This window comes from Enterococcus sp. DIV0358, assembly GCF_051713465.1.
In the GTDB taxonomy this organism is placed as follows: domain Bacteria; phylum Bacillota; class Bacilli; order Lactobacillales; family Enterococcaceae; genus Enterococcus; species Enterococcus faecalis.
In genome coordinates this window covers 115,343-171,910 of the sequence record NZ_JBIOPX010000001.1, presented here as the reverse complement: position 1 = coordinate 171,910, position 56,568 = coordinate 115,343, and the positions used below count along the sequence as shown (strand labels likewise).

66 protein-coding genes and 2 pseudogenes (2 of these 68 only partly in view) are annotated in these 56,568 nt (G+C 40.0%); 11 read left to right on the top strand and 57 right to left on the bottom strand.

Annotation, left to right across the window (positions count from 1 at the left end):
- From secY to rpsL, 28 genes are all read right to left on the bottom strand, one after another.
- Positions 1-980: the 5' portion of a preprotein translocase subunit SecY gene (gene secY / locus IGK70_RS00835; RefSeq protein WP_002359350.1), read on the bottom strand. It extends 319 nt beyond the left edge of the window; 980 of the gene's 1,299 nt are visible here — the first part of the coding sequence; its start codon is at positions 978-980; the stop codon falls past the left edge of the window.
- Entirely contained in the window at positions 981-1,421 is a 441-nt protein-coding gene (gene rplO, locus IGK70_RS00830) for a 50S ribosomal protein L15 (protein WP_002356221.1), read from the bottom strand. It abuts the gene before it with no gap.
- 47 nt (positions 1,422-1,468) lie between these two features.
- The gene (gene rpmD, locus IGK70_RS00825) at positions 1,469-1,648 is read right to left on the bottom strand and encodes a 50S ribosomal protein L30 (protein ID WP_002356220.1); all 180 of its coding nucleotides are present in this window, start codon (positions 1,646-1,648) and stop codon (positions 1,469-1,471) included.
- 14 nt (positions 1,649-1,662) lie between these two features.
- Positions 1,663-2,163: a 30S ribosomal protein S5 gene (gene rpsE, locus IGK70_RS00820; RefSeq protein ID WP_002356219.1), complete on the bottom strand. Its 501-nt coding sequence runs from the start codon at positions 2,161-2,163 to the stop codon at positions 1,663-1,665.
- Between the two features lie 20 nt (positions 2,164-2,183).
- Positions 2,184-2,540, bottom strand: a complete 357-nt coding sequence (gene rplR / locus IGK70_RS00815; protein ID WP_002356218.1) for a 50S ribosomal protein L18 — start codon at positions 2,538-2,540, stop codon at positions 2,184-2,186.
- A gap of 160 nt (positions 2,541-2,700) precedes the next feature.
- Complete coding sequence (gene rplF, locus IGK70_RS00810) at positions 2,701-3,237, bottom strand: 50S ribosomal protein L6 (RefSeq protein ID WP_002356217.1); 537 nt, start codon at positions 3,235-3,237, stop codon at positions 2,701-2,703.
- Between the two features lie 31 nt (positions 3,238-3,268).
- Positions 3,269-3,667 (bottom strand): 30S ribosomal protein S8, encoded by a 399-nt coding sequence (gene rpsH / locus IGK70_RS00805; protein ID WP_002356215.1) that lies wholly within the window; start codon positions 3,665-3,667, stop codon positions 3,269-3,271.
- A 35-nt stretch (positions 3,668-3,702) separates the two neighbouring features.
- Positions 3,703-3,888, bottom strand: coding sequence for a type Z 30S ribosomal protein S14 (locus tag IGK70_RS00800; RefSeq protein ID WP_002356214.1), 186 nt, complete (start codon positions 3,886-3,888; stop codon positions 3,703-3,705).
- 18 nt (positions 3,889-3,906) lie between these two features.
- Positions 3,907-4,446 (bottom strand): 50S ribosomal protein L5, encoded by a 540-nt coding sequence (gene rplE / locus IGK70_RS00795; protein WP_002356213.1) that lies wholly within the window; start codon positions 4,444-4,446, stop codon positions 3,907-3,909.
- 25 nt (positions 4,447-4,471) lie between these two features.
- Positions 4,472-4,783, bottom strand: a complete 312-nt coding sequence (rplX, locus tag IGK70_RS00790) for a 50S ribosomal protein L24 (protein WP_002356212.1) — start codon at positions 4,781-4,783, stop codon at positions 4,472-4,474.
- Positions 4,784-4,818: 35 nt separating this feature from the next.
- Positions 4,819-5,187, bottom strand: coding sequence for a 50S ribosomal protein L14 (gene rplN / locus IGK70_RS00785; protein ID WP_002356211.1), 369 nt, complete (start codon positions 5,185-5,187; stop codon positions 4,819-4,821).
- A gap of 57 nt (positions 5,188-5,244) precedes the next feature.
- Complete coding sequence (rpsQ, locus tag IGK70_RS00780; RefSeq protein WP_002359348.1) at positions 5,245-5,511, bottom strand: 30S ribosomal protein S17; 267 nt, start codon at positions 5,509-5,511, stop codon at positions 5,245-5,247.
- Positions 5,512-5,534: 23 nt separating this feature from the next.
- On the bottom strand, positions 5,535-5,723 hold the full coding sequence (gene rpmC, locus IGK70_RS00775; protein WP_002383858.1) for a 50S ribosomal protein L29: 189 nt from the start codon (positions 5,721-5,723) through the stop codon (positions 5,535-5,537).
- Positions 5,713-6,147 (bottom strand): 50S ribosomal protein L16, encoded by a 435-nt coding sequence (gene rplP, locus IGK70_RS00770; RefSeq protein WP_002356208.1) that lies wholly within the window; start codon positions 6,145-6,147, stop codon positions 5,713-5,715. The genes rpmC and rplP overlap by 11 nt, the downstream gene beginning before the upstream one ends.
- Before the next feature lie 2 nt (positions 6,148-6,149).
- The gene (rpsC, locus tag IGK70_RS00765) at positions 6,150-6,806 is read right to left on the bottom strand and encodes a 30S ribosomal protein S3 (protein ID WP_002356207.1); all 657 of its coding nucleotides are present in this window, start codon (positions 6,804-6,806) and stop codon (positions 6,150-6,152) included.
- 66 nt (positions 6,807-6,872) lie between these two features.
- Entirely contained in the window at positions 6,873-7,220 is a 348-nt protein-coding gene (rplV, locus tag IGK70_RS00760; RefSeq protein ID WP_002356206.1) for a 50S ribosomal protein L22, read from the bottom strand.
- 21 nt (positions 7,221-7,241) lie between these two features.
- Entirely contained in the window at positions 7,242-7,520 is a 279-nt protein-coding gene (gene rpsS / locus IGK70_RS00755; RefSeq protein WP_002356205.1) for a 30S ribosomal protein S19, read from the bottom strand.
- Positions 7,521-7,562: 42 nt separating this feature from the next.
- Entirely contained in the window at positions 7,563-8,393 is an 831-nt protein-coding gene (rplB, locus tag IGK70_RS00750) for a 50S ribosomal protein L2 (RefSeq protein WP_002356204.1), read from the bottom strand.
- Between the two features lie 39 nt (positions 8,394-8,432).
- Positions 8,433-8,723, bottom strand: a complete 291-nt coding sequence (locus tag IGK70_RS00745) for a 50S ribosomal protein L23 (protein ID WP_002356203.1) — start codon at positions 8,721-8,723, stop codon at positions 8,433-8,435.
- Complete coding sequence (gene rplD, locus IGK70_RS00740; RefSeq protein WP_002356200.1) at positions 8,723-9,346, bottom strand: 50S ribosomal protein L4; 624 nt, start codon at positions 9,344-9,346, stop codon at positions 8,723-8,725. The genes IGK70_RS00745 and rplD overlap by 1 nt, the downstream gene beginning before the upstream one ends.
- A gap of 25 nt (positions 9,347-9,371) precedes the next feature.
- Positions 9,372-10,001, bottom strand: coding sequence for a 50S ribosomal protein L3 (rplC, locus tag IGK70_RS00735; protein ID WP_002356199.1), 630 nt, complete (start codon positions 9,999-10,001; stop codon positions 9,372-9,374).
- Positions 10,002-10,022: 21 nt separating this feature from the next.
- Positions 10,023-10,331, bottom strand: a complete 309-nt coding sequence (rpsJ, locus tag IGK70_RS00730) for a 30S ribosomal protein S10 (protein WP_002389727.1) — start codon at positions 10,329-10,331, stop codon at positions 10,023-10,025.
- Between the two features lie 348 nt (positions 10,332-10,679).
- Entirely contained in the window at positions 10,680-11,846 is a 1,167-nt protein-coding gene (locus IGK70_RS00725) for an SAM-dependent methyltransferase (RefSeq protein ID WP_002389616.1), read from the bottom strand.
- A gap of 271 nt (positions 11,847-12,117) precedes the next feature.
- A complete protein-coding gene (thiD, locus tag IGK70_RS00720; protein ID WP_002364530.1) occupies positions 12,118-12,942 on the bottom strand; it encodes a bifunctional hydroxymethylpyrimidine kinase/phosphomethylpyrimidine kinase in 825 nt (274 codons plus the stop codon).
- A 181-nt stretch (positions 12,943-13,123) separates the two neighbouring features.
- Positions 13,124-14,311: an elongation factor Tu gene (tuf, locus tag IGK70_RS00715; protein WP_002356194.1), complete on the bottom strand. Its 1,188-nt coding sequence runs from the start codon at positions 14,309-14,311 to the stop codon at positions 13,124-13,126.
- 150 nt (positions 14,312-14,461) lie between these two features.
- Positions 14,462-16,543 (bottom strand): elongation factor G, encoded by a 2,082-nt coding sequence (gene fusA / locus IGK70_RS00710; RefSeq protein WP_002356192.1) that lies wholly within the window; start codon positions 16,541-16,543, stop codon positions 14,462-14,464.
- Between the two features lie 83 nt (positions 16,544-16,626).
- Positions 16,627-17,097: a 30S ribosomal protein S7 gene (gene rpsG / locus IGK70_RS00705; protein ID WP_002356191.1), complete on the bottom strand. Its 471-nt coding sequence runs from the start codon at positions 17,095-17,097 to the stop codon at positions 16,627-16,629.
- Positions 17,098-17,152: 55 nt separating this feature from the next.
- On the bottom strand, positions 17,153-17,566 hold the full coding sequence (gene rpsL / locus IGK70_RS00700; protein WP_002356190.1) for a 30S ribosomal protein S12: 414 nt from the start codon (positions 17,564-17,566) through the stop codon (positions 17,153-17,155).
- Positions 17,567-17,910: 344 nt separating this feature from the next.
- Between rpsL and rpiA the strand changes: the two genes are divergently transcribed.
- The 3 genes from rpiA (at position 17,911) to gpmA (ending at position 20,069) form a co-directional block, all read left to right on the top strand.
- Positions 17,911-18,591, top strand: a complete 681-nt coding sequence (rpiA, locus tag IGK70_RS00695) for a ribose-5-phosphate isomerase RpiA (RefSeq protein WP_002383851.1) — start codon at positions 17,911-17,913, stop codon at positions 18,589-18,591.
- A gap of 41 nt (positions 18,592-18,632) precedes the next feature.
- The gene (locus IGK70_RS00690; RefSeq protein ID WP_104855723.1) at positions 18,633-19,208 is read left to right on the top strand and encodes a recombinase family protein; all 576 of its coding nucleotides are present in this window, start codon (positions 18,633-18,635) and stop codon (positions 19,206-19,208) included.
- Between the two features lie 174 nt (positions 19,209-19,382).
- A complete protein-coding gene (gene gpmA, locus IGK70_RS00685; RefSeq protein ID WP_002359343.1) occupies positions 19,383-20,069 on the top strand; it encodes a 2,3-diphosphoglycerate-dependent phosphoglycerate mutase in 687 nt (228 codons plus the stop codon).
- 56 nt (positions 20,070-20,125) lie between these two features.
- On the opposite strand, the gene IGK70_RS00680 is transcribed toward gpmA, so the two are convergent.
- The 4 genes from IGK70_RS00680 to IGK70_RS00665 all read right to left on the bottom strand — a co-directional run bounded on the left by IGK70_RS00680 (position 20,126) and on the right by IGK70_RS00665 (position 24,256).
- Positions 20,126-21,328: an iron-containing alcohol dehydrogenase gene (locus IGK70_RS00680; RefSeq protein WP_181035533.1), complete on the bottom strand. Its 1,203-nt coding sequence runs from the start codon at positions 21,326-21,328 to the stop codon at positions 20,126-20,128.
- Between the two features lie 113 nt (positions 21,329-21,441).
- Positions 21,442-22,446 carry a FecCD family ABC transporter permease gene (locus IGK70_RS00675; RefSeq protein ID WP_010816253.1) on the bottom strand — a complete coding sequence of 335 codons (1,005 nt, stop codon included), beginning with the start codon at positions 22,444-22,446 and terminating at the stop codon, positions 21,442-21,444.
- Positions 22,443-23,453: a FecCD family ABC transporter permease gene (locus IGK70_RS00670; RefSeq protein WP_104855721.1), complete on the bottom strand. Its 1,011-nt coding sequence runs from the start codon at positions 23,451-23,453 to the stop codon at positions 22,443-22,445. Before IGK70_RS00670 ends, IGK70_RS00675 begins: the two co-directional genes overlap by 4 nt.
- Positions 23,450-24,256 carry an ABC transporter ATP-binding protein gene (locus tag IGK70_RS00665; RefSeq protein WP_162783089.1) on the bottom strand — a complete coding sequence of 269 codons (807 nt, stop codon included), beginning with the start codon at positions 24,254-24,256 and terminating at the stop codon, positions 23,450-23,452. Before IGK70_RS00665 ends, IGK70_RS00670 begins: the two co-directional genes overlap by 4 nt.
- A gap of 230 nt (positions 24,257-24,486) precedes the next feature.
- Between IGK70_RS00665 and IGK70_RS00660 the strand changes: the two genes are divergently transcribed.
- Positions 24,487-25,425, top strand: a complete 939-nt coding sequence (locus IGK70_RS00660; protein WP_438775147.1) for an iron-hydroxamate ABC transporter substrate-binding protein — start codon at positions 24,487-24,489, stop codon at positions 25,423-25,425.
- 38 nt (positions 25,426-25,463) lie between these two features.
- Here IGK70_RS00660 and deoD read toward each other — a convergent pair whose 3' ends face one another.
- The 18 genes and pseudogenes from deoD to IGK70_RS00570 form a co-directional block, all read right to left on the bottom strand.
- On the bottom strand, positions 25,464-26,171 hold the full coding sequence (deoD, locus tag IGK70_RS00655) for a purine-nucleoside phosphorylase (RefSeq protein ID WP_002359338.1): 708 nt from the start codon (positions 26,169-26,171) through the stop codon (positions 25,464-25,466).
- Between the two features lie 18 nt (positions 26,172-26,189).
- Positions 26,190-27,008, bottom strand: a complete 819-nt coding sequence (locus IGK70_RS00650; RefSeq protein WP_002356180.1) for a purine-nucleoside phosphorylase — start codon at positions 27,006-27,008, stop codon at positions 26,190-26,192.
- Positions 27,009-27,024: 16 nt separating this feature from the next.
- Positions 27,025-28,191, bottom strand: a complete 1,167-nt coding sequence (gene deoB, locus IGK70_RS00645; RefSeq protein ID WP_002356179.1) for a phosphopentomutase — start codon at positions 28,189-28,191, stop codon at positions 27,025-27,027.
- A 305-nt stretch (positions 28,192-28,496) separates the two neighbouring features.
- Positions 28,497-28,754 carry a hypothetical protein gene (locus IGK70_RS00640; RefSeq protein ID WP_224798854.1) on the bottom strand — a complete coding sequence of 86 codons (258 nt, stop codon included), beginning with the start codon at positions 28,752-28,754 and terminating at the stop codon, positions 28,497-28,499.
- Positions 28,755-28,767: 13 nt separating this feature from the next.
- Positions 28,768-29,082, bottom strand: a complete 315-nt coding sequence (locus tag IGK70_RS00635; RefSeq protein WP_104855890.1) for a hypothetical protein — start codon at positions 29,080-29,082, stop codon at positions 28,768-28,770.
- Between the two features lie 8 nt (positions 29,083-29,090).
- Positions 29,091-30,329: pseudogene (locus IGK70_RS00630) on the bottom strand (lipase).
- Positions 30,329-30,727 (bottom strand): hypothetical protein, encoded by a 399-nt coding sequence (locus IGK70_RS00625; protein ID WP_104855889.1) that lies wholly within the window; start codon positions 30,725-30,727, stop codon positions 30,329-30,331. The pseudogene IGK70_RS00630 and the gene IGK70_RS00625 overlap by 1 nt, the downstream one beginning before the upstream one ends.
- A gap of 72 nt (positions 30,728-30,799) precedes the next feature.
- Positions 30,800-30,982, bottom strand: a pseudogene (locus IGK70_RS00620) (lipase); the annotation flags it as partial.
- The gene (locus IGK70_RS00615; protein WP_104855887.1) at positions 30,979-31,377 is read right to left on the bottom strand and encodes a hypothetical protein; all 399 of its coding nucleotides are present in this window, start codon (positions 31,375-31,377) and stop codon (positions 30,979-30,981) included. The pseudogene IGK70_RS00620 and the gene IGK70_RS00615, both read right to left, overlap by 4 nt.
- 206 nt (positions 31,378-31,583) lie before the next feature.
- On the bottom strand, positions 31,584-32,537 hold the full coding sequence (locus IGK70_RS00610; RefSeq protein ID WP_002356172.1) for an ABC transporter permease: 954 nt from the start codon (positions 32,535-32,537) through the stop codon (positions 31,584-31,586).
- The gene (locus IGK70_RS00605) at positions 32,537-33,670 is read right to left on the bottom strand and encodes an ABC transporter permease (RefSeq protein ID WP_002356171.1); all 1,134 of its coding nucleotides are present in this window, start codon (positions 33,668-33,670) and stop codon (positions 32,537-32,539) included. The genes IGK70_RS00610 and IGK70_RS00605 overlap by 1 nt, the downstream gene beginning before the upstream one ends.
- Positions 33,663-35,231 carry an ABC transporter ATP-binding protein gene (locus IGK70_RS00600; RefSeq protein WP_002381361.1) on the bottom strand — a complete coding sequence of 523 codons (1,569 nt, stop codon included), beginning with the start codon at positions 35,229-35,231 and terminating at the stop codon, positions 33,663-33,665. The genes IGK70_RS00605 and IGK70_RS00600 overlap by 8 nt, the downstream gene beginning before the upstream one ends.
- 205 nt (positions 35,232-35,436) lie before the next feature.
- The gene (locus IGK70_RS00595) at positions 35,437-36,522 is read right to left on the bottom strand and encodes a BMP family lipoprotein (protein ID WP_002356169.1); all 1,086 of its coding nucleotides are present in this window, start codon (positions 36,520-36,522) and stop codon (positions 35,437-35,439) included.
- A gap of 53 nt (positions 36,523-36,575) precedes the next feature.
- Entirely contained in the window at positions 36,576-37,649 is a 1,074-nt protein-coding gene (locus IGK70_RS00590) for a BMP family lipoprotein (protein ID WP_002356168.1), read from the bottom strand.
- A gap of 95 nt (positions 37,650-37,744) precedes the next feature.
- Positions 37,745-38,209, bottom strand: a complete 465-nt coding sequence (locus IGK70_RS00585; protein ID WP_002387503.1) for a cytidine deaminase — start codon at positions 38,207-38,209, stop codon at positions 37,745-37,747.
- Positions 38,178-38,840, bottom strand: coding sequence for a deoxyribose-phosphate aldolase (gene deoC / locus IGK70_RS00580; RefSeq protein ID WP_104855886.1), 663 nt, complete (start codon positions 38,838-38,840; stop codon positions 38,178-38,180). The genes IGK70_RS00585 and deoC overlap by 32 nt, the downstream gene beginning before the upstream one ends.
- 27 nt (positions 38,841-38,867) lie before the next feature.
- Positions 38,868-40,169: a pyrimidine-nucleoside phosphorylase gene (locus IGK70_RS00575; protein ID WP_002356165.1), complete on the bottom strand. Its 1,302-nt coding sequence runs from the start codon at positions 40,167-40,169 to the stop codon at positions 38,868-38,870.
- Between the two features lie 140 nt (positions 40,170-40,309).
- Positions 40,310-41,317 carry a substrate-binding domain-containing protein gene (locus IGK70_RS00570; protein WP_104855884.1) on the bottom strand — a complete coding sequence of 336 codons (1,008 nt, stop codon included), beginning with the start codon at positions 41,315-41,317 and terminating at the stop codon, positions 40,310-40,312.
- A 141-nt stretch (positions 41,318-41,458) separates the two neighbouring features.
- Here IGK70_RS00570 and add point away from each other — a divergent pair, with 141 nt between their 5' ends.
- A complete protein-coding gene (gene add, locus IGK70_RS00565) occupies positions 41,459-42,490 on the top strand; it encodes an adenosine deaminase (RefSeq protein WP_002394590.1) in 1,032 nt (343 codons plus the stop codon).
- Between the two features lie 32 nt (positions 42,491-42,522).
- Here the strand turns inward: add and IGK70_RS00560 are convergent, their stop codons facing one another.
- Both IGK70_RS00560 and IGK70_RS00555 read right to left on the bottom strand, forming a co-directional pair.
- Positions 42,523-43,131 carry a class I SAM-dependent methyltransferase gene (locus tag IGK70_RS00560; protein ID WP_002356162.1) on the bottom strand — a complete coding sequence of 203 codons (609 nt, stop codon included), beginning with the start codon at positions 43,129-43,131 and terminating at the stop codon, positions 42,523-42,525.
- A gap of 14 nt (positions 43,132-43,145) precedes the next feature.
- The gene (locus IGK70_RS00555) at positions 43,146-43,733 is read right to left on the bottom strand and encodes an SGNH/GDSL hydrolase family protein (RefSeq protein WP_002383835.1); all 588 of its coding nucleotides are present in this window, start codon (positions 43,731-43,733) and stop codon (positions 43,146-43,148) included.
- A gap of 154 nt (positions 43,734-43,887) precedes the next feature.
- Here IGK70_RS00555 and coaA point away from each other — a divergent pair, with 154 nt between their 5' ends.
- The 4 genes from coaA (at position 43,888) to IGK70_RS00535 (ending at position 47,834) form a co-directional block, all read left to right on the top strand.
- Positions 43,888-44,811, top strand: a complete 924-nt coding sequence (coaA, locus tag IGK70_RS00550) for a type I pantothenate kinase (RefSeq protein ID WP_002356160.1) — start codon at positions 43,888-43,890, stop codon at positions 44,809-44,811.
- A 311-nt stretch (positions 44,812-45,122) separates the two neighbouring features.
- Positions 45,123-46,685: a glutamine-hydrolyzing GMP synthase gene (gene guaA, locus IGK70_RS00545; protein ID WP_002356158.1), complete on the top strand. Its 1,563-nt coding sequence runs from the start codon at positions 45,123-45,125 to the stop codon at positions 46,683-46,685.
- A gap of 111 nt (positions 46,686-46,796) precedes the next feature.
- The gene (locus IGK70_RS00540; protein WP_025191068.1) at positions 46,797-47,138 is read left to right on the top strand and encodes a hypothetical protein; all 342 of its coding nucleotides are present in this window, start codon (positions 46,797-46,799) and stop codon (positions 47,136-47,138) included.
- 150 nt (positions 47,139-47,288) lie between these two features.
- The gene (locus IGK70_RS00535; RefSeq protein WP_002383833.1) at positions 47,289-47,834 is read left to right on the top strand and encodes an ATP:cob(I)alamin adenosyltransferase; all 546 of its coding nucleotides are present in this window, start codon (positions 47,289-47,291) and stop codon (positions 47,832-47,834) included.
- Positions 47,835-47,882: 48 nt separating this feature from the next.
- Here IGK70_RS00535 and IGK70_RS00530 read toward each other — a convergent pair whose 3' ends face one another.
- Together IGK70_RS00530 and IGK70_RS00525 are read right to left on the bottom strand one after the other, a co-directional pair.
- Positions 47,883-48,671 carry a PhzF family phenazine biosynthesis protein gene (locus tag IGK70_RS00530; protein WP_010827086.1) on the bottom strand — a complete coding sequence of 263 codons (789 nt, stop codon included), beginning with the start codon at positions 48,669-48,671 and terminating at the stop codon, positions 47,883-47,885.
- 1 nt (position 48,672) lies between these two features.
- A complete protein-coding gene (locus tag IGK70_RS00525; RefSeq protein WP_010827085.1) occupies positions 48,673-49,638 on the bottom strand; it encodes an ornithine cyclodeaminase family protein in 966 nt (321 codons plus the stop codon).
- Positions 49,639-49,735: 97 nt separating this feature from the next.
- Here IGK70_RS00525 and IGK70_RS00520 point away from each other — a divergent pair, with 97 nt between their 5' ends.
- Both IGK70_RS00520 and IGK70_RS00515 read left to right on the top strand, forming a co-directional pair.
- On the top strand, positions 49,736-51,148 hold the full coding sequence (locus IGK70_RS00520; RefSeq protein WP_002373794.1) for a PLP-dependent aminotransferase family protein: 1,413 nt from the start codon (positions 49,736-49,738) through the stop codon (positions 51,146-51,148).
- The gene (locus IGK70_RS00515) at positions 51,145-51,588 is read left to right on the top strand and encodes a MepB family protein (protein ID WP_010827084.1); all 444 of its coding nucleotides are present in this window, start codon (positions 51,145-51,147) and stop codon (positions 51,586-51,588) included. The genes IGK70_RS00520 and IGK70_RS00515 overlap by 4 nt, the downstream gene beginning before the upstream one ends.
- Before the next feature lie 49 nt (positions 51,589-51,637).
- Here IGK70_RS00515 and IGK70_RS00510 read toward each other — a convergent pair whose 3' ends face one another.
- The 3 genes from IGK70_RS00510 to IGK70_RS00500 all read right to left on the bottom strand — a co-directional run.
- Positions 51,638-52,906, bottom strand: coding sequence for a RidA family protein (locus IGK70_RS00510; RefSeq protein ID WP_010827083.1), 1,269 nt, complete (start codon positions 52,904-52,906; stop codon positions 51,638-51,640).
- A 428-nt stretch (positions 52,907-53,334) separates the two neighbouring features.
- Positions 53,335-55,842: an EndoS/ChiA family endoglycosidase gene (locus IGK70_RS00505; protein WP_438775146.1), complete on the bottom strand. Its 2,508-nt coding sequence runs from the start codon at positions 55,840-55,842 to the stop codon at positions 53,335-53,337.
- A 209-nt stretch (positions 55,843-56,051) separates the two neighbouring features.
- On the bottom strand, positions 56,052-56,568 hold the 3' portion of the coding sequence (locus tag IGK70_RS00500; protein WP_010827081.1) for an NADP-dependent oxidoreductase. It continues 500 nt past the right edge of the window; only the last 517 of its 1,017 coding nucleotides appear in the window; its start codon lies beyond the right edge, outside the window; its stop codon occupies positions 56,052-56,054.

Below are 56,568 nucleotides of genomic sequence, written 5' to 3'. Positions count from 1 at the left end.
TAGAAGAACGTAAACGCAACGATTAGGACAGTATAGATGATTGCCCCTGGAACTGTGTTATAACTGAAGATTTTTGTCATAATGTCATACCAATTTTCACCAGCGAATTTTGATGAGAAAGCTTGTAAAATGGCATTTGGTGTTGCAATTAACGAGCTGGCAAAGATAACTGGAATAACCCCAGCAGCATTTACTTTTAACGGTAAATAACTACTTGTTGGTGCACCAGAAACACGTTTTGTATATTGGATTGGAATCTTACGTTCTGCTTGTTGGAAGAACGTTACGACTGTAACAATCACCAAAATAGCAATAACTAAGATTGCAATGAAAATAACAGATTGCCAAATACGAGAAGACTCGATATTGACGAAGTAATCTTCATAGATTTCTTTGACTGCTCCTGGCAAACGGGAAATAATCCCGGCAAAGATAATCATTGAAACACCATTTCCGATTCCTTTTTCTGTAATTTGTTCACCCATCCAAGTCACAAACATCGTCCCAGCAGTTAAAATAACTGCAATCATCACAAAGGTACCTAAGGTTGGATTGTTGACAATCCCAGTTTGACTTAAGCTATTAAAACCAGCAGTGATCCCCATTGACTGAGCCACACCCAAGACAATCGTTAGATATCTTGTAGCTTGATTTAATTTCTTACGCCCAACTTCCCCTTGTTTTGACCATTCTACAAATCTAGGTACAATATCCATTTGCAATAGTTGAATAATAATAGAGGCTGTAATGTATGGCGAAACCCCCATCGAGAAGATAGAGAAGTTTTGCATGGCACTACCACTCACCATATTCAACATATTCAAAAAGGGTAAGCTACTTAAATCAGACAATCCCTTTGCATTCACCCCGGGCACAGTAATGTGCGCACCTAGGCGAAATACAAACAAGATTAAAACTGTAAATAAGATTTTTGATCTAATGTCTTTGACTTTAAAGGCGTTCTTTAATAGCTTGAACAATTAGATCACCTCGATTGAACCACCAGCAGCTTCGATAGCTTCTTGTGCTGATTTCGAGAATTTAGCTGCTTTCACAGTTAATTTTTTCGTTAACTCACCATCTGCAAGAACTTTGATTCCCGCTTTTTCGTTTTTAACGATTCCTGCTTCTTTTAGGACAACAGGAGTTACTTCTGTTCCATCTTCAAAACGGTTTAAAGTATCTAAGTTTACAACAGCGTAATCTTTACGATTAATGTTTGTAAACCCACGTTTTGGTAAACGACGGAATAATGGAGTTTGACCCCCTTCAAATCCTAAACGAACACCACCGCCTGAACGGGCTTTTTGCCCTTTTTGTCCACGGCCAGCTGTTTTACCATTACCAGATGAAGTACCACGTCCAACACGGTTACGTACTTGGCGTGAGCCCTCAGCAGGTTTTAATTCATGAAGTTTCATAGGTTTGGCACCTCCTTAAGCAATCTTCTATTACAAATCTATAAATCTTAAACTTCTTCTACGTCCACTAAATGTGAAATAGTGTTAACCATACCTTTGATTGCTTCATTGGCAGGTTTTGTAACAGTACTATTCACTTTACCTAAACCTAACGCTTTAACTGTAGCACGTTGGTTTTGAGGACGTCCGATAACACTGCGTTTTAAAGTAATTTTTAATTCAGCCATTATTTTTGTCCTCCTTAACCGATAATTTCTTCTACAGATTTACCGCGAAGTGCTGCCACTTCTTCGGCACGTTTTAATTGTTTTAGACCTTCAACAGTTGCGCGAACAACGTTAATAGGTGTGTTTGAACCTAGTGATTTAGATGTAATATCTGCTACACCAGCTAATTCCAATACGGCACGAACTGGTCCACCAGCAGCTACCCCAGAACCTTCTACTGCAGGTTTCATAAGGATACGGCCGCCACCGAATACGCCAATTACTTCGTGCGGGATAGTAGAACCAACCATAGGCACTTCAACTAAGTTTTTCTTCGCGTCTTCGATTGCTTTACGGATAGCTTCAGGTACTTCTTGTGCTTTACCAGTACCGAAACCAACGTGTCCGTTTTTGTCACCGACAACAACTAAAGCTGCGAAACGTAAACGACGTCCACCTTTAACAACTTTTGTTACACGGTTGATCGCTACAACGCGGTCTTCTAATTCCAAATGTTTTGGATCAATATAAACCATGAATGGTGTTCCTCCTTCTCCTAAAATTCTAGTCCATTTTCACGAGCAGCTTCAGCTAAAGCTTGCACGCGGCCATGGTAAAGGTATCCACCACGGTCGAAGACTACTTTTTTGATGCCTTTTTCAGCGGCACGTTCAGCAACTAGTTTACCAACAGCTGCAGCTGTTTCTGTTTTTGTTCCACCTGAAATTTCTTTATCCAAGGCAGAGGCACTTGCTAGCGTCACACCCGCTACGTCATCAATGACTTGCGCGTAGATGTTTTTGTTAGAACGGAAAATGTTCAAGCGTGGGCACTCAGCAGTACCAGAGATTTTGTTACGTACACGACGATGTCTCTTTTGACGTGTTTTGTTTTTATCTGGTTTTGTAATCACAATTTTCACCTCTTTGATTTAATGTTTACTACTAATATTTCAAGCAGTCAGCAGATTACGGAAAAGAGAAGCTGGCAGACAAGACAAAAGCATTTTATTGGAAAAATCCCATAAAATGACAGTTGCTTGTTGTTGACTTCTGTTTTCTACACAGCTGTTATTATTTACCAGTTTTACCTTCTTTACGGCGTACAAATTCACCAACATAGCGAATCCCTTTGCCTTTATAAGGTTCTGGAGGACGAACGCCACGGATGTTAGCAGCTAATTCACCAACAACTTCTTTGTTGATGCCTTTAACGATAACTTGTGTGTTCGCAGGTACTTCAAATGTTACGCCTTCTGGTGCTGTCATTTCGACAGGATGAGAATAACCAACGTTTAAAGTTAATTTGTTGCCTTGTACTTGGGCACGGTATCCGACCCCGATAAGTTCAAGTGCTTTTTGGAAACCTTCAGAAACACCAACAACCATGTTGTTGAAGTTTGCACGAGTTGTTCCGTGGATTGTTTTCATTTCTTTTGAATCGTTTGGACGAGTGAATGTCACTTCGTTTCCTTCGATGTTCATTTTGATATCAGAAGAAAATTCGCGTGTTAATTCACCTTTAGGTCCTTTAACTGTAATGTTGTTTCCGTCTTGCTTGATTTCAACACCAGCAGGAAGAACAACAACTTTATTACCAATACGGCTCACTTAGAGACACCTCCTTGTGTATTTTTTAGAATTACCATACGTAGGCGATTACTTCGCCGCCGATATTTTTCGCTCTAGCTTCTTTGTCAGTAATTACACCCTCTGATGTAGAGATGATTGCAATTCCTAGACCGTTTAATACTTTTGGTACTTCGTCAGCTTTTACGTATGCACGTAAACCTGGTTTAGAAATACGTTTTAAGTTTGTGATAACACGTTCTTCGTTTTTACCATATTTTAGGAAAACACGGATTACGCCTTGTTTGTCATCTTCGATGTATTCTACGTCGCGGATAAATCCTTCACGTTTCAGGATTTCTGCGATATCACGTTTGATTTTTGAAGCAGGTACTTCTAAAGTTTCATGTTTAACCATGTTCGCATTACGAATGCGAGTTAGAAAATCTGCAATTGGATCTGTCATGACCATTGAACTATTTACCTCCTTTATGCGAGTTTACTTGTTTACCAGCTAGCTTTCTTCACGCCGGGAATTTGACCTTTATAGGCAAGTTCGCGGAAGCAAATACGGCAAAGATGAAATTTACGATAAACTGAATGTGGACGTCCACAACGTTCACAACGAGTATAAGCTTGTGTTGAATGTTTAGCAGGACGTTTGTTTTTAGCAATCATTGATTTTTTAGCCACGTAGTTCGCCTCCTTATATTATTTTTGGAATGGCATACCTAATTGTGCCAACAATTCGCGAGACTCTTCGTCAGTGTTCGCTGTTGTAACAATTACGATGTCCATACCGCGTACTTTATCTACTAAATCATAATCAACTTCTGGGAAGATTAATTGTTCTTTAATACCTAAAGTATAGTTACCACGACCATCGAAAGCTTTTTTGCTGACACCGTGGAAGTCACGTACACGAGGTAAAGAAACTGTTACTAATTTATCTAAAAATTCGTACATTCTTTCGCCGCGTAGCGTTACTTTCGCACCGATTGGCATTCCTTCACGTAAACGGAATCCAGCGATAGATTTTTTAGCTTTTGTGATAAGTGGTTTTTGACCAGTGATTAATGCTAATTCTTCAACAGCTTTGTCTAAGTTTTTAGCATTTGATACTGCATCACCCACACCCATGTTGATAACGATTTTATCAACTTTAGGTGTTTGCATAACTGAGCTGTAATTAAATTTTTCCACCAATGATGGTGTTACTTCTTTAATATATTTTTCTTTCAGGCGGTTCATTCAGTAAGCCCTCCTTCCGCAATTTTTATTTATCTAAAACTTCACCTGTTTTTTTAGAAACGCGGACTTTTTTGCCGTCGACTTCTTTAAACGCAACTTTAGTAGCTTCTCCGTTTGAAGGATCAATCACCATTACATTAGAAACATGAATTGGCGCTTCCACTTCAAGGATTCCACCTTGTGGGGCTGCTTGGTTTGGTTTTTGGTGTTTTTTAACGACGTTGACACCTTCAACGATAACTTTATCTTGTTTAGGAAACGCTGCTAAGACAACGCCTTCTTTGTTTTTATCTTTACCAGTGATAACTTTTACTTTATCGCCTTTTTTAACAAACATTACTGTTTCGCACCTCCTTTAACGTGGGCTCGAGATTATAATACTTCTGGTGCTAGAGAAACGATCTTCATGAAGTTGTTTTCACGTAATTCACGTGCAACTGGTCCGAAGATACGTGTTCCGCGTGGGCTTTTATCGTCACGGATAATTACCGCAGCATTTTCATCAAATTTGATGTAAGAACCGTCAGCACGACGAGCGCCAGATTTTGTACGAACGATAACGGCTTTAACTACTTCACCTTTTTTAACAACCCCACCTGGCGTTGCTTGTTTGACAGTAGCAACAATAACGTCACCGATGTTAGCAGTTTTACGACCAGATCCGCCTAGGACTTTGATCGTTAAAATTTCACGTGCGCCAGAATTGTCAGCGACTCTTAAACGACTTTCTTGTTGGATCACGATGTGTATCCCCCTTTCAGATTTTGTGCTTCAATCTATTAGGAAATTCTCGTTTTATTAGATAATAACTGCTTCTTCGACTACCTCTAGTAAACGGAAACGTTTTGTAGCTGATAATGGACGAGTTTCCATGATTTTTACGATGTCTCCAACTTTCGCTGTGTTGTTTTCATCATGCGCTTTATATTTTTTAGAATATTTCATACGTTTGCCATAGATAGGGTGGTTTTTCTTTGTTTCAACGACAACTGTGATTGTTTTATCCATTTTGTCTGATACCACACGACCTTGGTAAACTTTACGTTGATTTCTTTCTTCAGTCATACGCGTTTGGCCTCCTTCCACTATTAGTTAGCTTGTTCACGCAATACTGTTTTGATGCGTGCAATCGATTGACGTACTTCTTTAATACGTGCAGTGTTTTCTAATTGACCTGTTGCTAATTGGAATCTTAAGTTGAACAATTCTTCTTTTAATTGTTTTTCTTTATCTAGCATTTCGGCAGTGGTTAATTCTCTGATTTCTTTAACCTTCATTCGATTCACCACCCATTTCCTCACGTTTTACGATCTTAGTTTTTACCGGCAATTTGTGAGATGCAAGACGAAGAGCTTCACGAGCTACTTCTTCAGGAACGCCTGCGATTTCAAACATGATTTTACCACGTTTAACTGGTGATACCCAGCCTTCTGGTGCCCCTTTACCTTTACCCATACGTACGCCGATAGCTTTACTTGTGTAAGACTTGTGAGGGAAAATTTTAATCCATACTTTCCCGCCACGTTTCATGTAACGAGTCATTGCAATACGGGCTGCTTCGATTTGACGGTTAGTAATCCAGTGAGATTCAGTTGCTTGTAAACCCCATTCACCAAATGCTACTTCTTTTCCGCCTTTAGCTTCACCGCGCATTTTTCCGCGGAATTCACGACGGTGTTTTACACGTTTAGGTACTAACATGATTATTTCCCTCCTTTCTCAGTGTTTTTTTTCGTTGGAAGAATTTCTCCACGATAGATCCACACTTTAACTCCTAGTTTTCCGTAAGTAGTGTCCGCTTCTTCCCATGCGTAATCAATGTCCGCACGTAATGTGTGAAGTGGTACAGTTCCTTCAGAGTATCCTTCTGAACGAGCGATATCCGCACCGTTTAGACGACCTGATACTTGAGTTTTGATTCCTTTAGCACCAGCACGCATTGCGCGTTGGATAGCTTGTTTTTGAGCACGACGGAAAGCAACACGGTTTTCTAATTGACGTGCAATTCCTTCGCCTACTAATTTTGCATCTAAATCTGGTTTTTTGATTTCAACGATGTTGATGTGAACTCGTTTGCCAGTTAATTTGTTTAATTCTTTTCTTAGGTTTTCGACTTCAGATCCGCCTTTACCGATAACCATACCTGGTTTAGCTGTGTGAATTGAAATGTTAACACGGTTTGCAGCGCGTTCGATTTCAATTGTAGATACAGCAGCATCAGCAAGTTTTGTTGCGATAAATTTACGGATTCTTAAATCTTCGTGTAAGAATTCAGCATACTCTTTTTCAGCATACCATTTCGCATCCCAGTCGCGGATGATGCCTACACGCATTCCAATTGGATGTACTTTTTGACCCACTGATTGTCCCTCCTCTTAAATGTTTAAGCTCTGTTTTCATAAAGAAAACAGCCTATTTCATGAGACTTATTTCTCTGTTACAACTACTGTGATGTGACTAGTACGTTTGTTGATTGGTGAAGCTGAACCTTTTGCACGAGGACGGAAACGTTTCATTGTTGGTCCTTCGTTAACAAATGCTTCAGATACGACTAAGCTTTCAACGTCTAAGTCAAAGTTGTTTTCTGCGTTAGCAACTGCTGACATTAAAACTTTTTCAATGATTCCAGCAGACTTGTTCGGTGTGAATTTCAAGATTGAAATTGCATCCGCAACGCTTTTCCCTCTGATAAGATCGATTACTAAACGTGCTTTACGAGGTGAAGTGCGAACTGTTTTTGCAGTTGCTTTAGCTGATGTAATTTGTTCTGACATTTGCATATCCTCCCCTCAAAATTAGCGTTTAGTTTTTTTATCGTCAGCAACGTGGCCACGATAAGTTCTAGTTGGTGCAAATTCACCTAATTTATGTCCTACCATGTCTTCTTGAATGTAAACAGGGACATGTTTCCGTCCATCATATACAGCGATTGTGAAACCTACGAATGATGGAAAAATTGTAGAGCGGCGAGACCAAGTTTTAATTACTTTTTTCTTTTCGGCACCTTGTTGTGCTTCGACCTTTTTCATCAAATGATCATCGACGAAAGGTCCTTTTTTTAAACTACGACCCATGGTGAACCTCCTCTCAAAATGTACGACACATGGTCAAAAAAATTATTTAGTACGACGACGAACGATAAGTTTGTCTGATTTAGCTTTTTTATTACGTGTTTTGTATCCAATTGCTGGTTGACCCCATGGAGATACTGGCGCTTTACGTCCAATTGGTGTTTTACCTTCACCACCACCGTGTGGGTGATCGTTAGGATTCATTACGCTACCACGAACAGTTGGGCGTTTACGCATCCAACGAGAGCGGCCAGCTTTACCAATGTTGATTAATTCGTGTTGTTCGTTACCAACTGAACCGATTGTTGCACGGCAAGTTGCTAAGATCATACGAACTTCGCCAGAGTTTAAGCGGATTAATACGTATTTGCCTTCTTTACCAAGTACTTGCGCGCTTGTTCCAGCTGAACGGATTAATTGTCCACCTTTACCAGGTTTCATTTCAATGTTGTGGATAACTGTACCAACTGGAATGTTTTCCAATGGTAATGCGTTACCTACTTTAATATCTGCTTCTGGACCAGATACTAGGCGCATGCCTACTTCTAATCCTTTTGGTGCTAAGATGTATGCCTTAACCCCGTCTTCGTAATGAACTAACGCGATGTTAGCAGAACGGTTTGGATCGTACTCGATCGTTTTAACAACCGCTGCGACGTTATCTTTATTACGTTTGAAGTCAATCACACGGTATTGACGTTTGTGACCGCCACCTTGGTGACGAACCGTAATGCGACCGTTGTTGTTACGACCGGCATTGTTTTTTAATGGCTGTAACAATGATTTTTCTGGTGTTGAAGTTGTGATTTCAGCGAAATCAGAACTTGTCATGTTACGACGGCCATTTGTGGTAGGTTTGTACTTTTTAATCGCCACGTCTTATTTCCCTCCTACGTTGATATTGTTCAGGACTGCTTATTCAGCAGCTTCGAATAATTGAATTTCTTTTGAATCTTCAGTTAATGTAACGATCGCTTTGCGACGTTTTTTTGTATAACCTGCATATTTACCCATGCGTTTGAATTTTGGACGCACGTTTAAGATGTTTACGTTTGCTACTTTAACATCGAATGCTGATTCAACAGCTTGTTTTACTAAAGTTTTGTTTGCGCGAGTGTCCACTTCGAAAGTATATTTCTTTTCGTCCATAGCTAACATGGATTTTTCAGTGATCACTGGGCGTTTGATTACGTCTAGTAATTCCATTATGCAAGCACCTCCTCAATTTGAGTAAGAGCTGTTTGTGTTGCCAAGACTTTGTTAGCTGACACAACATCTAACACACTAACGTTATCAGAAGTTACTACAGAAACGTTTGGTAAGTTACGAGCTGATAAAGCTGCAAAGTCGTTACCATTTTCTAAAACAACTAATACTTTAGTATCGATAGACAAGTTAGCAAGAACTTGTTTGAATTCTTTTGTTTTTGGTGCATCGAAGCTTAAACCTTCTACTGCTACCAAGTTATTTTCAGCAACTTTGTCTGATAATACAGATTTCATTGCTAAGCGACGAACTTTTTTAGGAAGTTTGTAGCTGTATGAACGCGGTGTTGGTCCAAAGACTACGCCACCTCCACGCCATTGTGGTGAACGGATTGAACCTTGACGAGCACGACCAGTTCCTTTTTGACGCCATGGTTTGCGGCCACCGCCACGAACAGCGCTACGGTTTTTAACTGCGTGTGTTCCTTGTCTTAATGAAGCACGTTGCATGATGATTGCATCATAGACAACACTTTCATTAGGTTCGATTCCGAAGATTTCTTCATTTAAAGTGATTTCACCGTTTTGAGTTCCATCTTGTTTGAATAATGCTACATTCGGCATTCCTTAGTTCCTCCTTTCCCTACACTTATTTAGCTTTCACAGCTGATTTGATTGTGATTAAAGATTTTTTCGCTCCAGGAATGTTTCCTTTGATTAAGATAACATTTCTTTCTACGTCCACTTTAACAACTTCAAGGTTTTGAATTGTTACGCGGTCGCCACCCATACGGCCGGCTAGTCGTTTATTTTTAAATACACGGTTAGGCGCTACTGGACCCATTGACCCAGGACGACGGTGATAACGAGAACCATGAGACATAGGTCCGCGGCTTTGGCCGTGACGTTTGATTGCCCCTTGGAATCCTTTACCTTTCGTAGTACCTGTAACATCAACAACGTCTCCTGCTTGGAAAACATCTACTTTGATTTCTTTACCTACTTCATATTCTCCTAGCTCAACATTCTTGAATTCTTTAATGAAGCGCTTAGGAGCCGTGTTTGCTTTTGCAACATGACCTTTCGCAGGTTTGTTTGATAAAACTTCACGTTTGTCTTGGTAACCAACTTGGATAGCTTCGTATCCGTCAGTTTCAACAGTTTTTACTTGTAAAACTACGTTTGGCGTAGCTTCAACTACTGTTACTGGAATTAATTCACCAGACTCAGTAAAGATTTGTGTCATTCCCACTTTTTTCCCTAAGATTCCTTTGGTCATGAGTACACCTCCATCTTAATTTTATAGTTTGATTTCAATATTAACACCAGACGGTAAGTCAAGCTTCATTAGAGCGTCAACTGTTTTTGGTGTTGGGTTCACAATGTCAATTAGACGTTTGTGAGTACGCATTTCGAATTGTTCGCGAGAATCTTTGTATTTATGAGTCGCACGAATAACTGTGTAAAGTGAGCGTTCTGTTGGTAATGGAATCGGACCTGATACGTCAGCTCCAGTTCTTTTTGCTGTTTCCACAATTTTATCCGCTGATTGATCTAAAATACGGTGTTCATACGCTTTTAAACGGATACGAATTTTTTGTTTTGCCATCTTGTTCCCTCCTTCGCCTATTTTAAAAGTAGACATAGCTCCACGAAAATTTATCCGGCATGCTCGTTCATGGCAAAGCGTCCGAGCGTGTCGCAACCTCTCGCTTCACAGCCGGCAAATCAAATCGTTGATCTACCAATGCTTTTTACACTCCTGTAAACAGCACCTTTTTGATTATACTATGAAAGGATAGTGTTAGCAAGGATTTTCTGCGTTTTTTTGAAAGAATTTTTTCTTGTTTTGAAAAGCATTTGTTTTGTTTTTCAATTCTTTTCATTCTATTTTTATAAAAAAAGAATTTGGGATTCCTTTTTTACCAGAATCTCAAATTCTTTCTTTTTTATTCTATTAACCAATCCGGCGCATTGGAATATCATTGTTATCTGGATGAACCAATAAATATTGAATAACATCAATATTGCTTGCTTGGAATGAGGCTGCACATGCTTGCAAATATAAGTCCCACATTCGATAGAAGCGCTCGCCTTTTTCGTCAACAATTTCTGTTTCTATATTATGGAAGTTTTTTGTCCAATGTTCCAACGTCAATTGATAATCTCTGCGCAAACTTTCCAAGTCAATCACTTGCAAGTCATTTTCTGTCATATGGCCGACTAGCTCAGTGACACCAGGAATATAGCCACCAGGGAAAATATAACGATTAATCCAAGCATTTTTAGCCCCACCTTGTTGGCGACTGATCCCATGAATCAATGCCGTACCTTTAGGCGCTAAATTTCGTTGAACGACGTCAAAATATTCATGTAGATTTTCTGCACCGACATGCTCAAACATCCCGACACTCGTAATATGGTCAAAAGACTCTCCTTTTAAATCACGATAATCCATCAACTTGACAGTCATTCGATCTTGTAGCCCTTCTTTTTCTATAATATGGCGAATATGATGAAATTGCTCTTCACTTAATGTAATCCCAGTTGCTTTGGCTCCATATTCTTTCACCGCAGTTAAAATTAATGTGCCCCAGCCGCAGCCAATATCCAGTAAAGTGTCCCCCTCTTTGATAAACAATTTATCTAAAATATGATGAACTTTATTCACTTGCGCTTGTTCTAATGTATCTTCAGGCGTTTTAAAATAAGCACATGAATACGTCATTGTTTGGTCAAGCCATTTTTTGTAAAAATCATTTCCTAGATCGTAATGGCTGTGAATATCCTCTTGCGAACGTTTTTTTGAATGACTTTCTTTAGGAAGCCATTTAATAAATTTAGCATTGTGTAAAAAGCTATCCTTTTGGTTATACACATCATAAATCAGCGCTTGGATATCGCCTTCGATTTCAATTTTGCGATCCATGTAGGCTTCCCCTAAAGTTAACGAAGCGTTATTCAGTAAATCCTTCACAGGAATTTTTTCATTGAATACAATTTTAAAAACCGGATCCCCCGACCCTTGCCCATACTCTTTGACGGTACCATCCCAGTATGTGACTTGTGTCTTTTTTGAAAAAGACCATTTAAACAGTTGACTGTACGTTTCTTTTTCTAACATTGCATTCCCTCCATTAAATACCATTTGAAGCCAAAACAAAAAGGAGTAGCTTTCCGGTAGTTCGTCAAAACAAACACCACAGTCCGTTCTAAACTGAAGCACAGAAAAGTTAACACCCCTTCTATGTTCCGCTTCTTTTTTTGCAATTACAGTTCTATTCTACTCCTCTTTTAAAAATTTGAACATTCTTTTAACGTAATACCTACTATTGTTATTCTTTATCACAAAAAAACTAGAGCCAGTCCTTGACAGACTCCTCTAGTTCTAAACATTATGCTTTCTTACGCATCCGTTGTTCCGCATGAGTGTAAGCGCCATGCCACACGTGCCCCACATAAGGATTAACTTGAATACCGTGTTTAATCGCCGCTGCTACAAATTTTTTCGCTAAAGTTACTGCTTCTAACACCGAATAACCTTTCGCCAAGCCAGCTGTGATTGCCGCTGAAAAAGTACAACCTGCACCATGATTATAATCAGTTGGATATAATTCATTTTCCAAAAGATGCGCGGTGTGACCATCGTAAAACAAGTCCAGTGCTTTTTCACCAGCTAAGCGATGTCCCCCTTTAACCACGACATGCTTGGCTCCCATTTGTACAATTCGTTTTGCCGCTTCTTCCATCTCCGCCACGGAAGAAATTTCGCCTAAACCAGATAAGATGCCCGCTTCAATTAAATTAGGCGTGGCCACTAATGCTAATGGCAGTAAATCGTTTTTTAGGCCTTCCACACTTTTGGGTTGCAGAATTTGTGCCGTGCCCTTACAAGCAATGACTGGGTCAATCACGACTTTTTGAATTTTCTCTTGTTTAATGTATTTGCTAGCCATTTTAATATTTTGTTCATTGCCCATCATCCCTGTTTTCAAGGCCGCTACTGGACCGCCTGCAAAAACCGAAATCAATTGTTTTTCTAAGAGCGTTTCTGGCAATTCAGTTACTTCATGTGACCAGCCTGTCGTAGGATCCATCGTCACAATCGAGGTTAAACTTGAAAATCCAAAAACTCCATACTCTTCAAATGTTTTTAAATCTGCTTGAATCCCTGCCCCTCCAGTTGAATCGGAGCCTGCAATCGTCAATACTTTTTCCATTAAATCACCTACCCTTTTTCTCCAAGTATACGGAAGAAACAAGTCTGCTAAAACAGCCAATTGGCTTATTTTTTAGCCAGCCAATTTCTAAACAAAAAAAAGACCAGAGAATAAATTCTCTGGTCTTACGTCCGAATACCCCAGTTTTTCACGCTGGTTAAAACTATAGTTAAAAAGTTAATTATTTAACGATTTCAGTAACAACGCCTGAACCTACAGTACGTCCGCCTTCACGAATAGAGAAACGAGTTCCGTCTTCGATAGCGATTGGGTGAATTAATTCAACGTCCATAGCAACGTTATCACCAGGCATTACCATTTCAGTACCTTCTGGCAATTCTACAACACCAGTAACGTCTGTTGTACGGAAGTAGAATTGAGGACGGTAGTTAGTGAAGAATGGAGTGTGACGTCCGCCTTCTTCTTTTGATAATACGTATACTTCAGCTTTGAATTTTGTGTGTGGAGTGATTGTAGCTGGTTTAGCTAATACTTGTCCACGTTCGATATCTTCACGTGCTACACCACGTAATAAAGCACCGATGTTGTCGCCTGCTTCAGCGTAGTCTAATAATTTACGGAACATTTCAACACCTGTAACAGTTGTTTTAGATGTTTCGTCTTTAATACCAACGATTTCAACTTCGTCACCAACGCGAACTTCACCACGTTCAACACGGCCTGTAGCAACAGTACCACGTCCAGTGATTGAGAATACGTCTTCGACTGGCATCATGAATGGTTTGTCAGTATCACGTTCTGGAGTTGGGATATATTCGTCAACTGCAGCCATTAATTCTAAGATTTTTTCTTCATAAGACTCGTCGCCTTCTAAAGCTTTCAAAGCAGAACCTGCGATAACTGGAACATCATCGCCTGGGAAATCGTATTCTGATAATAAGTCACGAACTTCCATTTCTACTAATTCTAATAATTCTTCGTCATCAACCATATCCATTTTGTTTAAGAATACAACGATGTATGGTACACCAACGTTACGTGATAATAAGATATGTTCACGTGTTTGAGGCATAGGACCATCAGCAGCAGAAACTACTAAGATAGCTCCGTCCATTTGAGCAGCACCAGTGATCATGTTTTTAACGTAGTCCGCGTGTCCTGGGCAGTCAACGTGTGCATAGTGACGAGTTTCAGTTTCATATTCGATATGAGAAGTGTTGATTGTGATTCCACGTTCTTTTTCTTCTGGAGCGTTATCGATAGAATCGTAGCTTTGTGCTTCCCCGCCACCGTGTTTTGATAATACAGTAGCAATTGCAGCTGTTAATGTAGTTTTACCATGGTCAACGTGTCCGATAGTACCAATGTTAACATGGGATTTAGAACGGTCAAATTTTTCTTTTGCCATTTTGAATGTTCCTCCTAAAAATATAAATTTTATTGTTTGTTTTATATGTGATAGACGTTACTAAAAATCGTCTGATCATCATAAGCTATTTTACACGAAATCTTGAAAAAAGGATAGTTCTAAAAACAAACCTTTTATTCTCAAGGAAAATTATGCGTTGCCGCCGTTTTTCTTGATGATTTCTTCTTGAACAGACTTAGGTACGTCTTCATAGTGGTCAAATACCATCATAAATGTACCGCGTCCTTGTGTTGCTGAACGTAATGTTGTAGCATAACCAAACATTTCAGCTAAAGGTACCATCGCATTAACGATTTGAGAGTTACCGTGTGCTTCCATACCTTCAACACGTCCACGACGACTTGTTACGTGTCCCATGATATCACCTAAGTAATCTTCAGGAACAGTAATTGTAACTTTCATCATTGGTTCTAAAATAACTGGGTTTGCATTTTTAGCCGCAGCTTTCAATGCCATAGAAGCAGCTACACGGAAGGCCGTTTCATTTGAATCGACATCGTGGTATGAACCATCGTAAAGTTTTGCTTTGATATCAACTAATGGATAACCAGCAAGAACACCGTTGTTCATAGAGTCTTCTAACCCTTTTTCAACTGCTGGGATGTATTCACGAGGAACCACACCACCGACAATTGCGTTTTCAAACTCGAAGCCTTTACCTTCTTCATTTGGTGTAAATTCAACCCATACGTGACCGTATTGTCCTTTACCACCAGACTGACGAACGAATTTACCTTCTGCTTTAGTCGCAGCACGGAATGTTTCGCGGTAAGATACTTGAGGAGCACCTACGTTAGCTTCAACTTTGAATTCACGTTTCATACGGTCTACTAAAACGTCTAAGTGCAATTCACCCATACCAGAGATAACTGTTTCACCAGTTTCAACGTTTGTTTCAACGCGGAATGATGGATCTTCTTCAGCAAGTTTTTGTAGAGCCACGCCCATTTTATCTTGGTCAGCTTTTGATTTAGGTTCAACAGCGACTTGGATAACTGGGTCAGGGAATTCAATAGATTCAAGAATAACTGGTGCATCTAATGCACATAATGTATCACCAGTTGTTGTGTCTTTTAGACCAACAGCAGCAGCGATATCACCAGAGTACACTTTGTCAATTTCTTGACGAGTGTTGGCGTGCATTTGTAGGATACGACCGATACGTTCTTTTTTGCCTTTTGAAGCGTTCAATACGTATGAACCACTTTCAAGGACACCAGAATAAACACGGAAGAAAGTTAAACGACCTACGAATGGGTCAGTCATAACTTTAAATGCTAATGAAGCGAAAGGTGCTTCGTCATCAGCTGGACGAGTTGTTTCTTCGTCTGTTTTAGTATCGATCCCTTTGATAGCATCGATATCTAATGGAGATGGTAAGTAATCAAGAACAGCGTCCAACATTAATTGAACCCCTTTATTCTTGAATGCTGAACCAGCTAATACAGGGAAGAATTCAACGTTGATTGTTGCTTGACGGATACCAGCGACTAATTCTTCTTCAGTGATTTCTTCACCTTCAAGATATTTCATCATTAAGTCTTCGTCAGTTTCAGCAACAGCTTCAACTAATTTTTCGCGCCATTCTTGCGCTTTTTCTAAATAATCTTCAGGAATATCAGTTTCTTGAATATCTGTTCCCAAATCATTTGTGTAGATTTCAGCTTTCATTTTAATCAAGTCAATGATTCCAGTGAAGTCTTCTTCAGCTCCGATTGGAATTTGAATTGGATGAGCGTTTGCTTGTAAACGATCATGTAATGATTCTACTGAATAGAAGAAGTCCGCACCGATTTTATCCATTTTGTTACAGAATACAATACGAGGAACTTTATATTCAGTCGCTTGACGCCAAACAGTTTCTGTTTGAGGTTCTACACCTGATTGAGAGTCAAGAACTGTTACCGCACCATCTAATACGCGTAGAGAACGTTGTACTTCAATTGTGAAGTCCACGTGTCCTGGAGTATCGATGATATTTACACGGTAGCCTTTCCACTGTGCAGTTGTCGCAGCGGATGTAATCGTGATACCACGTTCTTGTTCTTGTTCCATCCAGTCCATTTGTGAAGCACCTTCATGGGTTTCACCGATTTTATGGATTTTACCAGTGTAGTACAAGATACGCTCAGTTGTTGTTGTTTTACCAGCATCAACGTGGGCCATGATACCAATGTTACGAGTTTTTTCAAGTGAAAATTCTCTTGCCATTTTGTATGTTTACTCCTCTCTTTATTTAAATCGATTGTAAATTGACTTTCTGCTGCCACTTTACGCGACAGACAGAGAGGATCTTACCAACGATAATGAGCAAATGCGCGGTTTGCGTCTGCCATTTTGTGTGTGTCTTCGCGTTTTTTTACAGAAGCGCCAGTGTTGTTAGCAGCATCCATGATTTCTTTCGCTAGACGTTCTTCCATTGTGTGTTCACCACGTAGACGTGCGTAGTTAACTACCCAACGTAAACCTAAAGTTGTACGACGTTCTGGACGAACTTCAACTGGTACTTGGTAGTTAGAACCCCCAACACGACGTGCTTTAACTTCAAGAACAGGCATAACGTTTTTCATTGCTTGTTCAAAAACTTCCAATGGATCGTTACCTGTAGATTCTTTGATGATATCAAATGAATTATAGATAATGTTAGCAGCAATCCCGCGTTTACCGTCAACCATTACACGGTTGATTAAGCGAGTTACTAATTTTGAGTTATAAATTGGATCTGGTAAAACATCACGTTTTGCAACAGGACCTTTACGAGGCATCCGTAACTCCTCCTTCCGAAATATGATTTTTCAAGTTGTTATTGTCTTATTATAATTAAGCTTTAGGACGTTTTGTACCGTATTTAGAGCGGCTTTGTTTACGGTCGTTAACACCGGCAGTATCAAGCGCACCACGAACGATATGGTAACGTACCCCTGGTAAGTCTTTTACACGTCCACCACGTAATAATACCACGCTGTGTTCTTGTAAGTTGTGACCGATACCTGGGATATAAGCTGTAACTTCGATTAAGTTTGACAAACGAACACGGGCATATTTACGTAAAGCTGAGTTCGGTTTTTTAGGTGTCATCGTACCCACACGTGTACAAACTCCACGTTTTTGCGGAGAGTTAACGTTTGTTTGAGTTTTCTTAAAACTGTTATATCCTTTGTTTAAGGCTGGTGAATCAGATTTTTCTACTTTAGATTTACGAGGTTTACGTACTAATTGGTTAATTGTAGGCATTCCTTGTTCTCCTCCTTCCTTACTTCGCTTCTAGTTCCACACATCCAGGTGGTTCTTTTTTCGCGATAAAAAATAATGCAATCTCTGCACTCTTTATCAAATATGCTTTGATAGACAGTCAGCACGTCCCTATAAGGAACCTGTAGATAAAGCACCTTTGTTAGGATACCACGATAAGTATCAGCTGTCAACCCTCTTCTTTCGCCTTTCGTAAAAAAGCTTTTCCTTCTATTTAAATGCACTTTTCCTTTAAAAATTTTTATGACTTTTTCAAAAACTTTCTATCTTTTTTAGTTAAATAACGGTACAATATCTTTGACTATTGAAGGGGGCGGAAAACAGCGATGAATCTGAAACAAATGGTAGGAATCGAAGCTGCAAAATATGTAGAAGACGGCATGATTGTCGGTTTGGGTACTGGCTCAACAGCAAAATTTATGGTAGACGAAATTGGTCGTCGCGTAAAAGAAGAAGGATTGTCAATCGTGGGGGTTACTACTTCAAAAGAAACAGAGAAACAAGCCTTAGCCTTGGGCATTCCTTTAAAGGGTATTGATGAGGTTCCGTATGTGGATCTTACGATTGATGGCGCCGATGAAATCAGCGCTGATTTTCAAGGAATCAAAGGCGGTGGCGCTGCCTTACTTTTTGAAAAAATTGTGGCCACTTATTCAAAGAAATGTATTTGGATTGTGGATAAATCAAAAATGGTGGACGATTTAGGGGCTTTCCCACTTCCAGTTGAGGTTGTTCCTTATGGCAGCTGCCAACTAGTGCATTTATTTGAAGAAAAAGGCTATCACCCAGCACTTCGTCTAAACGCTGCTGGCGAAACATTAATAACAGATGGAGGCCACCATATCATCGATTTGCATTTAGAAAAAATTACAGATCCAGAAGCTTTAGGTTCTTATTTAGACAACTTGGTTGGCGTCGTTGAACACGGCTTATTTTTAAATATGGTTTCTATGGTAATCGTCGGTTATGAAGATGGACCGAAAACCTTACATGTTCCCGCACGTTAAGAATGTGTGAAAAAAGATTATTTATATAGGAAGGATAATATATGAAACGAATTGGTTATGCACGCACAACTATTATTGAAGACGATTTAAAAAATCAACTAACCACTCTCCAATCGTTTGGTTGTGATGATATTTTCCAAGAGACATTTGATCCTCAAGCGGAGATCAGTGTCTTAGACGAAGTCGAAAAACTTCTTTCTGCTGGGGATACACTTATTGTTTGTAAATTGCACCATTTAGGTAAAACAACCCGCCAATTAACAGACTTTATGAAAATGTTAAAGGAAAAACAAGTTGATTTTGTCAGCATTTCAGAAAGAATTGATACTCACCTTCCAACAGGTGAAGCCTATTTCCAATTAATGGAGAGCTTATCTGCGATGGAATGTGCACTAATTAAAGAACGAACACTCGTTGGGCTCCACAAAGCTCGTGAAAACGGAAAAGTAGGTGGACGTCCAAAAATTGATGGACGTACCGTCCGCAAAATCCGTGCATTATATTACGAAAACAAAGAAACAATCCAATTTATTTCTAATAAATGCGGCGTTTCGGTGGGCACTTGTTATAAGTACATCAATTTACCTGAGACAGATGTCGAGCGGCTGTATTCCTAAGAATAAAAAAGAAGTCCTTCAGATGGGGCTTCTTTTTTGATTCGATTTCACTCTAATTTTTCAGCAACTTTCACGTTTTTTTACTATTTTCCATTGGAAATCTTGCGCAAAACGGTGTACAATAAACGTGGAAATCTTATTTTCAGAAAACTAAACTCAAAGGAGAGCTTATACATGCCAAAATTAGTTTTTTCTCGTCATGGACTTAGCGAATGGAATGCCTTAAACCAATTTACTGGATGGGCTGACGTAGATTTAGCACCTGAAGGTGTTGAAGAAGCAAAAGAAGGCGGCCGTAAAATTAAAGAAGCAGGCATCGAATTCGACGTTGCTTATACTTCTGTTTTAACTCGTGCCATCAAAACTTGTAACTATTTACTAGAATACTCAGATCAATTATGGGTACCTCAAATCAAATCTTGGCGCTTAAACGAACGTCATTATGGTAAATTACAAGGACTAAACAAAAAAGAAACTGCTGAAAAATACGGAGACGAACAAGTCCACATCTGGCGTCGTTCTTACGATACTCTTCCTCCATTAATGGAAGCAACAGATGAAGGTTCTGCAGCAAACGACCGTCGTTATGCAATGTTAGACCAACGCGATATTCCTGGTGGCGAAAACTTGAAAGTTACTTTGGAACGTGCATTACCATTCTGGCAAGATGAAATTGCGCCAGCTTTAAAAGACAACAAAACTGTCTTAGTAGCGGCTCATGGTAATTCATTACGTGCTTTAGCTAAACACATCGAAGGCATTTCTGATGAAGATATTATGGATCTTGAAATCCCAACAGGTAAACCATTAGTTTATGAATTAAACGATGATTTAACTGTGAAAGAAAAATACTACTTATAAGAACTTGTTTCTTATTAACAAAAGCGGTTTGCCAAGGCAAACCGCTTTTTTATGGATTAAATAAATTGACTTTCGGTTAAACAATCTTTATAAATCGCTACTATGTCCGCTACATCCAATGGTACATAAGCCTTTTCGGCAATTGCACTATGGGCCACAGCTTGTTGTGCCATTTCTTCAAATTTATCTGCTTCGATGCCAACTTCTGGTAATGTCATTGGAATGCCACAAGCCACAAAGTAATCATACAATGCTTGAATACCTTTTTTCGCTGCTACTTCCTCTTCTTGTTCGACTATTCCCCAAACATTTCGAGCAAATTGCGCAAACTTGCCTACGGTTTGTTCAGACAAAACGTAATTCATCCAACGAGGCGTTAAAATTGCTAAGCCAATCCCATGAGTTATGTCATAAAACGCACTTAATTCATGTTCCATTGGGTGACAAGACCAAACACCTTGTTTGCCGCGCCCTGTTAAGCCATTTAAGGCTAAACTACTTGCCCACATTAAATTAGCACGTGCATCATAATCTTCTGGATTTTCTAAAGCAATAGGACAATTTTTGATAACCGTTCGCATTAAGCCTTCTGACACAAAATCTTGGACGTCTGTGCCTGTCGAAATGCTAAAATAGTTTTCAATCAAATGACTAAAAATATCCGCTGAGCCAGCTGCTGTTTGATTTTGAGGAACCGTAAAAGTATTCGTTGGATCCAAGAACGAAACTTTTGGAATCATATTCGGACCACCAAAGCCTAATTTTTGATTGGTTTCTAAGTTAGAAATGACAGCACCTGCGTTCATTTCACTACCTGTTGCTGCTAAAGTCAAGATGGTCACGATTGGTAAAGCAGGACCAGTATACCCTTTTCTGGCTGTAATAACTGTCCAGATATCTTCTTCCGAATAAAAGCCCGCAGCAATTGCTTTGGAACAATCAATGGTTGAACCACCGCCAACTGCTAAAATAACATCGACTTGGTTTTCTTTACACAACTCAATTCCTTTTCTAACGGTTTCAATGCGCGGGTTTGGTTCGACACCGCTCAACTCAATCAGTGTATGCCCGTTTTTTTGGGCCAAATCAGTAATTTGTTGGTACAAGCCATTACGTTTGATACTACCGCCACCATAAACAAGTAAGACATTTTTGCCAAATTGATCTAACACAGCAGGTAATTCGTCTAAACGATCTTTCCCAAAACGGATGTCTGTTGGTACATAAAAATTAAAGTTTTCCATTCTTTCATCCTCCATTCAATGCTCTTACGCATTTATCATACTATTTTTTCAAAAATCCGCCAATAAAAAAGCCGAGCAAATGACAGTTGCTTTCACAACGATCGCTTGACCCAGCTTTTGATTCTTTTTTATAACGAATCGCTTGTTTTGATTAACAAATAAAGAAAATAAGGCGCACCGATGATCGCAACAATAATCCCTGCAGGCATTTCTCCATTGCCAGGCAATAGCCGACCAATCGTATCACTAACCAATAAAAGTAAACTCCCAAACAACGCCGCCAATGGCAATACCTGTTTTTGTTGCGTAAAACCACATTTGCGAGCAATATGTGGCGCAAGTAAACCTAAAAAATTAATTCCCCCTGTAACGGAAATCGCTGATGCCGCCAACATCACCGCTAACAGCAACGAAACGATTCGTTCTTTTTTCACAGCAATACCTACAGAAATAGCTGTTTCGTCCCCCAATTGTAAAATATCCAACAGACGATGACGCTTCATCGCAAAAAAGAACCCGATGACTAGCCAAGGCAATAAAGCGCCCACAAAGAACCAATTACTGCCCCAGATACTGCCTGCTTGCCACATTGTAACAAAACGGTACTTTTCAGTGTCAATTTTTGATGTAATTAATAAGGTGAGTGCTGAAATACCCGTACTCAAAATGACACCCGCTAAGACCATTCGAACTGGCGTCAATCCTAAACGATGATGATACGCGATTACCAAAATCCCAACAGCCGCTAGCAAGCCGCCAACTAAGGCCACGAGCGGAAGTGCAAACGTCGTGATACTTGTCGTCTCAACAAAACTAATAAACAAAATCACTGCCAAACCCGCACCCGCATTAATGCCTAAAATCCCAGTATCTGCTAACGGATTCCGAGTAATCCCTTGAAGAATAGCGCCGCTTAAGCCTAAAGCTGCGCCCGCAAGGACCGCTAGCACAATCCGTGGTAACCGAAAATCCCAAACTAACAGTTGTTTGGCCTGACTTCCCTGTCCCAAAAGAAGGGCTTTTAAATCCATGACGGAAACAGATAATTCCCCTTGCGTTAAACTGATACAAGCAGTTAGGATAATCCCAACTATTAAGACAGCCACCCAACGGGACACTTTTTTCTGTGTCATCCTAATTGCCCTCCTTTACGAAATAAATAAAGAAAGAACGGGATGCCAATTAAGGCCGTGATAATCCCAAATGGTGTTTCAAAAGGCGGATTCACCATTCGAGCGATTAAATCTGCCACCAAAACAAGGAGCGCACCGCCTAACGCCGAAAACGGAATCAAGCGCTGGTAATTTTCTCCAGAAACTGTTCGCATCACATGAGGCACCACCAAACCAACAAAACTGACCGAGCCAACCAGCGCCACAGACAATCCTGATAAAAGCAAAATCGTTATACTGGCGAACAACCGAATACGCTGCGGATTTCGCCCCAAACCAATTGTTGCATCATCGCCAAACCGTAAAATAGTCACCGACGGACTAATCAGAATTGCTAATGCAAATGCACCCAGAAAGATCGGGACGACTATTTTTAATTGCGCCCAAGAAATAACGCTGACACCGCCAAGAAACCAAAACGTTAACTCTTGACTCAAATTGAACTGAATGGCTAAGAATTGACTAAATGATAAAAAAAGGGCACTAATACCAGCTCCCACCAAGGTCAGACGCATGGGGCTTGCTCCTCGAATTGAATGATTAGAAAGATAATAAATCAGTGCCACACTCACGCCGGCACCAAGAAAAGAAACAACTAAAAGCCACCAATAACTTGCCTGAGGGAGGAAAGCAAAAACAAGCGCTAAGCCCAAGCCAGCCCCAGCGTTGATACCCAGCAAGCCAGAATCTGCCAATGGGTTTTGTGTAATCCCTTGCGCTAACGCCCCACTCACCGCTAAACTTGCTCCCACAAAAGCGGCCCCTAAAATCCGCGGCAACCGAACCGTTTGGATAACTTGATGCGCTTGATTAGTCGCATCGAAGTGCGTAAATGATTCAATAATCGTTTGAATCGAAACCGACGTCGCACCAAACATCAGCGACAGAAGCATTGTCCCCAGTAGCAAAAAAAGACAGACAAGTAACACTTGCCATTGGTGTCTATAAAATCCGCTTATGCCTTTCATCCATCCAGCTCCATTTCCATCAACTCATAAGAAAGCACTAGTGGCCGCTGTGTCTGACTATGATAACTAATTTCTGCTTGAATAGCGAAAACATCTGCTAAGCCAGTAACAGTAATCACCTCTTGCGGTGTTCCCTCATTGATAATCTTTCCCTCTTTCATCGCAATCACGCGATCAGAAAAACGAGAAGCTAAATTAATATCATGAATCGTCATCACGATAGTTTTCTGATGTTCTTGATTAATTCGTTTTAACACATTTAAAATTTCTAGCTGATGCGCTGGATCCAAATAGGTGGTCGGTTCATCTAAAATTAAAATATCTGTATCCTGCACTAGCGCCATAGCAATCCAAACCCGTTGACGTTGTCCACCTGATAAAATTGCCACAGACTCTCTAGCTAACTCAGTTAAGCCTGTTAATTCTAATGCCCATTGTATGTACTCTTGATCTTCTGTGGTGACACTTTTCCAGCCCGATTGATAAGAATATCGCCCGAAAGAGACGAGGTCAAAAACAGATAAATCGATTGTATTTTCTGGCGTTTGTGATAAAATCGCTAGTTCTTGCGCCACTTCTTTTGAAGAAAAATGTTGAAGTTCTTGGTTCTTAATGAACACCTTGCCTTTCTCAGCTGGCAAAATACGCGCAAGTGTTTTTAACAAGGTCGATTTGCCACAACCATTTGGTCCAATAATACTTGTAATAGTTCCCGCTTCAAATGAACAGTTCAGCGCTTCACTAATCACTTGACGACCATATCCTGTAGTTAAGTCCTCTGCCTCTAAATAATTCATAACCATTCCTCTTTAATTTTTCTGTCGTTATTTTACATTTATTGAGAATCGTTCTCACTCATTGTTCCTTGATTATAAAAGACCCTTCCTTAAAAAGCAATGTTTCTTCCAATCAAAAAAACGAATTATCTAAAAAATGCAACTTATTTGCTCAAAAAAGCAAGCGATGATTGACAAACGGTCGTTTTTAACTGATAATGAGAATCGTTATCAACTAAAAATAAAGGAGTTACACAATGAAACTTTTAAAAAAGACGGTCCTAATTGGTACCACCCTTCTTCTTGGTTCATTCTTACTCGCAGCTTGTGGTAATACGAATAAAGAAGCCAACAACGCTGACAAAACACATGAAGTAACAGATACCTTAGGCAATAAAGTAACCGTCCCCGCGAAACCCAAACGGATTATTGCGAGTTATTTAGAAGATTATCTAGTTGCATTAGGAGAAAAACCAGTGGCACAATGGACAGTTGGACAAGGCAGCATTCAAGATTATTTAGCGAAAGAATTGAAAGATGTCCCCACTATTTCCTATGACTTACCATATGAAGCGGTTCTAAAATTTGAACCTGACTTATTATTAATCAGTTCATCTGCTCTAGTTGAAGGCGGTAAATACAAAGAATACAGTAAAATTGCGCCAACTTATGTAGTCAAAAACGGCGAAAATGTCACCTGGCGTGATCAATTGGAAGATATTGCCACTGTTTTAGATAAAAAAGAACAAGCGAAAAAAGTGTTAGAAGATTATGATACCTTAACCAAAGGCGTCCAAGAAGACCTTGGCAAAAAAGATGCTGGCAAATCTGCGGCAGTCTTATGGGTAACCAACAACCAAGTCTTTATGGTTAGCGATAATCGCTCAAGCGGAACCGTGCTCTATCAGGACTTAGGCCTCCAAGTTCCAAAATTAGTGGAAGAAATTTCTAAAAATGCTACTGCGGATTGGAATCAAGTTTCTTTAGAAAAATTAGCTGAGCTTGACGCAGACCATATTTTCCTTGTAAATAGCGATGAATCAGCACCTCTTTTCCAAGAAGCAATTTGGAAGAACTTACCTGCTGTGAAAAATAACCAAGTTCATACCTATGATAAAAAAAGTAGTTGGTTATACAACGGACCTATTGCGAATACCAAAATTGTTGAAGATGTAAAAAAAGCGCTCTTAAATTAAAAAAATGCTTGGATGAAAACAATCATCCAAGCATTTTTTTAATTAGCAATTGCCGTTTCTAAACCAACTTCAATCATTTCATTAAACGTCGTTTGGCGTTCTTCTGCCGTTGTTTCTTCGCCTGTCACCAAGCTATCACTCACCGTCATAATCGCCAATGCTTCTACATCAAATTTTGCTGCTAAATAATATAACATTGCCGCTTCCATTTCAATCGCTAATACCCCGTATCGACCTAAACGAAAGACATCATCTAAGCTATCTTTGTAAAAAACATCATCTGACAATACGTTACCAACATGGGTAGTAAAGCCTTTTGCTTTAGCAATTTCGTAAGATTTGAGTAAAAGATCAAAGCTCGCAATTTGTGGAAAATCATATTTAGGAAAATCATTGCGAATCGCGGAAGAAGGCGTCGCTGCTGCTTGTGCGATAACTAATTCACGAACGTTGACTTTTTCTGAAATAGAACCACACGTACCAACACGAATTAACTTCTTCACATCGTAAGAGTTGATTAACTCATGGGCATAAATACCTGCTGAAGGCATCCCCATCCCTGTTCCTTGAACCGAAACACGCTGTCCCTTATACGTTCCTGTGTAACCTAACATCCCACGAACTTGATTATAGCAGACAGGATTCTCTAAAAAAGTTTCCGCAATATATTTTGCTCGGAGGGGATCCCCTGGTAGTAAAATTTTATCGGCAATTTCACCTGGTTTTGCTTCGATATGCACACTCATTCTGGTTTACTCCTTTTTTTATAAAGCTGCTAGTGTTGCTTTCACTAACTCTTTGAATTGTCCTTTAACGCGTTCAGTTGTTTCAACTACTTCTGCATGATTTAAGCTACTTTGCATACCAGCTGCTAAATTCGTAATACAAGAGATGCCTAGTACTTTCATGCCACTATGCACAGCTACAATGACCTCCGAAACAGTTGACATGCCAACTGCATCCGCACCCATCGTCCGTGACATCCGAATTTCTGCAGGCGTTTCATATGTCGGGCCAGAAAAGCCCATATACACGCCTTCTTTTAAATCAATATTTTGTTCCGCAGCCACTTTTTTTGCCACTTCCCGATATTCTTGCGTGTAAGCATGACTCATATCTGGAAAACGCGGCCCGATTTCTTCATCATTTTCACCAATTAACGGATTATCGCCTGTAAAATTAATGTGGTCATTGATTAACATCAAATTTCCCGGTGTATATGTTTCATTTACGCCACCAGCTGCGTTGGTTACAATCATTGAATGAATGCCTAAAGCAGCCATCACACGAACGGGATAAGTGACCGTTTGCATCGAATGTCCTTCATAATAATGAAAACGTCCTTGCATCGCCAAAACTTTTTTTCCAGAAAGCGTTCCGTAAACTAATTGTCCAGCATGTCCAACGACTGTTGAAACAGAAAAATGGGGAATTTCAGAGAAAGGAATAGCAATCGCATCGGTTATTTCATTAGCTAATTCACCTAACCCTGAACCTAAGATTAGACCGAAGTCTGCTTGTTGCACCCCTTTTTCTTTCAAAAACTCAGTTGTTTCGTTTAAATGATTCGTTAACGTTGTCATGTGTTGCCTCCTCGAATTATTGTAATTGATTTAAAAAGCTTTGACCGTTTTCCGTTGCAGGAACTTCAAAGTTTTCAGCAATCGTTGCTGAAATATCTGAATAAAATCCTTGTGGCAAGCTGCCTTGTTTTGTCATTTTTTTACTATAAGCCAATAAAGGCACATATTCACGTGTGTGGTCTGTTCCTGGGAAAGTTGGGTCATTCCCGTGATCTGCTGTAATTAAAAGCAAATCATCTTCGGCCATAGCTGCCATAATCTCTGGCAAACGACCATCAAAATCTTCGATGGCTTTTGCATAGCCCTTCACATCACGACGGTGGCCATACAGCGCATCGAAATCCACTAAGTTAGTAAAACTTAAGCCTGTGAAATCTTTGTTCATGACCGTTAATAATTGATCCACCCCATCCATATTGCTCTTCGTGCGGATAGCTTCAGTAATTCCTTGTCCATTAAAGATGTCGTTAATTTTCCCAACAGCGATCACATCATTGCCGTTTTCTTTTAACGAATCTAAAACAGTATGGCCAAAAGGATCTAGAGCATAGTCATGACGGTTACTGGTTCGAGTGAAATTACCTGGTTCACCAACATACGGGCGAGCGATAATCCGACCAATCATATAAGGTTCGTCTTTCGTAATGTCACGAACATATTGACAAATTTTATACAATTCTTCTAATGGAATAATGTCTTCATGCGCCGCAATTTGTAAAACAGGGTCCGCTGAAGTATAAACGATTAAATCCCCTGTTTTCATTTGATGTTCGCCGTAATCATCAATGACTGCTGTCCCGCTATATGGTTTGTTACAAACAACTTTTCGCCCAGAAAAATCTTCAATTTGTTTCAGTAATTCTTCAGGAAAGCCGTTTGGGAATACTCGAAAAGGTTTTTTGATGTTCAAGCCCATAATTTCCCAGTGACCGGTCATAGTATCTTTTCCAACAGAAATTTCTTCTAATTTGGTGGCATAGCCATCGTGGTCTGCCACTGCTTTGACACCTGTTAAAGGAGCAATAGTTCCCAATCCAAGTTTTTCTAAATGAGGAATGGTTAGTCCCGCTTCTTTGGCAATATGACCCAGTGTATCACTGCCGACATCTCCAAATTTTTCAGCATCTGGTGCTTCACCAATACCGACTGAATCTAGTACGATTAAATGAACACGTTTAAACACACTTGCTTCCTCCTCTAAGGTCGTAAATACGTCAAGAATGACAATTATTTTACGCTAGCCTTTTAAATAGTCTCGAGAATCAAACAGAATAATCTATTTATTCTCAGCTCTTCAATTATACCATGAATCCGCTATTATTGCGTGTTTAAGACTGGCTTATATTTTAGAAAAAGCAACTTTTTCTAAAATATAAAGAAATAATTACACTAAAAAAGCCCCAGGCTGTTCCCTAGAGCATTGCTGAGATTCCTTCAATTTTCTTCTTAAAAATGAACGCATAAAATCCTTTTGTCATTGTAATATTCCTACAAGAACTGCTTCAAACTAATTGTTTGTCTTTGAAAGGCTTCTTTTACTTTGTTACCAAACTGTCCTTTAAGAGCCGTTCCTAGTTGTTGCTGCCTTGTCCCAAAACTTGTTGCTGCTTCGACGACTAGCTTGCGATGCCTTTGATTTGCCTGATTCTTCTCCTGAGCAACCCGTTGTTGCATTGCTACTCCTACAGAACGAACATTGGCTTTATCTGCACTTCTAGCTAACTCCTTTAACAACCGTTGAATCATTTCTTCCACTAAATTACCTCTTTTCATTGCTTCGTTTTTGATACTCACTTCGATAAGTTTGTTCTAAATTCTCTATTTTATGGTTTATTTTTCGTCGTTCTAACTGGATAGTTTCTTGAAACTGTTCAACCATCATTGAATGGTCTCTTTTGGCTCGATGTAAAGGTTCTCCGTCTAACGCCAAACTGTTTAAGGCACTTCTTAAACGCTGTTCAGTTTCCATTACCATTTGTTCTCCTCGCAACTGAGTCCGTCGTAACTCATCACCCTGTTCCTCTAAACCTTGTCGTTCTTTGCGATACTTTGTTTGTAATTCATCCAATGTCATCTTTACTCCTATCTAAATTGACTTGCCAGTTCGCTATCGCGGGTAACTATTTCAGCGAGTTTGGCAGTGATTTCTCGTTCTAAAGCATCAAAGGCTGCGCTTTTTTCTTTGGCTTGTTGGATACGTAGTTCATGGGTTTCTTTCGGTTGAAACACTTGACTTTGCTTGGTGACACCCACACTAGCTAAAGCTTCCATAATCTCCGCTTCAGTTAGCGTCTGAACAGCGTTTCTAGCTGAATGAAGGCCTGTTTCCCAATTTCTCTCTAAATTTCGAATAGCTTCCTGATGAACGCGAATCACTCGCTCCATCGCCTCTTTTGCATTACGAGCCGCCAGTTTAACCACCGCTCGGGCTTGAGCATCCTCTAAATAAATTTGTTGACTACTTGATAAACCGCCACCATTTTTCAGTAACTTTTTCTTTAAAACTTATAAGTTGGCTAACTCACTGGAAAAAGCTGTCATGGCTTTTCGCTCTTGTCTTTGAAGGCTCGCTTCTAAATTGTGTTCATTCTCAGGAATTACCAAATAACCATCTGCATCAAAGCGCCAATTGGCTAAATCATGAGATTTTAAAGGATTCTGCAGCCTCATTTGCAAAGCAACTTTGATTTCTGCACCAGTGCCATTGCCCATTAAATTGCCTACAAAATCCGCCTGATTGCGGTAATTGGTTAACCAGCCAGGATTTGCAGCAACCCACTTTTTAGCAGCTGGTGTTAACACCTCATACGGGTCCGGCCCATTAAAACCGACATTTTTCCATTGATTTTCCGCGGCAATATACAACGCTAAATATTCCCCTAAAGAATGTCCGGTAGTAGAAAAAGTGGCCTCGCTGTATTCTTGTTTGACTGCCTCAGCAAAAGCCACCGCCGAACTCAGTTGCCCAGCCAAACGTTGCAGACTCCGTGCATTGGAAAAACCAGGAGATGCCGTTTTGTCCCAAAAACCACCAATCGTGCGCAAGTCCGTTTCCACATCTTTCCAATCACCAGGATTGGTGCCAGCATAACTAATCACAATTTGCGACAAATCAGGAACCCCTTGCTTATCTAAAGGAGCCACAGCCATCGCTTGCATCCCATCCGTCTGAGAATTCTCTTGGATTTTGAGGATTTGGAATTTTAAATTTCCAAATTTACGTATTCTTCCTTCTTTAATACTCGGTGTATATCTTTTATGCTTAGGGTCTAGCCAATAAACTCTATCACTTAATTGATTATAGTCTTGGTCAGTTATCATTAAATCAACTCCTCCTGCCCATTAGTGTATGTTACTTTTACTGAAGTAGTTGTGACTCCTTCTTTTTGTACCGCTTCATCTTCTACTCCATAATCTCCCAATTCATTCCTCTCTTTCCAAAATCCATAATCAAATTTTACAGAGTCGTTATTCTTATTAAACATTGTCACATACATTCCATAAGACCCTGTCATTTCGTTTTTTCCTGCTTCATGGAATTTGACTTCCTTAATATCCGCAAAGGTATTTTTCAGTACTTTCACTGATTGTTTCTCTACTGCTAGTAAATCTTGTTCTTTTTGTTCTGCCCGTTTGTCCATAAATACTTTCCCTCCAATGCCAATTAGGATGATTCCTAAAATCAATAAAATACCTACTCTAATTCCTTTTTTATTCATAGCTCCTCCTTTTATTTATTCATAGTTAATTGCTTAACCTATGTATCTTCATCTGATATTTATGTTTGACACAACAGCCATCGCTTGCATCCCATCCGTCTGAGAATTCTCTTGGATTTTGAGAATTTGGAATTCAGTACCACCAAGGTTATGAACAACATTCTCTTTTAGTGTAGGAGAATATTTCTTATCTTTTGGATCCAACCAATAAACAGCACCACTTATTTTATTATAACTTTTGTCTGTTATATTCAAATTAACATCTCCTGCCCATTAGAAAATATCACTTTAACAACATTTTTGGTTATTCCTTTTTTCTGAACTTCTCTGTCGACCACTCCATAATCATCAAGTTCTTTACTATCCTTTACAAACCCATAATCAAAATAAGCAGTGCTACCAGTATTACTTCTCACCGTCACAACAATCCTGTACGACCCTGTCATTTCATTTTTAGCCGAACGCTCAAATTTGACTTCTGCTATATCCGCAAAGGTATTTTTCAGCACTTTAACAGATTGTTTTTCCACTGCTAGTAAATCTTGTTCTTTTTGTTCTGCCCGTTTGTCCATAAATACTTTTCCTCCAATGCCAATTAGGATGATTCCTAAAATCAATAAAATACCCATTCTAATTCCTTTTTTATTCATGACTCCTCCTTTCTTTATTTAGAATCGAGACTTTGATAGCGTTTTACTTTTTTAGTTTAACATAGCAAAAAGAAATGAATTTTCAATTTCTTGTACTTCACTAGAAAAAATTGAGAAAATAAGTACTAGGAAAAGCTCTCTCGCTAAAGTTGTTTGAAGAACAATCAAAAAAACTGCCCGTTATTTTACAACGGACAGTTTTAAATCTATTTCGTTTTGACGTAATTTTTCCCGTTCGCTTTTGGTCCCGATGATTTTCCGAAGAACACAACTAGGACTAAAATGGTCAATACGTATGGTGCTGCTTGTAGATAAACTTTTGGAATTTCTGAAATAATTGGTAGGTTTTCCCCAGCAATACTTAAGTTTTGTGCAAAGCCAAAGAATAAGGCTGCGCCCATTGCCCCAAGTGGATTCCATTTACCAAAGATCATTGCGGCCATTGAAATAAACCCTTGTCCTGCAATTGTGGTAATCCCAAAACGACCCGCAATACTTTGAGCAAAGACAGCTCCGCCCATACCGCCTAAGAAGCCGGATAGCAAGACGCCAGAATAACGCATTAAGTAGACATTAATTCCCAATGTATCTGCCGCTTGTGGATGTTCCCCCACAGAACGTAACCGTAAGCCAAAACGTGTTTTATAAATGACAAACCAAGCTAAAATCGCAATCAAAATTGCTACGAAAGCTGGCAAAGAGGTTTTTGCAAAGAATAGTTCACCAATTACTGGAATTTTTGACAATCCTGGGAAAGAAAAATAGCCAAATGATTGTGTAATCATATCTGTTTGTCCTTTTTGATAAATAACTTTTACTAGGAAAACCCCTAGCGCCGGTGCCATCAAGTTAATGACAGTACCACTGATAATATGATCTGCTCGTAAGTTAATAGTTGCAACGGCATGTAAGAGAGAAAAGACAATCCCGACAACGCCTCCTACTAAACAAGCAATCCATGGTGTCGCCGCGCCAAATGTATCAGCAAACGTCAAGTTAAAAACGACCGAACTGAAAGCGCCCATTACCATAATACCTTCCAAACCAACGTTAACCACACCACTTCGTTCTGAGAACGTTCCGCCTAATGCTGTCAAGATGAGCGGAGTTGCATACACTAATGTTTGCGTGATGATTGAGGAAATTGTTGCTAAATCCATTAGATGTCTCCCCCCTCTTGATTGTTTTTGTCTGGCGCCGCTTCAATTGTTTCTACAATCGCTACTTCTTTTTTACTACCAGACGCTTTTGCTAACAAGAAACGAATTAAATAACTAATTCCCACAAAGAAAATAATCGCTGCAATAACAACATCAACTAATTCTGTTGGTACACCAGCTATCAACGGCATTCCTTGTCCACCAAGTTTTAACATTCCAAACAGTAATGCGGAAAGTAAAATCCCGATTGAGCTACCTGCTCCTAATAGAGACACGGCCATACCATCGAACCCAATGCTCAACGATGTATTTTGAATAAAGAAGTTTTGGAAAGTCCCCAATCCTTGGACCGCACCACCTAAACCAGCCAGCGTTCCTGAAATCATCATAGATAAAATAATTGTTCGCTTGCTGCTCATTCCAGCATATTCAGAAGCAAATGGGTTTAACCCCACCGACCGAATTTCAAAACCAAGCGTTGTTTTTTTCATCAAGAACCACACAAGAATAAGGAAAATGAAGGCCAAGAAAATGCCGATGTTCAAACGAGAGCCATCACTGATACTTGTTAAAAACGGTGAGCGTAATGATGCATTCGCACCAATCATTTTGGTAATCCCTTTATTCGCCATAATACTTGGTTTCATGACATTATTAGCAATATGATTTCCTGTGTATAATAAAATATAATTCAACATAATCGTAACAATAACTTCACTCGTCCCAAAATAGGCACGCAAGAAACCTGGGATGGCTGCTGCTAAAGCTCCTGCAACTGCCCCAACAATAATCGCCACCGGCAACGCAATCATCCGGGGTGCATCAGGCATGGATAAAGCGACCCAAATACTAGCCACCCAACCACATAAGGCTTGTCCAGAAAGCCCGATATTAAAGAATCCAGCCGAATTTGCCACCGAGAATCCTAAAGCGGTAAAAATCAACGGTGCTGCGGTGACAAAAATCTCACCAATACTTTTCTTTCCTTGGAAAGCTGTTTCAAACATCGCTTGATACCCAGCCACTGGGTCATAGCCAAAGATAACCATAATAATTGCCCCTAAGAGGAAACCCATAATAACAGATAACACAGGGACTAAAATATTTCTTATTTTTTCAGAACGATTATTCAACAGTTTCACCTGCCTCTACTTTTGATAACTCAGCACGGGCTTCTTCCAATGAGTAGCCAGCCATTAACAAGCCCAATTCATTTTCTGTCGTTTCTTTCGGATCAACAATTCCGACAATTTCCCCCGCATGAATAACAGCGATACGATCAGAAACGTTCAAAATTTCGTCTAATTCAAAACTTACTAATAAAACAGCTTTATTTTTATCTCTTTGTTCAATTAGTCGACGATGAATGTATTCAATAGCTCCGACATCTAAACCGCGTGTTGGTTGAGAAACAATCAACAAATCTGGATCGCGGTCAACTTCTCGGGCAATAATTGCTTTTTGCTGATTCCCACCTGAAAGCGCCCGAGCTGGTACTAATTCATTAGGAGTCCGTACATCATATTCTTCAATTAATTCACGGGCATGTTTGTTAATCATTCGATAGTTTAAAATACCTGTTGAACTGTATGGTTTTTGGTAATACGTTTGTAGGCCAATATTTTCAGCCAATGTCATCTCTAATACCAAGCCATATTTATGTCGGTCTTCAGGAACGTGGGCGACACCCATTTCCGTAATTTCCCGAGGTTTGCGATTAGTAATCTCTTTTTCATTCAAATGAATGGACCCGTTTTCGACTTTGGTTAATCCTGCTAAGGCTTGGATTAATTCTGTTTGTCCATTGCCATCAATCCCCGCAATTCCAACAACTTCCCCTGCTCGGACATCTAAGCTAAGATTTTTCACTGCATCTAAGCCGCGGCTTTCTTTCACTACTAAATCTTTAATTGATAAAATTGTTTCTTTCGGTTGCGCTGGTTTTTTCTCTGTTTTGAAAGAAACAGAACGGCCCACCATCATATCGGCTAACTGTTGCGAAGAAACGTCTTTCACATTGACGGTGCCAATACTTTGCCCCCGGCGAATGACCGTACAACGGTCCGCCACTTTTTTAATTTCATCTAACTTATGTGTAATTAAAATAATCGATTTGCCTTCATCGGTTAGTTCTTTCAAAATAATCATTAATTCATCAATTTCTTGTGGCGTTAATACTGCGGTTGGTTCGTCAAAAATTAAAACGTTCGCCCCGCGATATAAGGTCTTTAAAATTTCAACCCGTTGTTGCATACCCACAGAAATATCGCGAATATAGGCATTGGGATTTACATCCAACCCGTATTGCTTAGACACTTCTTCAATCTCTTTTTTCGCTTTTTTCCGGTCTAAAATACCGCCATGGGTAGGTTCACTACCTAAGATAATATTTTCAGTCACAGTAAAGGCTTCAACTAACATAAAATGCTGATGGACCATTCCGATTCCTAAACGATTGGCTGCAGTAGGACTTGTAATGTTGACTTTTTCGCCATTCATATAAATCTCACCTGAGGTCGGTTCCAATAGCCCTGATAAGATATTCATCAAGGTCGACTTGCCTGCACCATTTTCACCTAGCAGTGCGTGGATTTCACCAGGTTTTACTTGTAAATCAATTTGGTCGTTGGCTTTGAACGTCCCAAATTCTTTGGTGATTTTACGCATCTCAATTACGTTTTCTTCTTGAGACAAGGTCTATTCACTTCCTAACAAAATTATATTGGCAATACTTTAGAGGGTAATTTTGACCCTTAACTAAGTAGTTGAAGAACCTCAACTATTTAGTTAAAAATCCAAACATCATAAAGGGTTTCCTTGGCAGCCGTCGCTGCCAAGGACCACTTCATTTTTAGAAGGAACAATAATGAGCCCTTCTTTTTTCATTTAGGAGCTTAAATTATTCTGGTTTTTCTGGGACTTTTACGTCACCTGAGATTACTTTATCTTTTGCTGTTTTAACAGCTTCTTTTGTTTTGTCGTTTAAATAGCCGTCTGTTAAGTCAACGCCACCATCTTTTAATCCATAAACTAAATGTTCGCCACCAGGGAATTTGTCTTCTAACGCACGGTTGGCAATATCTTGAACCGCTGTGCCGACACCTTTAAGCGTTGAAGTTAACGTGAAGTTGTCTTCTTTGCCGTCTTTTGTTTTGTACTTGCCATCAGCATCTTGATCGCGGTCAACACCGATTACCCAAACTTTGTCGCCAGAACCTGATTCATTCAAGTCTTTTGCTTCTTGGAAGACCCCTTGTCCAGTCGCACCAGAAGCATGGAAGATGATATCAACGCCATTTTGGTACATTGCAGCAGCTAAAGCTTTCCCTTTGGCAGGATCAGCAAATGAAGCCGCATATTTTGTATCAACAGTAATTTCTTTACCTAATTCTTTCGCAGCATCAGCCACACCTTTTTCAAAACCAGCTTGGAAACGGTCAATTACGACCCCTTCTTCACCACCAACAAAACCGACTTTGTTCGTTTTTGTTTCGTTTGCAGCAGCAACACCGGCTAAGTAAGCTGCTTCATTATCTCTAAATGTTGCAGAAACGACATTCTTTTTGCCATCGATTTGATCATCGATTAAAACAAAGTTTGTATCAGGGTTGGCATCTGCTGCAGAAGAAATTGCATCTTTTAGCAAGTAGCCAATACCAAAGATTGTGTTGAATTTACTTGATACCGCTTGGTCAATATTTGTTGTATAGTCAGCTGCATCATTCGATTGAATATATGCATACCCTTTTGAACCTTCTGGTAAATCATGTTCTTTACCCCAAGCTTGCAATCCTTCCCAAGAAGATTGGTTGAACGACTTGTCATCCACGCCACCTGTATCTGTAATGATTACAGCACTATGCGCTGCATCCCCTTTGCCACCGCCGCTTTCAGCGGTTTTGCCTTTGCCACCACCACATGCTGCAAGTGAAACTGATAAACCTAATGCAATCAAACTAAAACCGAATAATTTTGCTTTTTTCATTTCTGTAAAGCCTCCTAAAAATAGTTTAATGTATTTAAACAACTAAGTTGTTTCTAAGGTTGGTCTGGGACTTTTACGTCACCAGAGATGATTTGTTCTTTGGCTTCTTTAACTGCCGTTTTGGCTTGATCGCTTAGGGCTTCTGTTGTTAAATCAACACCGCCATCTTTCAATCCATAAGTTAAATGTTCGCCGCCAGGGAATTTATCTTCTAATGCAAGATCAGAGATTTTTTTCACAGCAATATTTACCCCTTTAATGGTTGAAGCTAACGTTAAGTTATCATCCTTGCCATCTTTGGTTGTATATTTACCGTCTTCGTTTTGGTCACGGTCAACACCAATCACCCAAACTTTATCTTTTGAACCTGTTTCATTTAGCGCTTTGGCTTCTTGGAAGATTCCTTGTCCTGTAGTCGCCGCTGCGTGATAAATAATGTCGGCACCTGCTTGATACATAGAAGAAGCTAAGGCCCGTCCTTTTGAAGCGTCTGCAAATGTCCCTGCATAAGTAGACGTAATTTGAATATCTTTGCCTAATTTTTTGCCAGCGTCTGCTACACCTTTTTCAAAACCAGCTTGGAAACGGCCAATAACAGGTCCTTCAACCCCGCCGATAAATCCTACTTTGTTGGTTTTCGTAGTGTTAGCTGCTGCCACACCTGCTAAATACGCAGATTCATTATCTCTAAATGTTGCAGAAGCGACGTTGTTTTTCCCATTAACTGTATCGTCGATTAGAACGAAATTCGTTTCTGGGTTGGCGTCCGCTGCATCTACTACTGCATTTTTTAGTAAATAGCCAATGCCAAAAATCGTTTTAAATTGACTTGAAATGGCTTGGTCAATGTTTGATGTATAATCAGATGCTTCATTTGATTGAATATACGCATACCCTTGAGGTCCTTCTGGAAGTTTGTGCTCTTTGCCCCACTCTTGCATTCCTTCCCACGCAGATTGGTTAAAAGATTTGTCATCAATGCCGGCTGTATCTGTGACCATTACGACACTATGTTGTGGATCACCTTTTGTGTTGGCGTTCTTTTTGCTATTGCCACCACATGCAGCTAACCCAATGGTTAAGGCAACTGCCGCCAATCCTAGACCTAAAAATTTTGCTTGTTTCACTTTCCGAAAAGCCCCCTACTATTTTATCTATTATTTCATTCGCATTTATGCTATTGAAATCTACTTTGAGCCCAACGAAACCTTATGTCCTTTTTTTAAAAATCTTTATCTGTAAATGAATAGGGCAATAATGCCTCAACTGTCATTGTTTTAGTCGCGCCATCTTTACCAACTAGCGTGACTGGCATTTGTGGATCAAAGAATTCAGCCATTACTTGACGACAAGCGCCACATGGAGAAATGGGTGCCTCTGTATTACCTGCTACAACTAAATGTTGGAAGGTCCGTTCATCTTCTGAAATGGCTTTAAAAATCGCCGTTCTTTCTGCACAATTTGTTAAACCAAAGGAGGCATTTTCAATGTTGACTCCTTGATACATTTTCCCGTCTGCAGTCACTAAGCAAGCGCCCACAGGAAAGTTAGAATACGGTACATAGGCGTGTGCCAATGCTTCTACGGCACAATCAAGCCATTCTTGTTTTACTGTCATCTTTTTCGCCACACCTTCGTTTAATTTGAAATACGAATTAATACCCTTCGCCAGTTGCGCCAGAAACAATTGCTACACCCGTACTTGCACCGATGCGTGTTGCCCCCGCTTCAATCATTGCTAACGCTTCTTCTGCATTATGCACGCCACCAGAAGCCTTAACGCCCATGTCAGGACCAACTGTCTCACGCATTAAACGAATGTCTGCTACTTTAGCGCCGCCTGTTGAGAAGCCAGTAGATGTTTTAACGAAATCGGCACCTGCTTCTTTGGCTAACTCACAAGCTTTAACTTTTTCTTCGTCTGTTAATAATGCTGTTTCAATAATCACTTTGACTAACGCTTTTCCTTTGGCTGCATCTACTACGCCTTGAATGTCTTGACGTACGTGATCGTATTGTTGTGATTTTAATGCACCAATATTAATCACCATATCCACTTCATTCGCACCATTTTTAATCGCATCAGCTGCTTCGTATGCTTTAACTTCTGGCGTATTTGCCCCCAAAGGAAAGCCAATAACGGTACACACAGCGACGTCGGTATCAGCTAATTGCTCGCTAGCAAAAGTGACCCAACAAGGATTGATACATACAGAGAAAAAGTTGTACTCCTTAGCTTCGTCAATAATTTTTTGGACAGCGGCTTCTGTCGCTTCTGGTTTCAAAATAGTGTGGTCAATCATGCGGTTTAATTCCATGATGAGAATTCCTCTTTTCTTTTTGTTTTATTCCGTAATAATATCGTGAATCAAAATAGGCTCTTCGCCGGTTGGTCCAATTTCAATGTTTTTATAAAGCAATTGTTCAACTTCTGTCACGTCTTCACGATTGGCGTAAATGGTCAATAATGATTCGCCTTTTTCAACTGGGCTCCCCACTTTTTTGTGAAGTTTCAAGCCAACTGCAAAATCAATCGTATCTTCTTTCGTAGCACGACCAGCGCCCAGCAACATTGCGGCAACGCCAATTTCATTGGCAACGATTTTTTGTACCACGCCTGTTTCTTTGGCAGGTAAATCAAATTGATAAGTCGCGGTTAATAATTTTTCTGGCTGGTCAACAACGGAACTGTCGCCGCCTTGATTTTCAATCATTTCTTTAAATTTTGCGAGCGCTCGACCGCTTGTTAAAGCTTCTTCCAATAAAGCCCGTGCTTCGTCTAACGTCTCGGCTTTTTTAGCTAAAACGACCATCTGACTTCCTAAGACATAGCACATCTCCACTAAATCTTCTGGTCCATTTCCTTGCAAGGTCTCGATTGCTTCAACGATTTCTAAACTGTTTCCGATGGCCTCCCCTAAAGGTTGTGACATGTCTGAAATTACTGCCATCGTTTGGCGATTTGCCAGTTTCCCAATGCGAACCATTGTTTCTGCTAATCGACGAGCACTTGCTAGGTCTTTCATAAAGGCCCCTTCACCAGTAGTCACGTCTAAGACAATCGCATCTGCCCCTGCGGCAATTTTTTTACTCATAATGGAACTTGCAATTAATGGAATTGAGTCAACAGTGGCGGTCACATCACGTAACGCATAAAGTTTTTTGTCTGCTGGTGCTAGATCACCTGACTGACCAATTACTGCCACTTTTGTATCGTTGACCAATTGAATAAAACGCTCTTCTGTCAATTCAACTTTAAAACCAGGAATCGCTTCTAATTTATCCAACGTACCGCCCGTGTAGCCTAAGCCACGACCAGACATTTTTGCTACATTGACCCCGACACTAGCAACTAACGGCGCTAAAATAAGCGTCGTAGTGTCGCCTACGCCACCTGTAGAATGCTTGTCGACTTTGATTCCTTCTATAGATGAAAGATCCACAATTTCGCCTGAATGGACCATCGCTAACGTCATTTGTGTAATTTCTTCGTCTGTCATATCTTGGTAAAAAACAGCCATTAAAAAGGCACTTACCTGATAATCTGGAATTGAACCATCTGTGTATCCGTTGATAATAAATTGAATTTCTTCGCTTGTTAGTTGATGCCCGTCACGTTTCTTTTCAATAATGTCTACCATTCTCATGAATTCGTTCCCTCCGATTTCCCGATAATGTATTATACAACAAAATCGTTCAGCTTTAAACCATTTAGTAAACCAGTTTACTATTATTTTTTTCTCGTGAAAACGCAAACAACACGAACATTCTATTTCTAAGCTGTTTTTTAAATCGGTTTTGTGCTTTTTCTAGCAATAAACGTCGCATCAAAAACTTTATTTGGAACTTTCCCTGTTGGATCTGCAATAGCTTCCACCAAAAATTTTGCTGCATAATAGCCAATATCAAAACTCGGCTGATAGACGGTTGTTAAACTCGGCACCAAATATTCGGAAATTTCCAAGCCATCAAAACCAACCACCGAAATATCGTCAGGAATTTTTTTGCCCGCTTCTTCAATGGCTTGATAAGCTCCCATCGCCATTTCATCATTGCCACAAAAAATTGCTGTGATTTCTTCATTTTTCAAAACTTCTTTCGCCGCAGCATAGCCGCCATGCAAGTTCAATTCCCCAGCACAAACATAATGCGGACGAAAAGGTAAATTGTTGTCCTGTAACGCATGCTGATACGCCATCACTCGTTCCGTCAAACGATAATAGCCGGCACTTTCACGCAACATGCCAATATGCTGATGCCCTTGTTGAATCAAATGATGGACCGCTTGATAAGCACCTTCGTACTCTTTAACGATTAATCGTCCACTATCTCGTGGATTAATCCCACGATCGACAAGAATGACAGGAATCGGATGTTCTCGTCGGTCTTTTAAAATATGATTTTCTGGCAAAACATTCGGCGTGGCAAAAATAATGCCATCCACCGACCGATGAATCAACTCGCTAACATATTGCATCGCTTGCTCGGAATCATGCTTTGAATTGCATAACAAAATCATGTAGCCTAACGAATTTAAATATGTTTCCACACCTTCAATCACTTTTGAGAAAAAGAAATCCGTCACATCTGGCACAATCATACCAATGGTTTTGGAATGACGGTTGATTACATTCGAAGCAAAATAATCTGGTTTGTAATGATTTTCAGCGACTACCGCCAACACCTTGTTGCGGGTTTTTTCACTGAAACGACTCCCTTTATTATTCAGAATTTGTGAGACGGTTGTGACAGAAACACCAGCCATATCAGCAATTTCTTTAATCGTTAGTTTCATCGCGCCCCTCCCAACGTCTCCTTTTGCATTGACAGACATTTGTAGACGTGTTACAGTCTTCAAAATACTTATCGAATCTTTTACATTTTAACAAAAAAAAGACAAAAGAAATAGACTAAAAAGATTAAAAAACAAAAGAAAATGGAGGCTATTTTTTTCATGGAAGAATCCCGTGTCCGTCAATTACCAAAAATCGAGCTGCACTGTCACTTAGATGGGTCGATTCGACCAACAACTTTACGCACCATTGCTGAAAAACAAAACATTCCATTACCCCAAGACGAACAAGCCTTGAAAGAGTTAGTGGTTGCCCCTGAAAAATGCACCGATTTGAATGATTATTTAACTCGGTTTGACTTTGTGCTAACCTGTCTACAAACGGCCGAAGCTTTGCAAGCAGCGGCGTATGACGTGATTAGCCAAGCTGCCGAAGATGGCGTGGCTTACATAGAGGTGCGTTTTGCGCCTTCGCAACATACAGAAAAAGGCTTACGGTTACCTGAAATCGTGACCGCTGTTTTAACTGGCTTAAAACAAGGCGAAGAAGATTTTGGTGTAAAAAGCAATGCACTGTTATGCGGCATGCGGCATGACCAACAACAAGCCATAGAAAAAATCGTTCACTTAGCGCATGATTTCAGAGAGACAGGCGTTGTCGGCTTTGATTTAGCTGGCAATGAAGTCGATTTCCCTCCATACACATTTGAAGACGTATTAGCTTTAGCCAACCAATTGTCAATTCCATTAACACTCCACGCTGGGGAATGCGGCTGTGGCAAAAATGTCGCTGATGCTGTCACTTTAGGTGCCACTCGGATTGGGCACGGTATTGCTTTGAAAGATACACCCGAATATTTGGGGCTCTTAAAAGAAAAAAAGGTTCTTTTAGAAATGTGTCCAACTAGCAACTTCCAAACAGGCACCGTCAAAACATTGGCTGAATACCCTTTTCAACAATTTATAGAGGCTGGCTTAGCCGTCTGCATCAATACCGATAATCGCACTGTTTCAGATACTACGTTAACGAAAGAATTCATGAAATTGGCCACTTGGTATCAATTAAGTTATGACGAAATGAAGCAACTCACTAAAAATGCGCTTGCAGGTGCTTTTTTATCGCCAGACGAAAAAAAACTGTTGAACCAAAAAATTGATCAAGCATATCTATTCTAAAAAAGAACCTCCACTAAAGTGGCGGTTCTTTTTTACTCTGCTTCTTTAACACTTCGTAAAATATAATAGCCTTTGTCTTTTGTCACAATTTCAACATTGCCAAATACTTCAGCCATTTTCTTTTCTGCACTAGGTGCACCTTGTTTCTTTTGAATAACCACCGTTAGTGTGCCACCAACTTTCAACAACGGAAAAGCCCCTGTTAAAATGCCATGGACAACTTTTTTGCCTGCACGAATGGGCGGATTGCTAACAATCGCCGCGTAGGTCGTTTCGTTTAAGGTTTCATACACATTGGAAGAATGGATATCCACAGTAGTAATTTGGTTGCGTTGGGCGTTCATTTGAGCTAGCCCAACTGCCCGTTGGTTGACATCCACCATTTCCACCAGTCGACCAGTCGCCGCTGCTAAGGACAACCCAATTGGTCCATAGCCACAACCAACATCTAACAAACGGCCTGCTGGTAAATTTTCCCATTCAAAGGCATCAATCAACACACGAGAACCATAATCCACTGTTCCTCTTGAGAAGACCCCGCTATCGGTCGTAAACTGAAAGGTCCGACCACGTAATGGAAAAGACCAGCTTTCTAAATCATGTGCTAATTCTGGATTTTCTGTATAATAATGATTCGCCATTTTGTTCTTCCTATCTATGCTTGTTTTGGTTTTAGTCTACCTTTTATTTCTCGAACAATCAAGGCACCTAATAATTCATAGCCCACTTGTGAAAAATGCAAACCATCCGCTTGTAAAAATTCATCCGTTCCAGGATAAACAGTCATCGCTTTATACAAATCAATAACTGGCAAGTTATGTGCCGCTCCGACTTCTTGTGCAACCTTGACCAATTCCTTGATACGCGTTTGTGGACGTTCTGGACGTCTGCCACTATCCGCATATGGTGGTGTAATTAAAATCACCTTTTCTGAACCAATTTCGTGAATCATTGTTTCAAGGTTTTCTCTAAACGTGGCTACTGTTATATTTCGATCCAGTGACGCATCATTGGCGCCAAAGAAAATCACCACCTCATCAGGTTTCTCAATTAGTACTTCTTTATTTAATCGTTTTAAACCATCCTCTGTTGTATCGCCAGGCATTCCAGCATTAATAACGGCCACTTCTTCTAGACCCATCGCAGCAATATCCCGTTTCACTAAGTCAACAAGAACAGGTGAGACGGCTTCCTCTAAATAACCAGCAGTAATGCTATCACCAAATAATACAATTTTTCTCATGGCTTTTCCCCTCTTTTCTAACAGTTTTCTCTTTTCATGATACCATTTTCATCATAAATTGGCGAAGAAGGGAATTCTTTTGTAAAATCCTGTGTTTCCCTTGTGAAATTATGGTAAAATGTACAAAGATTGAACAGGGTTTGGTGGAGGAACAATGGACGATAAAATGAATTACTACCCAATTTCCAGAGAAGAATGGCATGGGTTTTATCATGACGGCAAAGCACCGTTAACCGAAGCAGAATTGGATAACATTAAAAGTGTGAACGACCAAATTTCACTAAAAGATGTACAAGAAATTTATGTACCCTTAACGCATCTTATTCATTTGTACATGAAAGAATTTGAATCGCTAACACTTAGCAAAGGATTATTCCTACATGAATATGTCTCTGTACCACCATTCATCATTGGAATTGCCGGCAGTGTCGCCGTTGGTAAAAGCACCACCGCTCGTCTTTTGCAAAGAATTCTGGCCCGAACGTTTAAACGAAGAAACGTTCAACTCATTACAACGGATGGATTTTTGTATCCCAATAAAGTGTTAGAAGAACAGGGAATTATGGACCGAAAAGGGTTTCCTGAAAGTTATGACATGGAGAAGCTAATTAATTTCTTAAACGAAGTCAAAAGCGGCAAAGACGAAATTAAAGCACCCGTCTATTCTCACAGTGTCTACGATGTTATCGAAGGCGAATATGAGTTGATTCAACAACCAGATATTTTGATTGTTGAAGGCATTAACACCTTACAGTTACCCGCCAATCAACAAATTTATGTGAGTGATTTTTTTGATTTTTCTATTTTTGTAGATGCCGATCCAGCCTTAATTGAAAAATGGTACCTAGAACGTTTTGGGGCCTTATTAGATACGGCTTTCTTAGATCCTAATAATTATTATTACCAATATGCAATTGGCAAACGAGAAGATGCTTTCGCCATGGCACGGAATGTTTGGAAAACCGTGAACTTGCCGAACTTGGAGGAATATATCTTGCCAACGCGCGGACGTGCGGACATTATTTTGCATAAAACGGAAAATCATTTGATTGACCAAATCTATCTACGTAAATATTAAGGGTTGACGAGCTAAGAAATATCCTGTATCTTTTGTAGAAATATCCTTGAAAATTTTCAGCAGAATGCATGACTTTCAAGGAGTAAAATGTTTTAATAAGTATAGCTAGACAAAGAAGAGTACGGAACAAAAGTGAACCACTTTTTAACCGCCTGATTCTCGGCTGTTTAAAAGTAGCCCCTGCGGAATTAAGCCAAAATTTTCTAAAAATCGTAAAACAATTTTTGAAAATCCTTTCTTAATTCTTGGTGCTGACCACTTTTTAACCGCCTTTTCTTTAGATAAATTTAAATGGATAAGGGGTAATAGACGTGACTAACGTTGCCGATTTGACATCTGTCGAAAAAATTATTGTTTTAGACTTTGGTAGTCAGTTTAACCAATTGATTACTCGTCGTATTCGTGAATTTGGCGTATTCTCTGAGTTATTAAGCCACCGAACTACGGCAGAAGAAATTCGCAAAATCGCGCCTAAAGGAATCATCTTCTCAGGTGGACCAAACAGCGTGTATGACAAAGATGCTTTTAGCATTGATCCAGAAATTTATGAGTTAGGAATTCCCATTCTTGGCATCTGCTACGGTATGCAATTAATGACTCATAACTTAGGCGGAAAAGTAGAACCTGCCGCAAACCGTGAATACGGAAAAGCAGAATTAGAAATCCTTGGTGATGCGACATTATTCCAAGGAACACCTGCGAAACAAACCGTTTGGATGAGCCACGGTGATTTAGTAACAGAAATCGCTCCTGGATTCGAAAAAGTTGGGACAAGCAACGATTGTCCAATCGCTTCTATCGAAGATGCCAACCGCAAATTCTACGGCGTACAATTTCACCCAGAAGTTCGGCATTCAGAATATGGTAACGACTTATTACGTCACTTTGCTTTTGATGTTTGTGGCTGTACTGGTGACTGGAGCATGGAAAACTTCATCGATATGGAAGTCGCTAAAATCCGTGAACAAGTAGGCGATAAAAAAGTCTTACTTGGTTTATCAGGTGGCGTTGACTCAAGTGTTGTCGGCGTGCTTTTACAAAAAGCCATTGGCGACCAATTAACTTGTATCTTCGTTGACCATGGATTATTACGTAAAGGTGAAGCAGAACAAGTAATGGAAAGTTTAGGCGGTAAATTTGGCTTAAACATTATTAAAGTAGATGCAAAAGAACGCTTCTTAAGCAAATTAGCAGGCGTTTCTGACCCTGAACAAAAACGTAAAATCATCGGTAACGAATTTGTGTATGTTTTTGATGACGAAGCAACTAAACTTGCTGGGGAAGAAGGCGTTTCATTCCTAGCACAAGGAACTCTTTACACAGACGTCATCGAATCTGGTACAGAAACTGCGCAAACAATTAAATCACATCACAACGTTGGTGGTCTTCCTGAAGACATGCAATTTGAATTAATTGAACCTTTAAATACATTATTCAAAGACGAAGTTCGTGCCTTAGGAACTGAACTTGGCATGCCTGATGCAATCGTTTGGCGCCAACCATTCCCAGGACCAGGATTAGGTATTCGTGTGCTTGGTGAAATTACAGAAGATAAATTACAAATCGTTCGTGATTCAGATGCTATCCTACGTGAAGAAATCGCAGCAGCTGGCTTAGATCGTGACATTTGGCAGTACTTTACTGTCTTACCTGGCATCCGCTCAGTAGGCGTTATGGGCGATGGCCGTACCTACGATTACACAGTCGGTATCCGTGCTGTGACTTCTATCGACGGCATGACCGCTGACTTTGCCCGTATCCCTTGGGATGTTTTACAAAAAATCTCTGTGCGCATCGTGAACGAAGTTGCACATGTAAACCGTATCGTGTACGATATTACTTCAAAACCACCTGCAACTGTGGAGTGGGAATAACAATCAACCCGCTAGAAAACCTATTTTATAGGTGTTTCTAGCGGGTTTTCTTTTGTGTTATCACACTTTGCTCCACCGCCCTCAAAGTCCTATAATTTAATCATAAGAATAGTGGCTATTAATAAAATTCATCAATTAAAAAGAAGCGATTTCAACATGTCAAAAAAAACTTTTCTTAAGTATGGTTTTGTTGTCCTCTTCATAGGAATTTTTTTACTTCGTGCCCAAAAATTTATTTCTGAGCCCCTTTCGTACCTTTTTTCGGGTATTCTTTTGCTTATTGTTGCGTATTTAATACTCGTGAAAAAAATGAACTTTTTCTCAAGTTTGCTCACAGTTACCGACCAGCCTTCTTCTACCCAACAACGATTAGGTCAACTTTCTGGTCTTGTCAGTTTATTGCTTGGTTTACTTCTGGTAATTCTTAGCTTCATTTTCTTTCTCCAACCTTGATTCCCCCTTGACTCTCCCTTCACTCTTGGCTATGATTACCTTAGCAAGTACAATGGTGTACTGTGAACAGTCGAGCAACGGCGCTCAAAAAGATTGGCTTTCGTGCATTCTTTTTGAGGGCTTTTTATTTTTAGAAAGTAGGGAAATTGAATGGAAAAAATGTACCGCAGTCCGTATGAAGCGTACCCGTATCTATCTTCTAAACCAGAAGATTTACGATGTGATTTTGAATTAATGACTGATGAATTGGCCTCGATGACAGGTCTTCTACGAGGATATGTGCAACAATTAGACGTCCCTGAACAGCCTGCACTAACAGAAGAACTAGCCAAAATTTGCGAGTTAATCTACCATGTCAATCCAACGACCCGAACAAAATTAACAGTCACAGAGGAAGAAATAGCCTGGCTTTTGGAACGTGTCAATACTATGAATGAACTGACATACGAAGAAAATCGTCCTTTTGTTTTACCGATGGGCACAATCTGTTCCTCTTATGCACACATTTTAAGAGCCAAAGCCAAAGATATTGTTCGTTTACTTTATCGCATGGACTATGGTGGTAAAAAAATTGATCCGCAGCTGTATGATGTAGTCAACTTACTCTCAGGTTACTTTTTCATGTTAGCTTTGTATCTAAATCAGCTCGAAAATGGTGAAGAAGTGCCCTTTGTTTCTCGCAACTATTCTATTTAAAAAGTACACCGACCGCTAACGACGAATTGCTAGCGGTCGGTGTACTTTTTATACAGGTAAGTACGCTTCCCCTTTTGCAAATAGTTTAGCAGTACCACCAATAATGACTCGATCTTCTTTCACTTCACAAGTTAAAAATCCGCCTCTTGGGGACACTTGATAGGCCGAAAGGGTCATTTGATTGAGCCGTTTTCCCCAATAAGGAATTAAATTGGCGTGCGCAGAACCACAAACTGGATCTTCGTTAATTCTTAGTTTCGGGAAAAAAGTTCGTGAAACAAAATCCACCGAGTCTCCTGATGCCGTTACAATGACTCCTACTCCTAAATCCAATGCTTTTAATGCAGAAAAATCTGGTGTGATTTTTGCCACTGTCTCTTCGTCTTTTAAGACAAAAAATAAATCGCGACCCAAATAAGCTTCATAAATTTTCGTGCCTAAAGCGGCTTCATACTCTGGCAAAATTGGAATCCTTTCCGGTAGGATATAAGGAAAATCTAGATAATAGTATTCCTCTTTTTTGGTCACTGCGAGCGGTCCACTTTGACTAGTAAAATGAAGCGTTTCTTCCGCAACGGAATAATAGTTAAATAACACAAAAGCCGTCGCTAATGTAGCATGTCCACAGAGATCGATTTCTCGTTCCGGCGTAAACCAGCGTAGGGCGTAACTTTGTCCCTCCTTGACCGTAAAAGCAGTCTCTGACAAATTATTTTCAATCGCAATGTTTTGCATCACCGCTTCTGGCAACCACTTTTCCAAAACATAAACAGCGGCGGGATTGCCTTTAAAAACTTCCTCCGCAAAAGCATCGACAATATAATAGTGATAACTCATTTTAATTCTCTCCTTGTATTTTTTGATAAATGTATTCCGCGCAACACAAATCCTCAACTGCTAAGCCAACCGCATCAAAAATCGTACGGCCTTTCTGCTCCGCCTTTAGTTTAACTTTGCCAGTCACTAATTCGCCGAGAGAACCTACAATTTTTTCAGCTGAAAAGGCACCTTCTGAAATCGGAATTAAAAGATCCCCGCTTTCTTTTAATGCAGCCGCGTACTCATCTACAAACACTTGACTGTTTTTAACAAGGTCGCTTGTTAATTCTCTGGAAGTCGGCGTGAATGTACCAATTGCATTAATATGGGCATTCGGCAAAACGTCTTTTTCTTCTAAAAATGCGTCCTGACTGGAAGTTAGTGTACAGATAATTTCTGCTTCCTGGACGGCTTCTTGGACAGAAGAACAACCAATAAAGGTACATGCGGGGTAATTGTGCTGTTGCTTAGCGATTAATTTTCGTGCACGTTCTGCTGTTCGGTCATATATAAAAACCTTTTCAATCGCCCGAACGCTTTGTAGCGCTGCGAGATGAGATGAAGCTTGTTGACCTGCACCAATCAAAGCGATACTTTTTGCCTTTGGAGCTGCTAAATAATCGGTTGCCAAAGCAGAAACAGCTGCTGTGCGAAGCCACGTAATCGCATTGGCGTCCATCATCGCGACTGGTCTTCCAGTAGAACTATCAAACAATAAAATTTGACCAAGATGCGAGGCCAAATTTTTTTGTGGATTTTCTGGAAAAGCTGTAATGATTTTTGCCCCAAAAAAGCGATTTTTTCCTAAGTAAGCAGGCATTAATGCAAAAAGATTCTGATTTTCCCCATCTGGTAAAACCTCTACATGGCGCTCACTTTGCGAAATTTTTCCTTTTTGCAACTCTGCAAAGCAACGTTTCATCACTTGAATTGCTTCGGAAAACGACAATTGTTGAATAACCCTCTCATAAGAAATAATGTCCATCTGAATTCCTCCCTTTGCGCTATCATAAACCAGACAAACAATACACTCAATGTTATAATTGTATGGAATACAATTTTATAGAAAGGTAGTTCCCCTCATGCCGATTAATTCCTATGAGAACTATGCGTTGTCATGGCGCCCTGTTAAAGAACGTTTAACAAGACCTTATTACCAATCATTGGTTCAACAATTAGAAGCGGATATCTTATCTGGTGCGCTTCAAAAAAATGTGAAATTGCCTTCGCAAAGAGAATTAGCTGATTACTTGGATCTGAATTTCACGACGATTGGTCAAGCTTATAAACACGCTATGGAAAAAGGCTTACTTTATACCAACATCGGTAGCGGCACCTTCGTTTCTCCCAACGCGTTTCACTCAATTACAATCTCTACCAACCAAGTAGCGGACCATCTAATTGATTTAGGGCTGGTTAGTTCCTTTGATATGTGTAATCAGCGGATTTTACCTTTTATTGAATCCGTTAGTAAAAATGCGGCCCTTAACAGTTTGCTAAATTATCGCGATCCTTTAGGTACGCACTTTCAACGAGCAACCGCTGCCGAATGGCTTCAGACACAAGGCGTTCGGACCAATGCCGAAGAAGTTGCCATTGTATCTGGTGTCCAGAATGGGCTGGCCGTGACGTTAGCCGCCGCTTTTTCTCCAGGTCAGCGGATTGCCGTAGATCGATACACGTATTCAAATTTTATTGAACTCGCCCAGCTTTATCATTTAGAAATCGTCCCGATTGGCTATGATTCCGAGGGGATGGACCCAGAGCATTTACTGCAAGAATGCAAAAAGAAAAAAATACACGGTATTTTCTTAATGCCCGCATGTAATAACCCGATTGGTTTCCAAATGTCTAGCGCCCGCCGAATGACTTTAGCTGAAATCATTCAGCAAGAACACTTATGGGTAATTGAAGATGACATTCATTCTTTTTTAACAACTTATGCACAGCAAGCAGTTTTACCAACGTTTCAAGAACTCTTACCTCAACAAACGATTTACTTAGCGGGGATGACAAAGTTTGTCTGTACAGGCTTACGCATTGCGTACCTTGTTTTCCCTCCGCTTCTTCGCCAAGAAATAGAGCGTGCGATTTTTAACATTAACGTTAAAACTTCTGGCTTTGATGCTGAAATTGTCACCCAAGTCTTACGCTCACCAGTTGCAGAAGAATTAGTGATAGAAAAATTGGCTTTAACAAAACAAGCCAATGACTTATTTGATACCATTTTTGGGTTAGCTAGACCTAGCAATCCTTTGCCGTACTACCGAACTATTCCCCTTTCTACCGAAAAAACGGCGCCGCAAATTGAACAAGAATTTCTCCAAAATGGGGTACGTCTTTTTCACTCGAGCCGCTTTACTGTGCAAAATCAGCCAGATGCTTTTTTACGAATTTCCTTGGCCTCCAATCAGCTTGAGGTATTGGCGAAAGGATTAACCATTATCCAAGAACTCTTACCGACATTAAACGAAAAGAAAGGACATTCCCTATGAATTCATTGCCAATACTTGAAAAAGCAGTGGGCGCGATCACCCTGCTTTCCGAAGAAAAACAAAATGCCGAATATGAAGGCTTTTTATGTCAAGTTAATGAATCGCAACAACTTATCCGCAGTCGCTTAGCCAAAAAAACGCCGAAAAAAGAAGGCTATTTTGTAGCCTTCTGGGAAAAAAATCAACAAAATCAGAACGAAGCCTTTGATGCTACGGAAGCCCCTGAAATGTTAGCAATTGTCATTGCTGATCAAGAAAAGCAAGGTCTCTTTCTTCTGCCGAAAGAATGTTTAATCCAACAAAAAATTCTCAAAACGCACCAACAAAAAGGCAAATTGGCGGCCCGTTTTTATCCTTCTTGGTGCCAAAATCTTAATCAAACCGCCAAAAAAACACAAAAATGGCAACTAGCTTACTTTACTGATTTATCTAAATACTAAAAACGTCAGCTGGCTTCAGAAGCCAGCTGACGTTTGTTTATTTTACTGTTTAGCCAATTGGTGGCGTACCTTCTGCGTTCCCAGCAATCGCTTCGATTTGAATCTGGGCACCTTTTGGTAAATCCGTCACACCAATCACTCTTCTGGCAGGCGTGCCTTCAGGGAAGTACGTTTGGTAGACGTCATCTACTGCCGCCAGCTCTTCAATCTCTTTCACAAAAATGTTCACTTTCACCAGATCAGCTAAGCTATGATCCACACTTTCAATAATCGCTTTGATGTTTTCTAAACATTGCGTCGTTTGTTCCTTGATTTCGCCAGCGACTAACGCATTTGTTTTAGGGTCTAATGGTAGCTGAGCTGATAGATGGTTGTAATGAGAAAAAGCAACAGTTTGTGTCGAAAATGGACACTTCGGTGCGTGATCTGTATTATTTGCTTCAATAATTAATCCATGTCGATCTTCAATCGCTTGTGGTGGCGTACCATCCCCATGAGAAACCACCGCTTCTACTTGCACCGCCGCGCCCATTGGTAAATCAGCAACAGCAATCACTGTTCGTGCTGGCATGTAATTGACCGTACGCGCAATTCCTGAATCTGGGAAAAAAGCGGCATATACTTGATTGACAGCTTCTAGCTTAGATAAATCTTTTAAATAAATATTGACCTTCACAATATCATCAAAAGGCACATCAATACTGGTTAAAATGGCTTTTATGTTCTTCAAACATTGTTTTGTTTGCGTTTTAACACAGCCAGCCACAACTCTGCCCGTTTGAGGATCTATAGGCAATTGTGCAGACAGATTGTTATAGTGAGAAAACGCGACCGTTTGACTGGCTAGAGCATCAATTGGTGCCTGAACAGTCTGATTTGTTAATTTAATTAAATCCCCGGCTTGAGGTGCATTAGGGATAGTTCCTTCCCCATTTGAAACAAGTGCCTCCATTTGAACAGAAGCGCCTAACGGCAAATCTGCGACGGCGATCACTGTTTTAGCTGGATAATAATGGGTAAAAAAGGCCGCATAGACCTCCTCAACTGCGGCAACATCCCGCATGTCTTTGACAAAAATGGTCATTCTGACAATGTCACTCATCACATGGTTGATACTTTCAACAACCGCTTGGATATTTTTCAAACATTGTGTCGCTTGGGCCCGAATGTCACCTTCTACCAATTGTCCAGAGGTTGGCTCAATAGGTAACTGTGCCGACAAATGATTATAGTGGGAAAATGCGACTGTTTGGGTTGTGAGAGGATGCTTTGGTGCACGCTCTGTATTTCTTGCTAAGACGATATTTTCATTACTCATAACTCTACTCCCTTTTTTAGCATTCCAACAAAAATGATTCCGCTTACATTTTCAAACATTAAACTTCCAACAAGATCCTTTTTATTTTCCTGCTTTTCTATTAATGGTGATAGCTTTCCACCACCACTTCTTTCAGTCTACAATAAGAACAGGAACATTTCAATAAGGCATTCCTAAATTGATTGTTGGCCCTCAAACAAATCTTCTTCCGTTAAAGAAGGCTGAGGTCGGGAAAGAACCGTTTAGCTCCGAGAAATAAGAAGAAATTTCCGAAAATTGCTCTTTAATTTTTGGAGAATTTCGGCTTATTTCCGAAGGAGTTGGTTCTGTTCCCGCCGTTTATCAGGTTTTGATCCTGGGACAAAAATCCAAAGTGATTTTTGTCCCAGGATCAGTCTTTATAGATAACTCGTTAGCTTTAACTAGTTTTATTTAACCACCATATACTCACGATAATTTTCCGAGAACGTATCCATTAGCGTATAAATTCGTTCAAAATCATAGTCACGACTAGGGTCATCATACCAAACACATTGAATACTTCCAATAATTGGAAGATTTGGGCTACCTGCTGGCACATCTGTAAATGCTTTTTTCGACATATTTGCTAAAGCATCGTCATATTGATAAATGCCAGAATCAACATTGCCAGCTACCCAATACCACGCATCATTGGTATTAAAAATTTTGTGTCCTTTTTGAACAAAGTACTCAGGTTTGGCTACGTCATACCCACTCCAACCGGCTGTCCAATAAGAAATAATAATCTCTGGGTCAAATGTACCGAAAGAATCGTCGCTGTTGTAATAAATGCCATCATTGAAGCTCATTGGCTGCATGCCCGCATCTTTAATTATTTTAGCTAAATCATTCGCATAAGCGACAAAATCCTTGTAGCGCCCAGAAGATTGCAGTTTTGCCCAACCGCCTGTATCGACATCATTTGCATACTCATCGCCACCAAAATTGAAAATTTCACTATGCGCGGAAAAATAAGCCACGTACTTACTGATAATTGCCTTTGTGAAATTCACTGCCTTTTGGTTCCCTAAATCTACTGTTCGTTTTGAGCCATCAAAAGCGGGATTTTTAATCGCTAGTTTTTCCATGGCCACTAACAACGCATCCATATGTCCTGGACTGTTAATCACGGGAATGATGTTGATGTTGCGCGCTTTCGCAAAAGCCAACAACCGATCCATTTCTTTTTGTGTTAACGCGTTGCCATTAGGATCATTGTAATACGCGTTGTTGCCTCGTTGGATTGCTTTTGAAACCCGGTTGTGGTTGTATTTTTTACCATTCACATTGACCGACATATCATCCAAGATAAACCGTAAGCCATCATTTCCTAAAATTAATTGGACATCTGTGTACCCATTTTGACTGGCTTTGGCCACTAATTCTTCCAGTTGTTCCACGGAAAAATATTTTCTTCCCGCATCAATGGAGAAGACACTTTTTAAAGGTTGTGTTTGTTTCTCTTTTAAATTATCCAAAACTGTTTGGACCTCCGTTTGCCAAGTAGTCACTTGCGCGGCTGTATACGTTTTTCCCGCAAGTTCTGTTGCGACTGTCTCTTTTGTTGTTTGTAGTGCTTGAATCGTTTCTGGTGTATAGCTTTCTGCCTTTTCAATGGCTGTAACTGCTTGATCCAACGCACGATATAAAGTGGTTAAGTCAATGGCTAACAGGCCTTTTTCTAATTCAGCATCATAGGTATTTGAAATCCCTTGGCCATAATCGCCACCTAAAATAGCTTTATTCACATCATAAAGCGTCGTTGCTTGTGTCACTGCTTCTGCGGCTTTATTTTGTGCTTCAAGGTCTGTGTTGGCGTAGCTAATTCGTTTTAAATAGTGTTGCGCAGCCGCTTTCATCTCTGCAAGAGAAACGCCTTTACTCTCTGCAATGGCCGTTTTTGTCCAAAGTAAATTAGAAGGTTTTATCTGATTTAAATCGTCTTCATTATAGGTGCGACCATCGCGATCTAAGGCATAGAGGAACATGCCCCCTAAATTATTTTCATAAGAATAACGAGCTACTTTATACATGTTACTTTCCATATACGGCTCTTTTGTGTCATACCAGCGGTTGCGATCTTGCTCTTCTGGGAAAGTTAATCCTGGAACAAATCGTTCCCCATTGAGAACCGGACTTAAATTATTTAATGCTCGTTGCGTGCGTTGGTCATCGCTGCCATACTGTTGATACGCGAGAAAATCGAAACAGTCACTGACATCTTGTAAAGGTGGTAAATATTCTGCATTGGTATCATACAAAAATGGACGATCCGTTCCCGACTTCGGTCCAATGTATTTTGATAATGCACGAATGACACCATTAGATAGAACAATATCTTTTTCACTTGGACGAGTTTCCATGTCAATATCTAACCCATCAATTCCTAAATCATCGACAAATTTGGTTAACAACTCTTTCGCATAAGCATCAAATTCTGCTTCTGTAGGCGTTGTTCCTGCGTAAGGAACTTTTAATAGCTCGCTGTAATCAATCCCACGAACTAAACGAACACCTCGTGCATGCAGTGCTGGCGCATACTCATTTTTTAACGTATCATAAAATGGCTGTGCAAGTGCTTCTTGTCCTTTTGGCACATAACTAAAGACATTCACAATGTCAATACCATAAGGAATATCGTGCATCGTTAGCCAATTTCCATCTGGCAATGTTGTATTAACTCCTTGCATCGTTTTGTCACGCCAAGCCCGATAATAAACCATAAAATGTTTCTCTTGGGTCGGCTCATTGGCTTGGCTGATCATTGGTTGATGAAACAGACTAAATAAGATAAACGCCAAGCCAACCAATAACGAAAGACCCAGCCAACTGACAATTGTTTCTCTGTTTTCTCCTTTTCTTGTCGATAAATTGTTCCCCACTTTGAACACCATTCCTTTCTGCACTCCGTTCATTTTTGTGTATCCGCCAAAAAAGAAAGCGCATACACAACCATCAATAGAATAACAAAAAATAACGAATTTGCAAAATAGAAACTGGAAAAATGAGGATTTTCTATAAAAATCTTTTCCCGCCTAAAATCACTTTCGTTAGGCGGCGTTTAAATGTAAATTTTGAGACTTGCAAGAAAAACAGGCCTATTTTTCTTGCAAGTCTCCTTTACTTAGTCGTGATCAACATCGGCGATTTTCACAACAATTTTCCCTTGTGCTCGTCCTGTCAGTGAATAATCCACCGCTTCTTGAATTTGGCTAAAAGGTACGACTCGGTCAATTATCGGCTGTAATTTCCCCTGTTCAATGAACTCAGTGAGTAAAGCTAATTGCTCGCCATCGGGACGCATAAACAAAAAATGATAACTAACATCTGTGTCTTGCTCCAATCGATGAATCTTGCGGGTAGCTATTTTAAAGGCCCATTGTTTCCAAAGCGGCAAGCCATACTCTTTAGCAAAACGTTCGTTGGGAATGCCTGACAATGTAACAACTTTTCCCTGAGGTTTAACCACTGAGAAAGCTTTTTCTAAGATTGTCCCCCCCATTGTATCAAACACATAATCATAGTCGGATAAAACTTCTTCAAAATTTTGTGTCCGATAGTCAATCACTTCATCTGCTCCCAACGCTTGAACCCATTCTTTATTTTTACTACTCGTTGTGGTGGCAACGTAAGCGCCCGCT

What these genes read in the sequence shown, in the direction of transcription:
- rplO (WP_002356221.1), bottom strand. Translation starts at nt 1,421, where the DNA reads ATGAAACTTCATGAATTAAAACCTGCTGAGGGCTCACGCCAAGTACGT.
- rpmD (WP_002356220.1), bottom strand. Translation starts at nt 1,648, where the DNA reads ATGGCTGAATTAAAAATTACTTTAAAACGCAGTGTTATCGGACGTCCT.
- rpsE (WP_002356219.1), bottom strand. Translation starts at nt 2,163, where the DNA reads ATGGTTTATATTGATCCAAAACATTTGGAATTAGAAGACCGCGTTGTA.
- rpsH (WP_002356215.1), bottom strand. Translation starts at nt 3,667, where the DNA reads ATGGTCATGACAGATCCAATTGCAGATTTTCTAACTCGCATTCGTAAT.
- rplE (WP_002356213.1), bottom strand. Translation starts at nt 4,446, where the DNA reads ATGAACCGCCTGAAAGAAAAATATATTAAAGAAGTAACACCATCATTG.
- rplX (WP_002356212.1), bottom strand. Translation starts at nt 4,783, where the DNA reads ATGTTTGTTAAAAAAGGCGATAAAGTAAAAGTTATCACTGGTAAAGAT.
- rpsQ (WP_002359348.1), bottom strand. Translation starts at nt 5,511, where the DNA reads ATGACTGAAGAAAGAAATCAACGTAAAGTTTACCAAGGTCGTGTGGTA.
- rpmC (WP_002383858.1), bottom strand. Translation starts at nt 5,723, where the DNA reads ATGAAGGTTAAAGAAATCAGAGAATTAACCACTGCCGAAATGCTAGAT.
- rplP (WP_002356208.1), bottom strand. Translation starts at nt 6,147, where the DNA reads ATGTTAGTACCTAAACGTGTAAAACACCGTCGTGAATTCCGCGGAAAA.
- rplV (WP_002356206.1), bottom strand. Translation starts at nt 7,220, where the DNA reads ATGTCAGAACAAATTACATCAGCTAAAGCAACTGCAAAAACAGTTCGC.
- rpsS (WP_002356205.1), bottom strand. Translation starts at nt 7,520, where the DNA reads ATGGGTCGTAGTTTAAAAAAAGGACCTTTCGTCGATGATCATTTGATG.
- IGK70_RS00745 (WP_002356203.1), bottom strand. Translation starts at nt 8,723, where the DNA reads ATGGAATTACTAGACGTAATCAAACGCCCAGTGATCACTGAAAAATCC.
- rplD (WP_002356200.1), bottom strand. Translation starts at nt 9,346, where the DNA reads ATGCCGAATGTAGCATTATTCAAACAAGATGGAACTCAAAACGGTGAA.
- rplC (WP_002356199.1), bottom strand. Translation starts at nt 10,001, where the DNA reads ATGACCAAAGGAATCTTAGGGAAAAAAGTGGGAATGACACAAATCTTT.
- rpsJ (WP_002389727.1), bottom strand. Translation starts at nt 10,331, where the DNA reads ATGGCAAAACAAAAAATTCGTATCCGTTTAAAAGCGTATGAACACCGT.
- IGK70_RS00725 (WP_002389616.1), bottom strand. Translation starts at nt 11,846, where the DNA reads ATGTTAGAAAAAGAAACGTACAGTCAACTGTTTAAATGGTCTTTTTCA.
- thiD (WP_002364530.1), bottom strand. Translation starts at nt 12,942, where the DNA reads ATGGAAAAAGTATTGACGATTGCAGGCTCCGATTCAACTGGAGGGGCA.
- tuf (WP_002356194.1), bottom strand. Translation starts at nt 14,311, where the DNA reads ATGGCAAAAGAAAAATTTGACCGTTCTAAATCCCATGTTAACATTGGT.
- fusA (WP_002356192.1), bottom strand. Translation starts at nt 16,543, where the DNA reads ATGGCAAGAGAATTTTCACTTGAAAAAACTCGTAACATTGGTATCATG.
- rpsG (WP_002356191.1), bottom strand. Translation starts at nt 17,097, where the DNA reads ATGCCTCGTAAAGGTCCTGTTGCAAAACGTGATGTTTTACCAGATCCA.
- rpsL (WP_002356190.1), bottom strand. Translation starts at nt 17,566, where the DNA reads ATGCCTACAATTAACCAATTAGTACGTAAACCTCGTAAATCTAAAGTA.
- rpiA (WP_002383851.1), top strand. Translation starts at nt 17,911, where the DNA reads ATGAATCTGAAACAAATGGTAGGAATCGAAGCTGCAAAATATGTAGAA.
- IGK70_RS00690 (WP_104855723.1), top strand. Translation starts at nt 18,633, where the DNA reads ATGAAACGAATTGGTTATGCACGCACAACTATTATTGAAGACGATTTA.
- gpmA (WP_002359343.1), top strand. Translation starts at nt 19,383, where the DNA reads ATGCCAAAATTAGTTTTTTCTCGTCATGGACTTAGCGAATGGAATGCC.
- IGK70_RS00680 (WP_181035533.1), bottom strand. Translation starts at nt 21,328, where the DNA reads ATGGAGGATGAAAGAATGGAAAACTTTAATTTTTATGTACCAACAGAC.
- IGK70_RS00675 (WP_010816253.1), bottom strand. Translation starts at nt 22,446, where the DNA reads ATGACACAGAAAAAAGTGTCCCGTTGGGTGGCTGTCTTAATAGTTGGG.
- IGK70_RS00670 (WP_104855721.1), bottom strand. Translation starts at nt 23,453, where the DNA reads ATGAAAGGCATAAGCGGATTTTATAGACACCAATGGCAAGTGTTACTT.
- IGK70_RS00665 (WP_162783089.1), bottom strand. Translation starts at nt 24,256, where the DNA reads ATGGTTATGAATTATTTAGAGGCAGAGGACTTAACTACAGGATATGGT.
- IGK70_RS00660 (WP_438775147.1), top strand. Translation starts at nt 24,487, where the DNA reads ATGAAACTTTTAAAAAAGACGGTCCTAATTGGTACCACCCTTCTTCTT.
- deoD (WP_002359338.1), bottom strand. Translation starts at nt 26,171, where the DNA reads ATGAGTGTGCATATCGAAGCAAAACCAGGTGAAATTGCCGATAAAATT.
- IGK70_RS00650 (WP_002356180.1), bottom strand. Translation starts at nt 27,008, where the DNA reads ATGACAACGTTAACGAATCATTTAAACGAAACAACTGAGTTTTTGAAA.
- IGK70_RS00640 (WP_224798854.1), bottom strand. Translation starts at nt 28,754, where the DNA reads ATGATTCAACGGTTGTTAAAGGAGTTAGCTAGAAGTGCAGATAAAGCC.
- IGK70_RS00635 (WP_104855890.1), bottom strand. Translation starts at nt 29,082, where the DNA reads ATGACATTGGATGAATTACAAACAAAGTATCGCAAAGAACGACAAGGT.
- IGK70_RS00625 (WP_104855889.1), bottom strand. Translation starts at nt 30,727, where the DNA reads ATGAATAAAAAAGGAATTAGAGTAGGTATTTTATTGATTTTAGGAATC.
- IGK70_RS00615 (WP_104855887.1), bottom strand. Translation starts at nt 31,377, where the DNA reads ATGAATAAAAAAGGAATTAGAATGGGTATTTTATTGATTTTAGGAATC.
- IGK70_RS00610 (WP_002356172.1), bottom strand. Translation starts at nt 32,537, where the DNA reads ATGGATTTAGCAACAATTTCCTCAATCATCACGCAAACATTAGTGTAT.
- IGK70_RS00595 (WP_002356169.1), bottom strand. Translation starts at nt 36,522, where the DNA reads ATGAAAAAAGCAAAATTATTCGGTTTTAGTTTGATTGCATTAGGTTTA.
- deoC (WP_104855886.1), bottom strand. Translation starts at nt 38,840, where the DNA reads ATGGAATTAAACCGCATGATTGACCACACTATTTTGAAACCAGAAGCG.
- IGK70_RS00575 (WP_002356165.1), bottom strand. Translation starts at nt 40,169, where the DNA reads ATGAGAATGGTAGACATTATTGAAAAGAAACGTGACGGGCATCAACTA.
- IGK70_RS00570 (WP_104855884.1), bottom strand. Translation starts at nt 41,317, where the DNA reads ATGAAACTAACGATTAAAGAAATTGCTGATATGGCTGGTGTTTCTGTC.
- add (WP_002394590.1), top strand. Translation starts at nt 41,459, where the DNA reads ATGGAGGCTATTTTTTTCATGGAAGAATCCCGTGTCCGTCAATTACCA.
- IGK70_RS00560 (WP_002356162.1), bottom strand. Translation starts at nt 43,131, where the DNA reads ATGGCGAATCATTATTATACAGAAAATCCAGAATTAGCACATGATTTA.
- IGK70_RS00555 (WP_002383835.1), bottom strand. Translation starts at nt 43,733, where the DNA reads ATGAGAAAAATTGTATTATTTGGTGATAGCATTACTGCTGGTTATTTA.
- coaA (WP_002356160.1), top strand. Translation starts at nt 43,888, where the DNA reads ATGGACGATAAAATGAATTACTACCCAATTTCCAGAGAAGAATGGCAT.
- IGK70_RS00535 (WP_002383833.1), top strand. Translation starts at nt 47,289, where the DNA reads ATGGAAAAAATGTACCGCAGTCCGTATGAAGCGTACCCGTATCTATCT.
- IGK70_RS00530 (WP_010827086.1), bottom strand. Translation starts at nt 48,671, where the DNA reads ATGAGTTATCACTATTATATTGTCGATGCTTTTGCGGAGGAAGTTTTT.
- IGK70_RS00525 (WP_010827085.1), bottom strand. Translation starts at nt 49,638, where the DNA reads ATGGACATTATTTCTTATGAGAGGGTTATTCAACAATTGTCGTTTTCC.
- IGK70_RS00520 (WP_002373794.1), top strand. Translation starts at nt 49,736, where the DNA reads ATGCCGATTAATTCCTATGAGAACTATGCGTTGTCATGGCGCCCTGTT.
- IGK70_RS00515 (WP_010827084.1), top strand. Translation starts at nt 51,145, where the DNA reads ATGAATTCATTGCCAATACTTGAAAAAGCAGTGGGCGCGATCACCCTG.
- IGK70_RS00510 (WP_010827083.1), bottom strand. Translation starts at nt 52,906, where the DNA reads ATGAGTAATGAAAATATCGTCTTAGCAAGAAATACAGAGCGTGCACCA.
- IGK70_RS00505 (WP_438775146.1), bottom strand. Translation starts at nt 55,842, where the DNA reads ATGAACGGAGTGCAGAAAGGAATGGTGTTCAAAGTGGGGAACAATTTA.